This window comes from Actinacidiphila epipremni (assembly GCF_012034175.1).
Lineage (GTDB): Bacteria > Actinomycetota > Actinomycetes > Streptomycetales > Streptomycetaceae > Actinacidiphila > Actinacidiphila epipremni.
The window spans coordinates 1-45,439 of record NZ_JAATEJ010000042.1 but is presented as its reverse complement, the minus strand read 5'-3'; the positions used below and the strand labels follow the sequence as shown (position 1 = coordinate 45,439).

The following is a 45,439-nucleotide window of genomic DNA, read 5'->3' as shown; positions in this document are numbered from 1 at the left end:
TTATTTTGATAAAGCGTCAGCCCCCGTGCAATGCACGGGGGCTGACGCTTTTCTGCGTTCAGGCGCCTACCAGGCCCCGGGTTACAGTGACGGGGTGCGGTATGACCTGGTGATCTTCGACAACGACGGCGTCCTCGTGGACAGTGAGCCGATCTCCAACCGGATCCTCGCGGAGTGCCTGACCGAGGCCGGGTATCCGACCACGACCGAGGAGTCCGTCAGGGACTTCATGGGCGCCGCCATGCACCGGGTGCATGACGTCGTGTGGGAGCGGGCCGGCGAGCGGCTTCCGGCCGGGTTCGACGCGGACTACCACGGCCGGGTCTTCGCGGCCTTCGAGCGGGAGCTGGTGGCCGTCGAGGGGGCCGCCACGGTGGTGGAGAAGCTGGCGGCGGACGGGGTGCCGTACTGCCTGGCGTCGTCGGCGGGGCATGAGCGGATCAGGGTCGCGTTGCGCAAGACGGGGCTCTACCGGCTGTTCGGGGAGGAGCGGATCTTCTCGGCGCAGGACGTGGGGCGCGGGAAGCCGGCGCCGGATCTGTTCCTGCACGCGGCGCGGACCATGGGCGTACCGCCGGAGCGGTGTGCCGTGGTGGAGGACAGTGCGCTCGGGGTGGCGGCGGCGCGGGCGGCCGGGATGGATGTGTACGGCTACACCGGGATGACGCCGCCGGCCAAGCTCGCGGACGCCACCGAGCTCTTCGGCCAGATGGCCGAGCTGCCCGCCCTGCTGCTGGGCTGACGCCCTCCGGACACCGTGCCTGAGCTGCCTGCGTAGCCCGGACGGGCGGCGCCGCGGGGCGTGACGCAGGATCGTGACCGCCTGCACCTACTCATCCGTAGCTTTCGCGTCTACCGTGCTCGCTCATGGACGACACGCAGCCGCTGCGGCACGGCCGCGCCGCCCTGGCCGTGAGCTTCTTCGCGCAGGGAGCGCTCTTCGCATTGCTGGTGACCCGGATTCCGGCGATCCAGGACCGCTACGGGATCGGCGACGGGCTGCTGCCGGTCTTCCTCGCCGCGGTGCCGATCCTGGCCGGCGTCGGGAGCGTCGGCACCGAGAAGCTGGTGGCGCGGGTGCGGCCGAGCGTGGTGCTGCGCTGGGTGCAGCCGGTGGTCGCGCTGGTGCTGCTCGGGCTCGGGGCCGGCAACCGGATGTGGGTGGCGGCGGTGACGCTCGCGCTGTTCGGGGTGTGCGTCGGCGGGCTGGACGCGTCGATGAACATGCTCGGGGTGAGCCTCCAGCGGGCGTACGGGCGCAGCATCATGCTGGGCTTCCACGCGGCCTACAGTCTGGGCGGGATCGTCGGCTCGGTGCTGGCGTGGTCGGGGGCGCACTGGCACATCTCGCTGGTGGCGATCTACGGGCCGGCCGTGCTGGTGCTGATCCCGCTGACGCTGGTGGCCAGCCGCTGGTACCGGGACGCCGACGACGGCCCGCACGGCGCGCACGGCAAGCAGGCCCCCTCGCGGCAGCACTCCCAGCAGGACCCCCAGGAGCAGCCGAAGGCGGCCGTGCCGGTGGTGATGCGGCTGCTGCTGCCGCTCTGCCTGGTGATGTCCTTCGCCTACATCGGCGACTCGACCGTCTCCAACTGGAGCGCGAAGTACCTCCAGGACACCCTGCACAGCTCCGAGCAGCTGTCGACCGTCCCCTACGCCGTCTACATGGTGACGACGCTCCTCGGGCGCTCCGTGGGCGATTTCGGGGTGCGGCGGTTCGGGGCGGTGGCGGTCGTGCGGCTGGGGACGGTGGTGGCGGTGGCGGGGTTCGCCGTCGTGGCGGTGGCGCCCGGGGCGTGGGTAGGGATGCTGGGCTTCACCCTGCTGGGGTTCGGGTTGTGCGTGATCGTGCCGCAGACGTTCGCGGCGGCCGGGCGGCTGTTCCCGACGGCTTCGGACGCGGCGATCGCGCGCTTGAACGTCTTCAATTACGTCGGATTTCTCGTGGGCTCACCATTGGTGGGGGCATTGGGAGACGCGTGGAGTTACCGCGGCGCCATGCTCGTACCGATGCTGCTTGTGGCGGCGACTCTGTATTACGCGAAGTCTTTCGACGCGGGGCCCGCCGGGTACGGTGTCGGCCATGAGCGGCCGAGCACTGTTGATGTGGGATGAGCGGGTCACCGGGTACGACTTCGGGCCCGGGCATCCCATGGACCCGGTGCGGCTGACGCTCACCCGGGGGCTGGTGCGGGCGCTCGGGCTCGACCCGGCGCTGACGGTGGTGGCGGCGCCGGCGGCGGGGGAGTCGACGCTGGCGTTGGTGCACGACCAGGACTATGTGGCGGCGGTACGCCGCGCGGGGCAGGACCCGGCGTCGGTACGGGAGGCGTACCGCGCCTACGCCTCCTACGGGCTGGGGACGGACGACAACCCGGTCTTCCCGCGGATGCACGAGACCTCGGCGCTGATCGCCGGCCAGTCGGTGGGGGCGGCGGAGGCGGTGTGGCGTGGTGAGGCGGCGCACGCGGTGAACTTCTCCGGCGGGCTGCACCATGCGATGCCGGGCGCGGCCTCGGGCTTCTGCGTCTACAACGACGCCGCCCTGGCGGTGGCGCGGCTGCTGGAGCTGGGCGCGGAGCGGGTGGCGTACGTCGACGTGGACGTACACCACGGGGACGGGGTGCAGACGGCGTTCTGGGACGATCCGCGGGTGCTGACGGTGTCGCTGCACGAGCACCCGCGCACGCTCTTCCCGCAGACCGGCTGGCCGGAGGAGACCGGCGGCCCGGCGGCGGAGGGCTCGGCGGTGAACGTGGCGCTGCCGGCGGGGACGGGCGACGCGGGGTGGCTGCGGGCCTTCCACGCGGTCGTGCCGGAGCTGCTGGCGGCGTTCCGGCCGCAGGTGCTGGTGAGCCAGCACGGGGCGGACACGCACGTCGAGGACCCGCTGGCGCACCTGGCGGTGACGGTGGACGCGCAGCGGGCGGTGGCCGAGGCCGTCCACGGGCTGGCGCACGAGCACGCCGGCGGGCGGTGGGTGGCGCTGGGCGGCGGCGGGTACGCGGTGGCCGACGTCGTGCCGCGGACGTGGACGCACCTGGTGGCCGTTGCGGCGGGCGCGCCGCTGGAGCCGGCGACGGCGGTGCCGGAGGAGTGGCGGCACGAGGTCTACGCCCGCACCCGGCAGTTCGCGCCGCTGCGGATGACGGACGGGCGCGAGCCGCGCTGGGCAAGCTTCGAGGACGCCGGCTACGACCCGGCCGACCGGCTGGACCAGGCGATCCTGGCGACCCGGCGGGCGGTCTTCCCGCTGCACGGGCTGCTGCCGTAGGGCCGCGGGGGCCGCGGCGGGTGCCGCTGTCGGCTCGTCCGGGCGGACGTGTGTCGGGCAGGGGGTCCCTGGAGGGTGAATCCCGCGGTTTCCGCGCACCGGGGGCGGGCCGGCGTACGACGATCATGCCGTGGTGAGTGCAGGCGCCCTGCGTGCGCATCTGGTGGCGACGGGTCTTGCCGGGCAGGTCGGCACGCCCCGGGAGAAGAGCCTGGCGAGCTACCGGCTGTTCGCGGCGCGCGATCCGCGGCTGACGCTGGGGCTCGATCCGCTGGGCGCGTGGACGGTGCCGGAGCTGCTGCGGCTCATGGCGGACCGGTGCGGGGTGTCGCCGGACCCGGCGCTGACGTCGGGTCCCGAGGCGATCGACCCGGACTGCACGGTGGCGGCGCTGGACGCGTTCGCCGAGCGGCTCGCGCGGGCGGCCCGCGACCGTATCCCGGTGCTCTTGGGCACAGGACATCCACACCGCCTTCTCGGTTTCTACGCATCCTTGGCGGCGGCGCTCTCGGCGGCGGGATGTGTCGTCCTCACCCCGGCGTATGGGCGGGATGTGGACATGCGCACGCACTTCGGCGTACGTCGTCATCTTCTCTGGTACGTCGGCGGGGTCGCCGTGGTGCGCCCGGTGACCACGGACGGTGACCGTACCCAGGTGGAGCCGGGGGCGCACACCCACTCGCCGCTGCCGGTCAGGGCGGTGCTGTCGGCCGCCGCGGAGCCGGGCGGCGTGCTGCCGCGGCTGGTCGTCGGCGATCACGGATTCGTATGCGGTGCAGGTCAGTTGGGCATCGAGGCGATCGGTCTGGCGGACTGCGACGACCCGGCTGTTTTCGTCGCCGAAGCAGAGGGCAGCGTGTCGGTGGCGGTACCGGTGGACGACGCCATACGGTCCGATTACTACCGGCCATTGACGCGCTACGTGCTCAAACGGGCCTGGCTGTCACAGTAGTCATCCATAGGCAACTCCTCTTCCCCACTTGCCTCATGCGCCCCTAATCTGGGGGGGAGCGCACATGCCGCTTTGAGTCGCCGGAGGGGAAGCCGGTGCCCGGCGTGTGCGGAAGGTTCAGGTGTGACATGGCTGTTACCGAAACGCGCCCTCTGAACGAGGTCGTTTTTCTCACCGTCGCCGAAGTGGCGGCGGTGATGCGGGTGTCCAAGATGACGGTGTACCGACTGGTGCACAGCGGTCATCTGCCGGCGATTCGCGTGGGTCGTTCCTTCCGGGTTCCGGAGCAGGCCGTCCACGAGTACCTCCGGGAGTCCTACGTGGGGGTGGAATCTGCCTGAGAACGCCCTGACGGGCAGATGACCGTATCTCGTGGGCCTCGTTTATGTCCGTCCGCTCCGGGCGGGTAGGCTTGGCCGACGTAGGTCGTGTGGGCTCGGACGCCCCGCACCGAGTGAAACCGAAGCGAGGGTAGTCGTGGGCTCAGTCATCAAGAAGCGGCGCAAGCGTATGGCCAAGAAGAAGCACCGCAAGCTGCTGAAGCGGACGCGTGTCCAGCGCCGCAACAAGAAGTAGCGAGCGGCCGGCTTCGAGGCTCCGGTCCGCCGGACGTCCGCCGCGCTTCCTGCCCTCCTCCACCGCCTGCGGGCGGCCGGGGGAGGGCAGTGGCATGTCCGGGCGGTGGCACGTCCGGGTGGTGCCGGGCCTGTGTCGGGGCGTACGGCCGGCGAGCGCACGGGATACGGTGCGGGTGTTCCCGACAGGAGGCGCAGCTTGAGCGACGGCAGTGTGGGCGGCGTCGTGCTCGTCACGGGCGCCGCGCGGCAGCTGGGCGGCCGGTTCGTGCGGCGCATACAGCGCGACCCGGCGGTGCGCCGCGTCATCGCCGTCGACGCGGTGACGCCCGAGCACGGCCTGGGGGAGGCGGAGTTCGTCCGGGCCGACATCCGGCAGCCGATGATCGGCAAGGTGCTGGCGCAGCACTCCGTCGACACCGTCGTGCACCTGGACGTCACCGGCACCCCGCTCGGCTCCGGGGGCCGTACGCAGGTCAAGGAGACCAACGTCATCGGCACGATGCAGCTGCTCGGCGCGTGCCAGAAGGCCCCGACGGTCCGCCGCCTGGTCGTGAAGTCGACCACCAGCGTGTACGGTTCCGCGCCGCGCGACCCCGCGGTCTTCCGGGAGACGACGCCGGTCAAGTCGCTGCCCAGCGGCGGCTTCGCCAAGGACGCGGTCGAGGTCGAGGGATACGTGCGGGGTTTCGCGCGGCGGCGGCCGGACGTCGCGGTCGCGGTGCTGCGCTTCGCCAACATCCTCGGGCCGACCGCGGACACCCCGCTCGCCGGGTACTTCAAGCTGCCGGTGCTGCCGACGGTCCTCGGCTACGACCCGCGGCTGCAGTTCGTGCACGAGGACGACGTGGTGGACGTGCTGGTGCTGGCGTCGAAGGACGCCCGGCGCGGCACGCTGAACAGCGGCACGTTCAACATCGCCGGCGACGGGGTGCTGCTGCTGTCGCAGGCCGCGCGGCGGCTGGGCCGGCCGACAGCGCCGGTGCTGCTGCCCGCGGTGACGTGGGTGGGGTCGATGCTGCGGACGGCGGGGGTCACCGACTTCTCGCCCGAGCAGATCCGGCTGCTCACGCACGGGCGGGTGGTGGACACCCGGGAGATGCGTGGCACGCTCGGTTTCACGCCGACGTACACCACGGCGGAGGCGCTCGCCGACTTCGCCCGCGCCCACGGCCCCGGGCTGCTGCCCCCGCAGCGGCTCGCCGCCGGTGTGGACCGGCTCGCGGCGGCGGTGCCCGGGCTCGGGGGGCCGCAGCACAACCGGAAGGAGCAGGGACCGTGGGCGACGCCAAGGTGATCCCGTTCGGCGAGGACTCGCGCGGCAGGCGCGGCGGTACGGGCTCGGGTTCCGGCGCCGGCTCCGGCGCGGGGGCCGGGCGGCCCCGTACGGGCCGTGGGCGGGCCTCTGGGGGCGCTACGGCGGGCGGGGCAGGCGGGACGGCCGCGGAGGCGCCGCAGCCGCCGCTGGCGGCCGTACCGGACGCGGTGGAGGGTACGGGCCCGGGTGCGGGTGCGCGTGCGGGTGACGGCGCGGGCGCGCAGGGCGGCCAGGGGGCCGTGCCGGGCATCCCGGCGCAGTCCGCGGGCGGCCGGGCGGGGCCGGGTGCCGGGCCGGGCGCGCAGGCGGGGGCCGCGGATGGCGGGCCCTCGGGCGCCGGGGCCTCGGGGCCGGGCGGTTCCGTGCTGGGGGCGGTGGCCGAGCGGGTGCTGGGCGCGGACTGGGACCGCAGGGTCGCCTCGGGCCTGGCCTTCCTGCGCCGCCGGGTCACCGGCGACTACGAGGTCGACGAGTTCGGCTACGACGCCGAGCTGACCGACCAGGTGCTGATGTCGCTGCTGCGACCGCTGTACGAGCGGTACTTCCGCGTCGAGGTCCGCGGTATCGAGAACATCCCCGCCGAGGGCGGCGCGCTGGTCGTCTCCAACCACTCCGGCACGCTGCCGCTCGACGCCCTGATGACGCAGGTCGCCGTGCACGACCACCACCCGGCCGGCCGCCATCTGCGGCTGCTCGCGGCGGATCTGGTCTTCGTGCTGCCGCTGGTCAACGAGCTGGCGCGCAAGGCCGGCCACACGCTGGCGTGCGCGGAGGACGCGGAGGTGCTGCTGGAGCGCGGCGAGGTCGTCGGCGTGATGCCGGAGGGCTTCAAGGGCATCGGCAAGCCCTTCGCCGACCGCTACAAGCTGCAGCGCTTCGGCCGCGGGGGTTTCGTCGCGACGGCGCTGAAGACGAAGGTGCCGATCGTGCCGTGCTCGGTGGTGGGCGCGGAGGAGACGTACCCGATGCTGGGCAACGCGCGCACGGTGGCGCGGCTGCTGGGGCTGCCGTACTTCCCGCTGACCCCGACCTTCCCGTGGTTCGGCCCGGCGGGGCTGGTGCCGCTGCCGACGAAGTGGGCGATCCAGTTCGGCGAGCCGATCGCCACGGACGGCTATCCGCCGGAGGCGGCGGAGGACCCGATGCTGGTGTTCAACCTGACCGACCAGGTGCGGGAAACGATTCAGCACACGCTGTACGAGCTGCTGGTGCAGCGCCGGTCGGTCTTCTTCTGAAGGCCCGCCTTCTGCCGAGGCCCGTCCCCCCGAGCCGGGGGGACGGGCCTCGTGGCGTCAGTTCTCGTCGTCCGTCGTCGTGCCCAGGCCCAGGCCCGGCAGCAGGCCGGGCAGCAGCGGGGGCAGGGTGACGGAGTGGTCCGAGCCGGGCGGGGCGGTCGGGGAGGGCGCCGTGGGCAGGCCCGGCAGCGGGCCCAGCGGGTTGGTGCCGCCGATCAGGCCCTGCGCCGGGGTCGTACCCGACGGCGAGGGGCTCGCGGTGCCGGTGCCCGTGCCCTCCGGGCCCGGGGTCGTACCGGCGCCGGCGGACGGGGACGCGCCGACCGGGGCGGACGGGCCGCCGCCCGTGCCACCGGCGGCCGAGCCGTCGCGGCCCTTCCCGGTGTGCTTGTCCGGCGGCGGCAGCAGCGCCTTGAGCGGCGCGACCTCCTGGTCTATGGCGTCGAAGACCGACGACACCTGCTCGGAGACGTCCCCGAGCTGGCTGGGCAGCTTGCCGCGCAGTTCCGTCCAGCCCCGGCGGTGGGCGGCGGAGAAGTCGTTGAGCGTCTCGATCGGCTGCAGGGAGCCGTCCTGCTGGTAGGCCTGGCTGAGCAGCTTGTGGCCTTCGGTGGCTTCCTGGTGCATGCCCGACAGGGCCTTGCGCACCTCGGCCACCGACTCGTCGTCGAGCTGCCCGCCGCGACCGCGGTCCATGAGGCGGCGGGCCTCCTGGAGCCGGGTGGAGGCCATGTCGAGGTAGATCTTGCCGCGCGAGGAGTCGCCGCTGGCCATGTCCAGCTTGAGGTCCTCCATGCCGCGCTTGAGCGGGTAGAGGGTGTCGCCGGGCAGCGCGTTGGTGCTCGCGGCGGCGACGCCGCCGAAGGCGCCGGCGGCCACTCCGACGGTGAGCCCGCCGACCGCGAGGCGGCGGGTGAGCCTGCTGCCGGGGGTGAGCCGGCGCACGCCCCGGCCGCCCTGCCCGCCGTCGCGCTGCTCGGGCACCCGGGCGGTGACCGGGAAGCTGCCGTCGGCGAGCGCCTGCTCCATCGCGGCGATGAGCTGCGCGCGCTGCACGGTCTTGCGCTCCGGGTCGAGCGCGGGGCGCGGCTGCTCGGTCAGCGTCGCGGCGAGGGCCAGCAGCGCGGCCTGCTCGGGGTCGGCGCCCCTGGCCGTGGCATGGCTGCCGTGGGCCGCATGGCCGCCGTGCGCACCATGGCCGGCGTGTGCGCCGTGCGTACCGTGGCCGCCGGGCGCGGCGCCGTCCTGCCGGGTCTCCGCGTCCGCCTGGTCCGTACGGCGCTCAAGGCTCTCAAGGGCCTGGGCGAAGGCGTTCGCCCGGCGGTGTGCCGTTGCCTGTCCGATCACGGGCGGCACCTCCTCTCGTCATCCACACTCGACTCCCCGTGCCGCCCGTGGGTTGCACTGCCCGTGCCCTTGCACCCGAACGGGTGAAAAGCGCGGGGCTCACCGCAGCGCGAAGTTGTCTGCATGGGAAGCAACGAGTGCCGCGCCAGTTGGGTTACGCAGGTGTGATGATCGTGCGGCGGCGGCACCGGGAGGTCACCTCGCGTCGTCGGGCAGGAGTCTGGCGAGGGTGCGCACCGCGCGGTACTGGAGCGTCTTGATCGCGCCCTCGTTCTTGCCCATCACCCGGGCCGTCTCGGCCACCGACAGGCCCTGCAGGAAGCGCAGGGTGACGCATTCCTGCTGCTGCGGGTTGAGCTTGCGCACCGCGGTGAGCAGCGCCTCGTTGGACAGGGACTCCAGGACGGAGTCCTCGGGGCTGCGCTCGACCTCGTTGGCGTCGAGCATTTCGCCGGTGGTCACTTCGAGGCGGAAACGGCTCGACTTGAAGTGGTCGGCGACCAGGTTGCGGGCGATGGTGACCAGCCATGCGCCGAAGTCGCGGCCCTGCCAGGTGAAGGTGCCGATCCTGCGCAGGGCGCGCAGAAAGGTCTCGCTCGTCAGGTCCTCGGCGGTGGCCTTGGAGCCGACGCGGTAATAGATGTAGCGGTAGACGGTGTCGCTGTAGTGGTCGTAGAGCCGCCCGAAGGCCTCGGTCTCGCCGTCCTGGGCGCGTTCGACCAGGTCCATCATGCGGCCGGAGTCGGTGTCGGCGGCGGGGCGGCGCGCCTGGGGGCCGGCGGGCGCGGCGTGGGTACCGGCGGCTCCGGTGCTGTTGCGGGTGCGTCTGCCTGCGGCGGTGCTGATCTCGGCCAGCGCGTACGCGGGCCCGGGGACGGTGGGAACTGACGTGGCGAGGGCGGGCACGGCGTACGCGGGGACCGCGCGCGTCAGGTGCTGGAGCACCAGTGCGCGCAACGCAGCCAGGCCGGAGGTGTCAACCCCGTCGTGTGGGTACACGGGACTCCCAGAGGCAGGACTTCCATCACGTGCAGTACGGGACCGTTCACCCGTCGTGGCGACGCGTGGGTTCCGGATTGCGTCTGAGGAGAATAACGCTTCGTACAGGCGACGCTACACCGAGTTGCGCAAATCGCCGTTTGCGCCACTTCCTGTACGGAATGATGATCGACCAATTATCGAACGTGTGGCTCTTGTTGACCACTTCCGTTCGTGAACAGGTCGCGCAGAGGGCGTGTTGTGACCGTGGAGACGCCGCGCCCCGGCGGCCGTCACCGCTGTGACGGCTGGTGCGGCTGTTACGCCGGCAGGAAGCGCGCGGGCGGCGCCGTCACTTGCGGCGGCGGCTGATCGCGACGGCCGCGGCGGCGCCGCCGGCGAGCGCGCCCATCCCCGCGGCGGCCGGGATGCCGACCCTGGCCGCCTTGCGGCCGGTGCGGTAGTCGCGCAGCCGCCAGCCCTCGGCGCGGGCGTGCTTGCGCAGCCTGCTGTCGGGGTTGATCGCGTACGGGTGGCCGACCAGGGACAGTATCGGGATGTCGTTGTGCGAGTCGCTGTACGCGGCGCACCGCGACAGGTCCAGGTCCTCGCTCATCGCCAGCGCCCGCACCGCCTCGGCCTTGGCCGGGCCGTGCAGCGGCTCACCGACCAGCCGGCCGGTGTAGACGCCGTCGACGGACTCCGCGACGGTGCCGAGCGCGCCGGTCAGGCCCAGCCGGCGGGCGATGATGGTGGCGGTCTCGATCGGGGCGGCCGTCACCAGCCACACCCGCTGGCCGGCGTCGAGGTGGGCCTGGGCGAGGGCGCGGGTGCCCGGCCAGATCTTGCCGGCGATGTACTCGTCGTAGATCTCCTCGCCGATGGACATCAGCTCCTCGACGCGGTGCCCCTTGACGATGGACAGCGCGCTGTCGCGGGCGTCCTGCATGTGCTCGGGGTCCTCGGCGCCGGCCATCCGGAAGTACGCCTGCTGCCAGGCGAACCGCAGCAGGTCCTGGGTGTCGAAGAAGTGCCGCTTGTACAGGCCGCGGGCGAAGTGGAAGATCGCGGCGCCCTGCATCACCGTGTTGTCGAGGTCGAAGAACGCCGCCGCCCGCGGGTCGCCGGACACCGGGAAGGGGACCTCCTCCGGCTTGCCGCCGGGAGCGGCTTCCGGCGCCGCGCCGGGCGCGGTGTCCTCGGGCCGGGGCTTCGCCGGCTTCGTCGCGAGTGCCGCCTCCGCGGCGGCTGCGGCGGCCTCGCCGGCCTCGACACTCCGCTGCGTGGCGGACTGCCTGCGGGGGGTGAGCCATTTGAGAGCGGCCATGTCGTCGAGCATAACGAGCCTGTGCGACATGGCCGGTTCGCGCACGATGCCGGTGCGTGAACCGGCCATGTCCGCCAGGCGTCGGGCCCGGGGCCGCCGTGATCGGGGTCGGGGTGGCCGGGATCGGGCCCGGGGCGGCCCGGGGCGGCCCGGGGGCACAATGACCCGTATGACCCACGCGCCGACCCCGTCACCCGCAAGGACCGTCACCCTCATCGGCAAGCCCGGCTGCCACCTGTGCGACGACGCCCGCACGGTGGTGCGGCAGGTCGCCGCCGAGACCGGCGCGACCGTCGAGGAGCAGGACATCACTCGCGACGAGGACCTCCACCGCCGCTACTGGGAGCAGATCCCGGTCGTCCTCGTCGACGGCGAGCAGCACACCTTCTGGCGGGTCGACCCCGACCGGCTGCGCCGCGCGCTCACCGGCTGACCGCCGCCCACGCCCCGCGCACCCCTCCGTACCGCCGCCACCTGCCCCTGCCTGCCTGGGCCCGCACGTCGCCGGCGATCTTGCCCGAAAGGGCATGAAGCGAGGTCGGGTAGGATCGGGGGCGTTTTGTACGGCCGGGGGCGATGTGTGAGGAGCGTGCCGAGTGCCCTCGGTGGTGGTGGAGGCGGCCCGCGGCTTCGCGGTGGTCGACGTGGAGGCGACCGGGTCGTCGTCCCGCCGGCACCGGGTGGTGGAGGTCGCCGTCGTGCTGCTGGACCGGGAGCTCGGGGCCGAGGGCGAGTTCAGCACCCTCGTCGATCCGCAGGGCCCGGTCGGGCCGACGCACATCCACGGCATCGAGGCCGCGCACCTGGGCGGCGCCCCGCGGTTCGCCGGGATCGCCGCCCGGCTGATGGGGCTGCTGCGCGGCCGGGTGCTGGTCGGGCACAACGTGGGCTGCGACCGGGCGTTCCTGGCCGCCGAGTTCGCCCGGGTCGGGGTACGGCTGCCGGCGGTGCCGGAGCTGTGCACGATGCGGATGGCCGCCGAGCACTTCGCCGGCGCGCCCGTACCGTACGGACTGTCGCTGCACGCGTGCGCGCGGGCGCTGGGGGTGCCCGGGTGGCCGCCGCACACGGCGCTGGGCGACGCGCGCACCACGGCGGCGCTTTTCGGCCACTTCGTGTCCGAGACCGCTACGGTCGGCGGCGGCCCGGAGTCCGCCGCGGTGGCCGAGCGGTTGTCGCAGGCCGCGGGTGTGCGCTGGCCCGACGCCGGCGCTCTGCCGGGGTCCGCGGACGCCCTCTGGAAGCGCCGCAGCAACGTTTCGGCGGGCCAGAGTGTGCCCAATGTCCGTTGTGGGGGTGCGTGATGCCCATCACTTCCGCCCGGCAAATCGGACACCATCTTTGTGCACGCGTTCACAAAGACATAGCCTGGCGTGCACGGGGCGGCTCCAACGACCGTGGCCGCCCTCAGCCCAGCTCTACCCGCAGGAGCACCGTGGCAACTGGCCGATCGCACCGACCGGCGACCCGAAGCCGAGGGATTCCCGAGGCCACCGTCGCCAGGCTTCCGCTGTACCTGCGGGCGCTGACCGCTCTGTCCGAGCGCTCGGTGCCCACCGTGTCGTCGGAGGAGCTCGCCGCCGCAGCCGGGGTGAACTCGGCCAAGCTGCGCAAGGACTTCTCCTACCTCGGCTCGTACGGGACCAGGGGCGTCGGCTACGACGTCGAATACCTCGTCTACCAGATCAGCCGGGAGCTCGGCCTCACGCAGGACTGGCCGGTCGTCATCGTCGGGATCGGCAACCTGGGCGCCGCCCTCGCCAACTACGGCGGATTCGCCTCCCGCGGCTTCCGGGTCGCCGCGCTGCTGGACGCCGACGCCTCACTCGCCGGACGGCTGGTCGCGGGCCTGCCGGTACGGCACATCGACGAGCTGGAGAGCATCGTCGCCGACAACCAGGTGTCCATCGGCGTCATCGCCACGCCCGCCGGCGCCGCGCAGGAGGTCACCGACCGGCTGGTCGGCGCCGGGGTGACCTCGATCCTGAACTTCGCCCCGACCGTGCTGTCGGTGCCCGACGGCGTGGACGTACGCAAGGTGGACCTGTCCATAGAGCTGCAGATCCTCGCCTTCCACGAGCAGCGCAAGGCAGGCGAGACAGAGGGCCGCCAGGAGCCGGACGGGGACGTACCCGCCGTGATGCCCGCATGAGCGAGCGTAGCGAGCGAATGATCAAAAGGTGCGTCCAAGGCGAAGGCGAGCCCGAGCGTAGCGAGGGATGCGCATGAGTCTTCTTGTGGTCGGGCTGTCGCACCGCAGTGCGCCGGTCAGTGTGCTGGAGCGCGCCGCGCTCAGCGAGGACGCGCGCGGCAAGCTGCTCCTGGACACCCTCGCCGCCGAGCCCGCGAGCGAGGCCGTGGCGCTGTCCACCTGCAACCGCATCGAGCTGTACGCCGACGTCGACAAGTTCCACGCCGGCGTCGCCGAGCTGTCCACGCTGCTGGCCCAGCACAGCGGGGTCGGGCTGGAGGAGCTGACCCCGTATCTGTACGTCCACTACGAGGACCGCGCCGTCCACCACCTGCTGTCGGTGGCCTGCGGGCTGGACTCGATGGTCGTCGGCGAGGGCCAGATCCTCGGCCAGATCAAGGACGCGCTCGCCGTCGGGCAGGAGCTGCACACCGCGGGCAGGCTGCTCAACGACCTCTTCCAGCAGGCGCTGCGGGTCGGCAAGCGCGCCCACTCCGAGACCGGCATCGACCGCGCGGGCCAGTCCCTGGTCACCTTCGGCCTGGCCCAGCTCGCCCCCGCCACCGGCCCGCTGGGCGGCAAGCGCGCCCTGGTCGTCGGCGCCGGCTCCATGTCGTCGCTGGCCGCGGTCACGCTGGCCCGCGCCGGCGTCGCCCGGGTGACCATCGCCAACCGCACCCCCGAGCGCGCCGTCCGGCTCGCCGCCCAGCTCACCGAGCAGGGCACGCAGGCCCGGGCGGTGGGCATGGCCAAGCTCGCGACCGCGCTGCTGGACGCCGACGTCGTCGTGTCCTGCACCGGCTCCACCGGCCTGGTCCTCGGCGCCGACGACCTCAGCGCGGCAGGACCACTGGCCGTACTGGACCTGGCGATGCCGCGGGACGTCGACCCGGCCGGGCACGAACTGCCGAACGTGCACCTGGTCGACATCGAGTCGCTGGCCGCCGCGTCCGCCGACGCGCCCATGGCCGCCGACGTGGAGGCCGTCCAGGCGATCGTCGCCGAGGAGGTCGCCGCCTTCGGCGCCGCCCAGCGAGCCGCCCGTATCACCCCGACCGTGGTGGCGCTGCGCGCCATGGCCGCCGATGTCGTGGCGGGTGAACTCGCCCGGCTGGAGGGTAGGCTGCCCGGTCTGGACGACAAGCAGCGCGCGGAGATCGGCCAGACCGTGCGCCGCGTCGTCGACAAGCTCCTGCACGCGCCGACCGTGCGGGTCAAGCAGCTCGCGGGCGAGCCCGGCGGTGCCGGGTACGCCGACGCGCTGCGGGAACTCTTCGACCTCGACCCGCAGGCGGTCGCCGCCGTCAGCCGGGCCGAAACCCCCAGGCCCGCGGCCCGGGTGCCCAACCGAATCGAGAGCGGCAATGACTGACCCGGCGCACACCCCCCGCACCACCGACGCCCCGGCCCGCCGCCCCCTGCGGCTCGGCACCAGGCGCAGCAAACTCGCCATGGCCCAGTCCGGCATGGTCGCCCAGCAGGTCCGCGAGCTGACCGGACGCGACGTCGAACTCGTCGAGATCACCACCTACGGTGACGTCTCCCGCGAGAGCCTGGCCCAGATCGGCGGTACCGGCGTCTTCGTCTCCGCGCTGCGCGACGCGCTGCTCGCCGGGGACATCGACTTCGCCGTGCACAGCCTGAAGGACCTGCCCACCGCCGCCCCCGACGGCCTGACGCTGGCCGCCGTGCCGGTCCGCGAGGACCCGCGTGACGCGCTGGTCTCCCGCGGGGGCCGCACCTTCGGCACGCTGCCGGCCGGCGCGAAGATCGGCACCGGCTCGCCGCGCCGCATGGCGCAGCTCAACGCGTGGGCGCGGTCACACGGCCTGGACATCGAGACCGTCCCGATCCGTGGCAACGTTGACACCCGGATCGGGTACGTTACTTCCGGCAAGCTCGACGCCGTCGTGCTGGCCGCCGCCGGGCTGAACCGGATCGGCCGGCTCGCCGAGGCGACCGAGCTGATCGCGGCCGACATCGTGCTGCCCGCCCCCGGCCAGGGGGCGCTGGCCGTCGAGTGCGCCGCTTCTGACCCGGAGCTGGCCGCACAGCTCGCCGAGCTCGACGACCCGGGCACCCGGGTCGCCGTGACCGCCGAGCGATCCCTGCTCGCCGCCCTCGAGGCCGGCTGCAGCGCCCCCGTGGGCGCGCTGGCCGACCTCGTGGCCGACGGGCAGGCTACCGAGCTGCGCCTGCGCGGCGTCGTCGGCACCACCGACGGCACCGAGCTGGTGCAGATGTCCATCACCGGTCCCGCACCGGCGTCCGACGACGAAGCGCGTGCCCTCGGCCGTGAACTCGCCGCCGAGATGCTCGCCAAGGGCGCGGCCGGTCTTATGGGGGAGCGCACACCTTGAACCCCGCCGCCGTCGCTACGACCAACCCCGCGACCGACGCCGCCACGGCCCTGTCGCCCGGCACCGCCGCAAGCCCCGGCCCCGCCGGGCGGACCGCCAACGGTCACGTCACCTTCCTCGGTGCCGGGCCCGGTGACCCCGGGCTGCTGACCCTGCGCGCCGTCGAGGCGCTCGCCCTCGCCGACCTGCTCGTCGGCGACAAGAACGTGCTCGACGTCGTCCGCGCGCACGCCCGCGCGGACGTGCACACAGCCGAACCGGCCGCGGACGGCGAGGTGTTGGACACCACCGCCGTCGCCGATGCCGCTGCACAGCTTGTCATGACGTCCGCGCGCACCGGCAAGCGGGTCGTCCGCGCGGTCGCCGGCGATCCGGGCCTCGACTCCTGCGCCGCCGCCGAGATGCTCGCGTGCGCCCAGGCCGGCATCCCCTTCGAGGTCGTGCCCGGCATCGCCACCGAGGTCGGCGTGCCCGCGTACGCCGGGGTGCCGCTCAGCGGCGGGGTGCGCTTCGTGGACGCCGCGACCGCGTCGGCGGGCTGCTGGGGCGAGGTCGGCGCGAGCGACGCGACGCTGGTGGTCTCCACCACGCTGCAGACCGTCGCGGCTGCCGCCGCCGAGCTGATCGGCGCCGGACGGGGGCCCGACACCCCGCTGTCGGTCACCGTGGCCGGCACCACCACCCGGCAGCGCACCTGGACCGCGACGCTCGCGACCATCGCCGCCGAGCTGAAGGCCACCAAGGCGCTTCCCACGCCCGAGGGCCCCATCGCGGCCATAGCCGTGGTCGGTGAGCGCGCGGGCCAGCACGAGCACCTGTCGTGGTTCGAGACCAAGCCGCTGTTCGGGTGGCGGGTGCTCGTGCCGCGCACCAAGGAGCAGGCCGCCTCGCTCTCCGACCAGCTGCGCTCGTACGGCGCCGTGCCGCACGAGGTGCCCACCATCGCCGTCGAGCCGCCGCGCACCCCGCAGCAGATGGAGCGGGCCGTCAAGGGGCTGGTGACCGGACGCTACGAGTGGATCGCCTTCACCTCCGTCAACGCCGTCAAGGCGGTACGGGAGAAGTTCGAGGAGTACGGGCTGGACGCGCGGGCCTTCGCCGGGATAAAGGTCGCCGCGGTCGGCGAGCAGACCTCGCGGGCGCTCGTCGAGTTCGGCGTCAAGCCCGACCTGGTGCCCAGCGGCGAGCAGTCCGCGGCCGGGCTGCTGGAGGACTGGCCGCCGTACGACCCGGTCTTCGACCCGATCGACCGGGTGTTCCTGCCGCGCGCCGACATCGCCACCGAGACGCTGGTGGCCGGCCTGGTCGATCTGGGCTGGGAGGTCGACGACGTGACCGCCTACCGGACCGTACGGGCCTCCCCGCCGCCGGCCGACACCCGGGAGGCGATCAAGGGCGGCGGTTTTGACGCGGTGCTCTTCACGTCGTCCTCGACGGTGCGCAACCTCGTCGGCATCGCGGGCAAGCCGCACAACGTGACCGTCATCGCGTGTATCGGCCCGGCGACCGCCAAGACGGCCGAGGAGCACGGGCTGCGGGTCGACGTGATGGCTCCCGAGCCGTCCGTGCACGCCCTGGCCCAGGCCCTCGCCGACTTCGGCACGGCCCGCCGGGAGGCCGCGACGCTCGCCGGGGACCCGGTGACGAGGCCGAGCGAGCGCCGGCCGGGCGCCAGGCGGCGCGCGCGGGTCTGAGCGCACCTCTGCGAGGTGGGGTGCGTCTCAGGGGCGCGTGGGGGCACCCCCAGACGAAGCGCTGGGGGAGAACTGCGCGACCAGCCACTGACGACCAGGTGGCCCGGGCCGGACAGGTCCCCGTTCGTGGGGCGGTGGCGACCCGCGCCACGGCCGCGGCCGGTCGCGCGGTCTCCGCGTCCCGCCGGTAACCCCTGGCCCGGCGGCGCCGACTGCGCGTCGGGAAGAGCACCCCGCGGGCGGGCGTACCGTGGAAGGCATGGTGAGCTACGGCGAATTCCCGGGGGCGCGGCCCCGGCGGTTGCGGACGACCCCGGCGATACGGCGGATGGTCGCCGAGACGCGGCTGAGCGCCGCCGAGCTGATCCTGCCCGCGTTCGTACGCGAGGGCATCAGCGAGCCGCAGGCGATCTCCTCGATGCCCGGCGTCTTCCAGCACACCCGCGACACCCTGCGCAAGGCCGCCGCGGAGGCGGCGGCGGCCGGCGTCGGCGGCATCATGCTCTTCGGGGTGCCCGAGGTGAAGGACGCCGTCGGCAGCGCGGGCACCGACCCGGACGGCATCCTCCAGCAGGCCATCCGGGACGTCGTCTCCGAGGTCGGCGACGCCATGGTCGTCATGTCCGACCTGTGCCTGGACGAGTTCACCGACCACGGCCACTGCGGCGTCCTGGACGCCGAGGGCCGGGTCGACAACGACGCCACCCTGGAGCGCTACGCCGAGATGGCGCAGGTCCAGGCGGACGCCGGCGTCCATGTCGTCGGCCCCTCGGGCATGATGGACGGCCAGGTCGGCGTGGTGCGGGACGCGCTCGACGCGATCGGCAAGCAGGACGTGGCGATCCTCGCCTACACCGTCAAATACGCCTCCGCCTTCTACGGGCCCTTCCGGGAGGCCGTCAACTCCTCGCTCCAGGGCGACCGCAAGACCTACCAGCAGGACCCGGCGAACGCCCGGGAGTCGCTGCGCGAGCTCGCCCTCGACCTCGCCGAGGGCGCGGACATGGTCATGGTCAAGCCCGCGCTGCCGTACCTGGACGTGCTGACCAAGGTCGCCGCGGCGGTGGACGTGCCGGTGGCCGCGTACCAGATCTCCGGCGAGTACGCGATGGTCGAGGCGGCGGCGGCCAACGGCTGGATCGACCGGGACCGGGCGATCACCGAGACGCTCACCTCGATCCGGCGGGCGGGCGCGAACATGATCCTGACGTACTGGGCGACCGAGGTCGCGCAGCGCCTCTGAGCGTGCGGTCGCGGGCCCGGACCGGGGCTCGGGCTCGGCTTTGAGGCCCGGCTGCCCGGGCTCAGTCCCACCAGAAGCTCCACTGCGGGCTGCCCAGCACCTCCTCGGCCGCGTACTCCTCCAGCGAGCCGCAGCCCTGGTCCACGTTGTCCGGGCAGAAGGCGTAGTGCTCGGCGGCGACCGCCAGGGCCTCCTCGGGCGTACGGGGCGGGGCGGCGACGGACACCGTGAGGGTGTCGAAGCCGAGGGCGACGACGCGTATGCCGAAGCGGTCCTCCCAAGAGCGCAGCACCGCGGACAGCTTCGCCACGTCGTTCTCGTGGTTGAGCGGGCCGCTCCAGCCGATCGCGGCCGGTATGTCGGCGCTGCGGCGGGCCCGGACCAGGGCGATGTGCGCGTCGTCGAAGAGGGTGGCGACCAGGCCCTCGGCGGTCTCGGCGGCCCGCTCGTCCACATCCGCCTCCGGTACGCCGGCGGGGGCGAGCCCGGGCCAGGCGTCGTCGTCCTCCTCCGCGGCTTCGTCCGCGTCCGCGGGGGCCTGCGTGGGCTCGTCCTCCTCCGGGTCGCCCTCCAGGTCGTCCTCCGCGTCGTCCTGCCATGCCGCGCCGGTCCAGTAGTCGGCCAGCACCTCCTCGGCGTCGTGGTCGCCCGGGTAGGACATCCGCGCCGGGGCCAGATCCCACTCCGGCAGCCCGAAGCGCGCGAGGTCGATCAGCACCGGGTGCAGGCCCGCCGCCCGGGCCGGCAGCAGCGACCCCCACGCGTCGAGTTCCGCCTTCTCCTCGGCGATCCACAGCAGCGGTTCGTGCCACGGGCCGTCCGCCGTGTCGGCCACGAGACGCCCGGGCGGCAGGTGCAGGCCGAGAGCGGAGCCGGTCGGGTCGTCCGCGAGGGCCGGGAGGGGGTTGGGAAGCATCGCCATGGAACGGAACTGTAGGGGCAGGGTCCGACATCCGGGCCACCCCGCCCGCCTAGCGGGCCGGCGCTTTCGCCGCCGGGGTGAGCCAGTCCTTGAGCCGGCGTGCCAGCGGCTGCTCGACCAGCCGGTGGACGAGGTAGGAGGCCGCCAGCATGGCGCAGACCAGGCCGGTGACCAGGACGAGCGGCGGGACCCGGTCGTGGGCCTGGCGGATGACCTGCAGGCCGATGCCGTCGTGGATCAGGTAGAGCGGGTAGGTGAGCGTGCCCGCGACCGTCAGCCAGCGCCAGTTGAGGAACTCCAGCCTGCCGGTGGCGACCGCGACGAGCACCGCGTAGAAGACGGCGACGAGGGCCACCGACACCGTCCAGGAGACGGGGGTGACGGTGTGGCTCATGGCGTCCTGCACCAGCGTGACCAGCTGGAACTGGCCCTGGAGCCAGCTCGCCACGATCAGCAGCCACAGCTCGGGGCGCGGCCCGAAGCGGTACATCAGGTAGATGCCGATGCCGCCGATGAAGAAGGGCGCGTAGTCGGGCTCGACGACGATGGTCAGCAGCGTGTTGTGCGCGCGTTCGGCGAGGACGGCGGCGGCCATCCACACGACGCAGAAGGCCACCACCCGGCGGTAGTTCACGCCGAGCACCACGACGACCGCGAAGAGCATGTAGAAGCGCAGCTCCGCCCACAGCGTCCAGTACACGCCGTCGAGGTTCGGGACGCCCAGGCCGCCCTGCATCATCGTCGCGTTGGTCAGCACGTCGCTGACGCGCAGCGCCGAGTGCCCCGGGGTCAGCACCACCAGGGCCGTCGTCACGACGATCGCGAACCAGTACGCCGGGTACAGGCGGACGAAGCGCGACACGATGAACTGCCGCGGTGTGCGGTTCCAGCACGACATGCAGATCACGAAGCCGCTGATGAGGAAGAACAGATACACCCCGAGCCAGCCGTATACGGCGAAGCGGTGCGGGAGGGACTGCCGTACGGCGTTGCTGTCGACGCCCCATTCCTTCGCCGTGTCGTAGCTGACGTAGTGGTAGAGGACCACCATGAGCGCGGCCAGCAGCCGCAGCCCGTCGAGGACGTAGAGCCGCCGTCTGCCGGGGTGCCGTGCCGGGGGAGCGGTGGGGCGCTGCCCGGCGGTGGGCTGCGGGATGGGCGTGGGGAGCGTGACCTGGGAGGACGTCGTCAGGTCGTTGTCCGCGGGGAGCGCCATGTGGGGTTCCTGCCGTCCGCTCGGCTCGTCGTCGGCCCCCCAACCCGCGCGAAGTTACCGAGCGCAGGGGGGCATCCGGTGAACATGCCGTGAACGTCCCTGGCAGAACGGAACCTGTGTGCCTGCTTTGGCATCTGACGTCGAATACGGGCCGCGGGGCGGTGGGGTCACAGGCGCAGGATCACCAGGGCGGTGTCGTCCGTCGCACCGCCGGGCGGGAGGAGTTCGGCCAGGAGCGCGTCGGCCAGGCGTTCGGGGTCGGCGCCGTTGTGGCGGGTCAGGGAGGCGGCCAGGCGGGCGAGGCCGACGTCGATGTCCTCGTGGCGGCGCTCGATGAGCCCGTCGGTGTAGAGCACGAGCGTCGCGCCGGTCTCGAAGCCGACGCCGGCCTGCGGGCGCGGCTGGTGGAAGGGCCGGGCGCCCAGCGGCGGGTCGGTGGCCCGGTCGAGGAAGTCGACGGTGCCGTCCGGGTGCATCAGGGCGGCCGGCGGGTGGCCGGCGTTGCTGTACGCGAGGGTGCGGGCGCCCCAGTCGATGACGGCGTTGACGACGGTCGTGGACTGCGCGCCGGCCACCGACCTGGCGTACAGGCCCAGCGCGTCCAGCGCCTGCGCGGGGCCCTCGGTGACCCGGGCGGCGGCGCTCAGGGCGCTTCTGAGCTGGCCCATGACGCACGCGGCGGTCAGGCCGTGGCCGACGACGTCGCCGACGGCCACGGCGGTGCGGTCGCCGGGCAGGTCCACCAGGTCGTACCAGTCGCCGCACACATTGAGCGCGCCGACCGCGGGGTGGTAGCGGACCGCGGAGCGGTGGCCGACCGGGTGGGGCGCGGGCAGCAGCGCGGACTGCAGGGTGAGGGCGACCTCCCGCTCGTGGGCGTGGGCCCGGCGCAGCCGCGCGTTGATATCCTGGAGCTCGCGGGCCCGCATGTACAGCTCGGCCTCCAGCTTGCCGTGGCCGGCCGGGCCGCTGCCGCGGGCCTTCATGAAGGCGGTGACCTCCTCGACCCGGTGGGCGATGAGGGCGACCTCGCCGTCCTCGTCGAGGACGGGGGTGTTGATGATGCTCCAGTAGCGCTTCTGGAACGTGCCGGGGCGGTCGGGCATCTCGACGTCGTAGCGCTGGAGGGCGAGCGAGTCGCGCTCCCGGGTGCGCAGGACGTGCCGCAGCGAGGCGAGGAGGTTGACCGGGCCGTTGGCGGTGTGGGCGCGCTGCGGGCTGTCGGGGAAGACGTCGAAGACGTAGCGGCCGACGAGGTCGTCGAGGCTGTGGCCGGCCACTTGCAGATAGGCGTCGTTGGCGTCCAGGTAGCGCAGGTCCGGGGTGAACAGCGCGATGCCGGCGGGCAGCCGCTTGTAGACCGCCCGGTAGTCGATCCGCCGGTCGTCGCCGCCCGCTTCCGCCACGTGCCGTCCACCTGCCCTCGGTGCCGCCCTGACCCCACCATCGGACCACAGGTGGCGGCGGCCCGCCCGCCGAGCAGATCGGCGGGCGGGGCGGGGCCTCAGAGGCGGTCGGGGGTGCGGATGCCCAGCAGCGACAGGCCCTGCCGCAGGGTGCGGGCGGTCAGCTCGCACAGCAGCAGCCGGTTCTCCACCTGGGCCGGGCCGCCCTCGGCGGTGAGCACCGGGCACTGCTCGTAGAACGTCGTGAACAGCGACGCCAGCTGGTAGAGATACGACGCCAGGCGGTGCGGCTCGTACACCTTGGCGACCTCGGCCAGGGTGTCGCCGAACGCGTCCAGATGCAGGCCCAGCGCGCGCTCGGCGGGCTCCAGCGCCAGCTCCGGGTGCGCCGCGGCCCGCTGGTCCTGCGCGGCCTTGCGGAAGATCGACTGCGTACGGGCGTAGGCGTACTGGATGTAGACGCTGGTGTCGCCGTTGAGCGACACCATCCGGTCCAGGTCGAAGACGTAGTCCCGGCCCAGCGACGTGGACAGGTCGGCGTACTTGACCGCGCCGATGCCGACCTGCGTGCCGTTGGCGGTGATCTCCGCCTCGGTCAGGCCGATCTTCTCGCCCTTCTCCCGGACGACGGCGGTCGCGCGCTGCACCGCCTCGTCCAGCAGGTCCTCCAGCTTCACGCTCTCGCCGGCCCGGGTCTTGAACGGCTTGCCGTCCTTGCCGAGCAGCGTGCCGAACGGCAGATGCCGGGCGGTGACGCCGTCGGTGAGCCAGCCTGCCCTGCGGGCGGTCTCGAAGACCATCTTGAAGTGCAGCGACTGCCGCACGTCCACCACGTAGAGCAGCGTGTCGGCGTGCAGCACGCCCGTCCGGTTGCGGATCGCGGACAGGTCGGTGGCCGCATAGCCGTACCCGCCGTCGGCCTTGCGGACGATCAGCGGGACCGGCTCGCCGTCCTTGCCCTTGATGTCGTCGAAGAACACGCACAGCGCGCCGTGCGACTCCACCGCGACGCCGGACTTCTCCAGCAGCTCGCACGTCTCGGCCAGCATGTCGTTGTAACCGGACTCGCCGACGATGTCCTCGTCGCGGATCTCGATGTCCAGCTTGCGGTAGACGGAGTCGAAGTAGATCTTCGACTCGTCCACGAACCGCTGCCACAGCGCGACCGTCTCCGGATCGCCCGCCTGGAGATCCACCACCCGGCGCCGCGAGCGCTCCTTGAACGCCTCGTCGGACCGGAACAGCGCGCCCGACGCCTTGTACAGCCGGTCGAGCCGGGACATCGACGCCTCGCCCGCGTTCGCCTCGTGCTCGCTGTGGTCCAGCTCGTGGGGGTGCTCGATCAGATACTGCACGAGCATGCCGAACTGGGTGCCCCAGTCGCCGATGTGGTGCCGGCGGACGACCTGCTCGCCGCCGAACTCCAGGATCTGCACGATCGCGTCGCCGATCACGGACGAGCGCAGGTGGCCGACGTGCATCTCCTTCGCCACATTCGGCTGCGCGTAGTCCACGACGGTGATGCCGGGCTTGTCCGTGAAGGGCACGCCGAGCCGGTCGTCGGCGGCGCGGGCCGCGACATTGCGGGTGATGGCGGCGTCCGACACCGTGATGTTGAGGAAACCGGGGCCCGAGACCTCCACGGCGGCGATCACGTCGCCGTCCGCACCGGGGCCCTGCGCCGGCAGCGCCTCGACGACCTGGGCGGCCAGCGCCTGCGGATTGGTCTTGGCCCGCTTGGCCAGGCCCAGCACCCCGTTGGCCTGGAAGTCGGCCCGGTCGCTGCGTCGCAGCAGCGGGTCGGCGCCGACGGCCGACGGCACGGCCGCCGCGAGGGCGGCCGAGACACGCTGCTGGAGCGAGGCGGAGAGGGAAGCGACCGAAGCCATGAAAGGTGCCGTTTCGTGTGTCGGGATCGGGGGCGGTTCAAAGGTGTGGCCGTGGGGCCGCCTTGAAACCTAGGGTTCAACCGTCCCAGTCTCCCACGGCCGCCGGTCGGGGCGAGCGGGTTATCCACAGGGGGCGCGTGGGACGGCCGGTTGTCCACAGGGCGGGCGTGGCGGGGAGCGCGGGTCTGGGAGACTGGAACGGCCGGGGCGCCTCAGGGGCGGCCCCGCGGACCAGGAAGGAACGAGCCGTGGCTGGCAGCACCGAGACCGACTGGGTCTCCCGTTTCGCGGACGACGTCATCGCCGAGTCGGAGCGCCGCGCACCCGGGAAAACCGTCGTCGTCGCGTCCGGCCTCAGCCCCTCCGGCCCGATCCACCTGGGCAACCTGCGCGAGGTCATGACACCCCACCTGGTGGCCGACGAGATCCGCCGCCGCGGACACGAGGTGCGGCACCTGATCTCCTGGGACGACTACGACCGGTACCGCAAGGTGCCGAACGGCGTCGCGGGCGTCGACCCGTCGTGGGCCGAGCACATCGGCAAGCCGCTGACGTCGGTGCCGGCGCCCGCCGGCTCGCCGTACCCGAACTGGGCGGAGCACTTCAAGGCCCAGATGGCGGCCTCGCTCGCCGCGCTCGGCGTCGCGTACGACCCGATCAGCCAGACGGCGCAGTACACCTCGGGCGCCTACCGCGAGCAGATCCTGCACGCCATGCGGCACCGCGCCGACATCGACGCGATCCTCGCGCAGTACCGCACGAAGAAGGCGCCCGCCAAGCAGAACCAGCAGAACAAGCCGCTGGACGAGGCGGAGATCGCCGCGGCGGAGGGCTCCGGCGCCGCCGCCGAGGACGACGGCAGCGGAAGCGGCTCGGCCTACTACCCGTACAAGCCCTACTGCGTGGAGTGCGGCAAGGACTTCACCACCGTCACCGCCTACGACGACAAGACGACCGAGCTGACGTACACCTGCACGTGCGGCGCCGGCGAGACGGTGCGGCTGAGCGAGTTCAACCGCGGCAAGCTGGTGTGGAAGGTCGACTGGCCGATGCGCTGGGCGTACGAAGGCGTGGTCTTCGAGCCGTCCGGCGTCGACCACAGCTCGCCCGGCTCGTCCTTCCAGGTCGGCGGGCAGATCGTCGGGCCGATCTTCGGCGGGGAGCAGCCCATCGGGCCGATGTACGCCTTCGTCGGCATCTCCGGGATGGCGAAGATGTCCTCCTCCAAGGGCGGGGTGCCGGTGCCCGAGGACGCGCTGCGGATCATGGAGCCGCAGCTCCTGCGCTGGCTGTACGCGCGGCGCCGCCCCAACCAGTCCTTCAAGATCGCCTTCGACCAGGAGATCCAGCGGCTCTACGACGAGTGGGACGCGCTGACGCGCAAGGTCGAGGACGGCACGGTGCTGCCCGCCGACGCCGCCGCGTACTCCCGCGCCGTCGGCACCGCCGCCGGTGAGCTGCCGCGCACCCCGCGGCCGATGCCGTACCGGACGCTGGCGTCGGTCGCCGACATCACCGCCGGGGCGCAGGCGCAGACGCTGCGGATCCTGTCCGAGCTGGACCCGGAGCGCCCGCTGGCCTCGCTGGACGAGGTCCGGCCGCGGCTGGACCGGGCCGAGGCGTGGATCACCACCCAGGTGCCCGCCGAGCAGCGCACGGTGGTGCGGGCCGAACCCGACACCGAGCGGCTGGCGGCGCTGGACGACAGCGACCGCGGGGCGCTGAAGCTGCTGGCCGACGGGCTGGCCTCGCACTGGTCGCTGGACGGGCTGACGACGCTGGTCTACGCGGTGCCGAAGATCCAGGCGGGCCTGGCGCCGGACGCCAAGCCCACACCGGAGCTGAAGGTCGCCCAGCGGTCGTTCTTCGCGCTGCTGTACGAGCTGCTGGTCGGCCGCGACACCGGGCCGCGGCTGCCCACCCTGCTGCTCGCGGTGGGCCAGGACCGGGTCCGCACCCTGCTGGGCTTCGGCGGCTGAGCCTCCCGGCCCGTACGGAGCCCGCCCGCGCCGGCGGCCGGGCAGGCTCCGTACGGGCGTTTTTCGGCGGCCGGGCGGGTGAGAAACGCGAGGTGTGGGCGTCGCGGGCGCGGCCGGGAGGGACTCATAGGTTCCCTTTTGCCGGACCGCTCGATGGGAGCCCTGCCGTATGCCCCGCCTCACCACGCGCCTCGCCGCGTCCGTCACCGCCGCGGCCGTGGTGGCCGCGCCCGTCCTCCTCGCCGCCGGGACCGCGTCCGCGGCGCCCGTCGTCCACCAGCGGGTCACCGCCGCCCAGCTCGGCCCGCAAGGCCCCTGGCTGCGCCTCCAGGACGACCCGGGCAACGCCGGGCGCCCCTTCGGCGTGCAGGAGGTCTCGCCGTTCGCCGACCCGGTGCGCTTCAACGGCAGCCTCCACCTGTCCGTCGCCGGCGCCCCCCAGGCCCAGCAGTCGCAGGCCGCGCACTACTACAGCCAGGTCGTGCCGTTCAGCGCGATCGGCGCGAGCACCCTGTCGTACGACATGTACGTGCGCAGCTGGACCTCCACGCCCTCCGCGATCCCCTACGGCGCGAACCTGCAGCTGCCCGGCTTCTGCCAGGGCGCCTTCACCACGCTCAGCTTCCAGCCGCAGCTGGCCACCGACACGCAGGGCCGCACCGGCGCCGTCGCCGACACCTGGCGGCACTTCGACGCCGGCGGCGCCGCCCTGTGGCGCACCTCCCGCGCGGTCGGGCCGTTCGCGGCCGGCAGCGACCACCCGTTCAGCGACTACGCCACCACCTGCAACGCCGCCACCGACGGGGCGATCGGCGTGATCGCCAACGTCGGGCGGCTCGGCGACGCGAGCGCGAGCCTGGACACCTACGTCGACAACCTCACCGTCAACGGCACGGTCTACGACTTCACCGTCGACGGCGTCGCGAAGGGCCGTATCAGCGTCACCGGCAACCCCGGGACCCCGGGCAAGCCCACCGGCCCCGGCACGTGGGGCATGCCGGACACGCCGCCGGCCCGGGTCGGCAGCGCGGACACCGCGTCCGCCGTGCGCGGCGGTGGCGGCGGCGGGGGTGGCGGTGGCGGCCAGCCCTGCTCGCTCCAGGGCACCATCACCTTCACCAGCCCGGCCGACGGCCCGTACTACAGCCAGGTCGGCACCCGGCTGGTGCTGTCCGGCCCCGGCGGCCTCACCCCCGGCGACGTGACGGTGACCGCCAACGGCTCGCCCGTCACGCTCACCTCGGGCACCGGCGGCACGCTCACCGCCGACATCACCCCGCCCTCCGCCGTCGACCTGGCGCCCGGCGGCACCTACAGCACGCCCTTCACCGTCACCTGCGTGGCCGGCGCTCCCGGCCCCGTCACGGTGACCGCGGAGCTGCTGGCGCAGGGGTACGAGCCGCTCCAGCCGACGGGCGTCATCGCCCGCCCGTAGCACCGCCCTTGGCGGCACATGCCGAAGGCCCGCGCGGACCGTGTCCGCCCGGGCCTTCGGCCTGTCCGCCGCTCGGCCACCGGCTGTCCGCGCCGGGGCTTGCGTCCTCGGGCTTTACGGGATGTGCTCGGTGTCGGCCTCCGACTGGAAGCGGTAGCGCATGTCGCGGATCGTCGCGACCAGGTCCCGCTCCTCGGGGGCCGTGCCGCCGTAGAGGCTCGGCAGGTAGCGGGCGAACTGCCGGGCGTTGGGGAAGTGGCCCTGCTCGCGGACGTACTGGCGGTACGCGGCGAAGTACGCCTCCTCGACGGAGACGCCCTCCGGGATGTCCAGCGCGGGTGCGGGTACGGGGGCCGGCTCCGCATCGGGCTCGGCGGCCGGCTCGGGCTGCGGGGCCTGGGGCTGGGGAGCCTGCGCCTGGGGCTGGAACTGAGGCTGCGGCTGCGGCTGCTGGGCCGGTACGGGCTGCTGGGCGTGCGCCGGGTACTCCTCGGCGCGCGGGCCCGGGATCGTACGGCCGAGGTTGCCGTTCACGCCGTTCACAGCGCCCGCGCCGTTCACGCCCGCGCCGCCGCCCAGCGGCCGGGTGCGCTCGGGCCCGGACGGCACCATGACCTGCGCCACCGGCTCCGGCTCCGCCGCGGGGCCCTGCGGCACACCGCCCGGGCCGACCTGCTGCGGCAGCTGCTGGGAGGCGAACCAGGGGCTGTCGTGGTTGCCGGCCTGGAACTGCTGGAGCTGGGCCTGCTGCTGGTCGTAGGCGTACCGCGGGTCGTACCTGGGGTCGTAGCGCGGGTCGAAGTTCGGGTCGTAGCGCGGGTCGAACCGCGGGTCGTACGGGTGGCCGTACACCTGCTCGGCGTACAGCGGCTCGGGGATGTCCGCGGGCTCGGCGTGCTGCGGCTCGGCGGCGGGGGAGGCGGCGGGCGAGGCCGAGGCGGCGGCACCGGCCACCGCGGCGGGCACGCCCGCTGCTGCCGGCCCCGCCGTCACCGCGGGCGTCGCGCCCTCGGCAGCGGCGGCCTCCTCCGCGACGGCCTGCCCCGCGGTCAGCTCCATCGCCCCCAGCGGCTCGATGCCGGCCGCCGCGAGCCCTGCGTCGCCCGTCTCCGACAGCGGCACGCCGTACTTCGCCAGCCGCAGCGGCATGATCGCCTCGACGGGCGCCCTGCGGCGCCACGCGACGCCGTAGCGGGCCCGCAGCCGCGCCCGGTAGACCAGCCGGTCCTGCTCGCGCCGGATGACCTCCTCGTACGACCGCAGCTCCCACAGCTTCATGCGCCGCCACAGCCGGAAGGTGGGGAAGGGCGCGAGCAGCCAGCGGGTGAAGCGGACGCCCTCCATGTGCTTGTCGGCGGTGATGTCGGCGATCCGGCCGATCGCGTGCCGCGCGGCCTCCACCGACACCACGAACAGCACCGGGATGATCGCGTGCATGCCCACGCCCAGCGCGTCCGGCCAGGCCGCGGCGCCGTTGAAGGCGATGGTCGCGGCGGTCAGCAGCCACGCGGTCTGCCGCAGCAGCGGGAAGGGGATCCGCAGCCAGGTCAGCAGCAGGTCCAGGGCGAGCAGCACGACGATGCCCGCGTCCACGCCGATCGGGAAGACGTTGGCGAACCAGCCGAAACCTTTGTGCAGTGCGAGCGTGCGCACGGCGGCGTAGGAACCGGCGAAGCCGATGCCGGCGATGATGACGGCACCGGTGATGACCACCCCGACCAATATGCGGTGAGTCTTGGTCAAACGTATCGCGGCCACCCGCGACCCCTCCTGCGACTCGGCAACTGGCCGCCCCAGCCTGCCACACCCGGATGTCGGCCGGACGGCGTTCCCGGCCGGACAAACGTACGGATTGGCGCCGGATTACGGACGGGCGGGGCGGGGTTTGTTACGCGTTCGCCGCCGCGATCGCCGCGACCGCGTCCTTGGCGGCGCGCAGCGCCCCGCTGTCGACGTCGGCCGCGGTCGGGTTCTTCTTGCCTTCGAGGCCCGCGCCGTTGTACTCGACGATCACCACGACGTTGCCGGTACGGGCCAGGAGCGTGGCGTTCTGCGAGGTGACCTTGACGACGGTGGCCTTCGCGGCGACCGTCGTGGCCTGGTCGCCCACGCCGGTGACCGCGGTGGTGGCGGCGCCCGGCGTCTTGCCCAGGGTGGCGACCTGGCCGGCGAACCGTTCCTTCGCCTGGTCCTCGGCGGAGGAGGTCGGCGTGGCGTCGAAGCGCTGGAGGGTGACGGCGAGCCAGCGGTACTGGTAGCCGTCCGCGCCGTTGCCGGTCCAGGAGCAGCCGCTGCGGGTGTGGTCGGCGGCGTCGGCGTCGGTCGGTGTGCCGGCTGCGGACTTCGCCTTGGGGACGAGCGCGGTGACGGTGGCCTTGCCGACGGAGGTGCAGGCGTCGGGGAGGGTCGCGAACTTGCCCGGGGCGGGGGTCCGGGTCGCGCTCTGCCCGGCGGAGGTGCTTGTGGCGCCGGTGCTCTTGCCGTTCGTACCGGCCGTGGTGCTTTTGCCGGCGGAGCTCGAGCCGGAGCCGGAGCCCGAACCCGAGCCTGAATCGGAGCCGCCGGAGGAGCAGCCGGCGAGCAGCAGCGCGGGGACGGCCGCGGCGCACGCCAGCAGCAGGGCCCGGCGCGGTGCGGTGCGTCGTCGTTCCATGGTCCCGGGATCCAGTCCTCGTGCGGGGTGCCTGTACGGCCGTTCGGCCCTCCACCCTAAGGGGTCGCCGGTGGGCGCCCCGGACGTCGGCTGCTCAGCCCTCGACCTTCTTCTCCAGCTGCTGGGCCACCTTTTCGGTGTCTTCTTGCAGGTCAGCCGGTTGCGGCGGGGCGGTGGCGGCGGGCGGGGCGGCCTGGCCGTAGTGGATGGTCACCAGGACATTGGCGGTCCGGAAGACCAACGTCACATCGCGGCGCGCGCCGCTCTTGGGCTGCTTGACGGTGTCGTAGATGAAGGCGGCGTTGCCGACGTCCGTCAGCCGGCGCGGGCCGTAGTCCTTGCCGGCGGTGTCGCTGCCGCCGCCGTCACCGGTGCCGCCGGTGCCGTTGTCGCCGGGGCCGGTCGAGGTGCCGGGGCCGTCGGTGCCGCCGGGGGTGGCGGACGTCGGGGTGCTCGTCGGGGTGGAGGTGCTCGCGGGCGGGGACGTCGTCGCGCCGGGCAGCGGCAGCGGGGGGATCTGGGCGTCGGCGACCTGCTGGTCGTACTGCGTCTTGGCCTCGACCTCGTCGCTGACCGCCGGGTCGTAGGAGACGACCCGCTCCATGTCGATCACCAGCGAGCGGTCGGCGCCGTCCGGCCCCTTGGCCTGCCAGCTGCACCCCACCCGGCGGTCGGTGTCGTACGTCAGCGACTCCGTGCCGTCGTAGGTCCTGGCGCCCGGGACCAGGGCCTTGAGCGTGTCCAGGTCGACCGCGATGCACGGCTGCGGCAGCGTTTTGTACTTGCCGGGCGGGGCGGACGCCAGATCCTCGTCGCCGGAGAGCTGCGAGGACTTGTCGTCGTTGCCGTCGCCGGTCGAGCCGCCGCCCGTGCAGCCGGCCAGCGTGCCGAGCACGCCCACCGCCACGGCGAGCGCCAGCGCGCCCAGCGCGGCCTGCGGCCTTCGCGTGGACCGCGCTGCGCGGAGCCCTTGCCTCACGTGCCGCCTCTCGATCGGATGTGCCATGCGGTGGTCCCTGCGCGGTAAATCCTTGGCGCGCTTGAGCGAACCCTGGACACAATGTCTACCGCACGCAGCGCGGAAACCACCCGCGGGGGTGGGTTTATCGGGTGACGCGTAGCTCTTTTCGGCATTTTTACCGTATCCGGTGAATATCCCCTTTGTGCGCTCTGGGTAGAGATCAAGGTCGAGGAGGTCAAGGGGGCCGCCATGTCGTACACCGAAGTACCCGGGATCAAGGTCCCCATCCGCATGTGGGCCGACCCGGCCACCGTCGAGAGCGGCGCGATGCAGCAGCTGCGCAACGTCTCGTCGCTGCCGTGGGTCAAGGGCCTCGCGGTGATGCCCGACGTCCACTACGGCAAGGGCGCCACGGTCGGCTCCGTCATCGCCATGCACGGCGCGGTGTGCCCGGCGGCGGTCGGCGTCGACATCGGCTGCGGCATGAGCGCGGTCAAGACCTCCCTGACCGCGAACCACCTCCCCGGCGACCTCTCCCGCCTGCGCACGCGAATCGAACAGGCCATCCCGGTCGGCCGCGGCCTCCACCCCGACCCCGTCACCCCGTCCGACATCCCCGGCCTGCCCACCACCGGCTGGGACGCCCTCTGGTCCCGCTTCGACGACCTGGCGGAGGCGGTGCACTTCCGTGCGGAACGGGCGGCCCAGCAGATCGGCACGCTCGGAAGCGGAAACCACTTTCTGGAAGTTTGCCTGGACGAATCCGGTTCCGTGTGGCTGATGCTGCACTCGGGCTCGCGCAACATCGGCAAGGAGCTCGCCGACCACCACATCGGGCAGGCGCAGAAGCTGCCGCACAACCAGGGCCTGGTCGACCGGGACCTCGCGGTCTTCGTCGCGGACACCCCGGAGATGGCCGCGTACCGTAACGACCTGTTCTGGGCGCAGGAGTACGCCAAGTACAACCGCGCGCTGATGATGGGGCTTCTGCAGGAGGTGGTGCGCAAGGAGTTCGCGAAGGCGCGCGTCACCTTCGACCAGGTGATCTCCTGCCACCACAACTACGTGGCCGAGGAGCGCTACAACGGCCTGGACCTGCTCGTCACCCGCAAGGGCGCGATCCGCGCGGGCAGCGGCGAGTACGGCATCATCCCCGGCTCCATGGGCACCGGCTCCTACATCGTGCGCGGCCTCGGCAACACCGCGGCCTTCAACTCCGCCTCCCACGGCGCCGGCCGCAAGATGAGCCGCACCGCGGCGAAGAAGCGCTTCACCACCCGCGACCTGGCCGACCAGACCCGCGGGGTGGAGTGCCGCAAGGACTCCGGCGTCGTCGACGAGATCCCTGGCGCGTACAAGCCGATCGAGAAGGTCATCGACCAGCAGCGCGACCTCGTCGAGGTCGTGGCGAAGCTCAAGCAGGTCGTCTGCGTCAAGGGTTGATCCCTGCCCGTCCGGCACATACGCCGGGCGGGCGTACGGCCGCCGCCCTCAGGCGCGAGCAACGGCCGTAGGGGCGCCGGGCGTTGACGGGGCTGGTGGGGCGTGTTATTCACTTGGGGCGCACCCTTTGGACTAGACCATCTAGGCAAGGGAACCCCCCACCATGAGCTATCGATCGAAAGTGCTCGCGGCTGTCAGTGCCGCGGGTGTTGCCGGTGCCGTCGGGGTGCTGGGCGCGCCCGGGGCGGTGGCGGCGGCGTCGGGTGCCATTACGGGGCTCGGCGGCAAGTGTGTGGACGTCGCCGCCGCTTCGACGGCGAACGGCACGCATGTGCAGCTGTACGACTGCAACGGGACGTCCGCGCAGAGCTGGACCGTCGGGAGCGCCGACAACACCGTGCGGGCGCTGGGCAAGTGCATGGACGTCGTCGGCGGTTCGACGGCGAGCGGGGCCAAGGTGCAGCTGTACGACTGCAACGGCACGGCCGCGCAGGCGTGGACGTACAGCGGCGGGCAGTTGGTGAACGCCGGGTCGGGCAAGTGCCTGGACGCCACCGACAAGTCCTCCGCCAACGGCAACCAGTTGCAGATCTGGACGTGCACGGGCGCGTCCAACCAGCAGTGGACGCTGCCCGGCGGGGGCTCCACACCGCCCGGCGGCGGGCTCGACACCGGGGTGGCGCCCGGCGGGAACTTCGACCTCGGGGTGTGGGAGCTCCAGGAGCCGGTCGGCTCGCCCGGGTCGCCCACCACGATCTCCTCCTCGCGGCTCCAGGGCGCCGGCGGCTTCCAGGACTCGTACTTCTACACCGACGGCTCCGACGGCGCCATGACGTTCTGGGCCCCGGAGAAGGGCGTCACGACGCCGAACTCCAACTACGCGCGCTCCGAGCTGCGGGAGATGAACCGCAACGGCAGCGCCGCCGACTGGTCGCTGGCCGGCACGCACCGGCTGAGCGCGACGCTGCGGGTGGTGTCGGTGACCTCCAACGTGTGCGTCGGCCAGATCCACCTCGGCTCGGGCGGCAGCTCGACCAAGCCGCTCATCGAGCTCTACTACCACTCCAACGGCGACATCGTCGCGGGCGTGGAGAACTCGCCCGACGGCGGCCAGACCACGCACACCGTGGGGCATGTGGCCGTCGGCACCAAGTGGAGCTACACGATCGGCGTCTCCGGCGGCAACACGATCGACCTGACGGTCAACGGCAGCGTCACGCACTACGCCATCCCGTCGTCCTTCAACGCCTACAAGCAGTACTTCAAGGCCGGCTCCTACAACCAGTCCTCCTCCAGCAGCACCACCAACGGCGCCCGCGTCGCCTTCTACGCGCTCTCCGTCACCCACAGCTGACGGCGGGCGGCACATCCGGCGGGCCGGGGGCCGCACAACGGCCCCGGCCTGCCGGGCAGTTCAGCCGGCCTGGCGCGCCGGTGCGGCGGAGCCGAAGATGTCCACGGCGTGGTAGTAGGTCCAAGCCGTCGAGTCGCAGGCCGTCTTCGTGGCCCCCGAGTAATTCGCGCAGACCCGCTTGAGGTCGGCGTAGAGCATGTTGTCCAGCCGGGCCTTGTTGGCGCTGAAGGTGCCGGCCTTCTTGTAGTTGCGGTAGCCGAAGTCGTGGCGGGCGCAGGCGGTCTTGAAGGGGAAGCCGAACGGGTTGTCGGGGGAGTCCGAGCAGTAGTCCGTCGACCAGTCGAAGCCGTACGCGGCCCACGCCGCCTGGTTGTTGCGGGCGGCCAGCCAGGAGTTGTAGCTCGCGGCGCTGGTCTGCGTCCAACTGCTCAGGACCTGGGGCTTGTCGGCGGGGGCGGCGGCGCCGGCGGGCGCGGCGACGGCGAGGACGGCGGGCACGGACAGCACGGCGGCGGCGAGCGGGAGGGCGATACGGCGGCGGCTGCTTCGGGTGCTTCGGCCGCTTCGGCTGCTCGGGCTGCTGCTTCCGGTGCGGGGGCTGCGGATGCTGCTGCGGCGCATGGGAACCTCCGGACGGTGGTGGGGGGTTGGCGCGGTGCGGCGGTCTGCGTGCGTGGGGCGGTTCACCCGCGGGTGATCCAACGGGGCGGGAGTGACGCGGGCGTCTACGCGCGAAGACCGGTGCACGAATAATTCCCGGCGACTACGCGCCGGTAACCACCGGGGAGGGTGAATCCGGGGGAGATTGACATGACGTCAGGGGGAGGACATGCCGCGGGGGCGCGCCGCCGTCCGCGGGCGCCCCCGGGTTACAGGGCAGGGGTGCGGGAGCTACTGCACGCGGTGGACCTTGTAGTTGGACGCCTGGGCGCGCGGGCGCAGCACCAGCAGGTCCACGTTGACGTGGGAGGGGCGGGTGACGGCCCAGCACACGGTGTCGGCGACGTCGTCGGCGGTCAGCGGCTCGGCGACGCCCGCGTAGACCGCGTTCGCGCGCTCGGCGTCGCCGCGGAAGCGGGTGAGGGCGAACTCCTCGGTCTTGACCATGCCGGGCGCGATCTCGATGATCCGCACCGGGTGGCCGTTGAGCTCCAGCCGCAGCGTCTCGGCGATGACATGGGCGCCGTGCTTGGCGGCCACGTAACCGCCGCCGCCCTCGTACGTCGCCAGGCCCGCGGTCGAGGAGAGCACGACGATCGTGCCGTCGCCGGAGGCGCTGAGCGCCGGCAGCAGGGCCTGCGTGACGTTGAGCACGCCCAGCACGTTCACCTCGTACATCGCGCGCCAGTCCGCCGGGTCGGCGGTCGCGACCGGGTCGGTGCCGACGGCGCCGCCGGCGTTGTTGACCAGGACGTGCAGCGGCGGGAATTCGCCGAGGTCGGTGGCGAAGGCGTCGACGGCGGCCCGGTCGGTGACGTCCAGGGCGTGCACGGACACGCTGCGGCCCGCCTGCGTCAGCTCCGCCGCGAGGGCGTCGAGCCGGTCGGTGCGGCGGGCGGTGAGCACCACGTGGAAGCCGGCCTCGGCGAGCTTGCGGGCGGTGGCGGCACCGATGCCGCTGCTCGCGCCGGTGACCACTGCGGTACGGGTGCTCATGTCGCTGCCTCTCGCGGGACGGGGGTGCGTACGGCTCGGGTTCTGCGTCGTCTTCTGCGGTCGTCGTGCGTGGTGCGTGGTGCGTCGTGCGTTGTGCGTCTTGCCGCAGCATATGCCGCGGGGTGCGCGGCTCTTACGCCGGTACGGCGGTGTGCGCGCGTGCGCCTATTGCCGCGGGTTCCGGGCGTACGGGCAGGTCAGGACGCGGCCAGCGCCCGCAGCATGACCCGCTGGTCGAAGGCGAGCAGCGACACGGTGGCTGCGCACATTGCCACGGCGAGGCCAATGTGCGCGGCCTCGGACGTCGCCTGCATGCCGACCGCGCCGAGCGCGAGGTGGACGCCGACGCGCAGGGCGATCAGGCCCACCGCGAGCTTGCGGGTGCGCTTGCCCTTGATGATCGCCTTGGCCATCTTCAGCCGGCCGCGCAGGACGGTACGGGCCAGGACGAGGTTCACCACGCCGAAGACCACGAGCAGCATCCAGGCGTCGGGGTGCGTCTTGATGATGTCGTAGGACGCGCCCATCACGCCCTCGAAGGCGAAGAACCAGACGGGGATCGGGGTGAAGCCGGCCGCCTGGGCGGCGTCCTTGGTCGTGAGGGCCGCGGCGGGGGCCGGCATGGTCTGTGCCTCGGTGATTGCCATGGGAAGAGCATCGCCGGGGGCGGGGGTGCGGCGGCAGAGTCGTCCGTCCGGACTCCGGCATGACAGATGTCACTGCTTCGGCCCGTGCGCCCGCGCCGCCCTCTCCTGCCGCCGGCCACGCAACGGGCCGTATGTCCTGACGTCCTGACTCGTGCGCCCGAGCCGATCGTGCGCGCCGAAAGCGCTGGTCGCGCCGCATTGTCAGACCCCCGGTGCACAATTCGGACCAGGCGGGAGCGGAGAGGAGCGCGTGGATATGCGGAAAATCATCCTGGCGATGTCGGTGTCGCTCGACGGTTTCATGGAGGGCCCGCGTCGGGAGATCGACTGGCATCTCGTGGACGACGAGCTGCACCGCTACTTCAACGACCGGCTCCGCGGCATGGGCGGGTTTCTCAGCGGCCGGGTGACCCATGAACTCATGGCCGATTACTGGCCGGCCGCCGACGAGGATCCGGCCGCGCCGGAACCGGTCCGGGAATTCGCCCGTATCTGGCGGGAGATGCCCAAGATCGTCTATTCGCGCACCCTCGCGGCGGGCCCCGCGCAGTGGAACACGACGGTGGTGCGCGAGGTCGTCCCCGCCGAGGTCGAGGCGCTGAAAGTCGAGCCGGGCGGTGATCTGGCCCTCGGCGGCGCGGACTTGGCCGCGGCCTTCGCCGCGCACGACCTGGTCGACGAGTATCTGGTCTATGTGCACCCCGTGCTGCTCGGCGCGGGCAAGCGGCTCTTCCCGCAGGCCGCGGATCGCACGTCCTTGCGACTGCTGGAGAGCAGGGCGTTCGGGAACGGGGTGGTGCTGTTGCGTTACGCGCGGGATCGCGGCTGAATCCGCGGTTCATCAGCATGGCGGGGGCTTCGCCGGAATTGGGCGGGCGATCTTTTCGAAAGCCTCACAAGTGCGCCCCAGTGCCTTCTGTCGCTGCTGTTAACGTTTTGCGGTCACCCGGACGGACGGCAGCACAGAAAGCTGTGACCCGAAACATGGACTACTGCTACGGATGCCGACGCAACCTCAACGGGGCGCTGGTATGCCCGGGTTGCGGGGCCTATGCGCCGGATATCGCACCGCCCGACCCGGCTCCGCGTGAGGCGGGGGTGTCGTCATATGCGCAGTTGGCGGGATATCCGGCCCACCCGGAGTACACCGAGTACACCGCGTACGCGGAGCACACGGAATACGCGACATATCCGGAGTACGGGGCCGGCCCCGTATACCCGGAGCGCGGGCGGATGGCGCTCGTGGCCGAGCCCCCGCCGCCGCAGGCTCCGCAGCCGGCCGAGGACGCCGCCGCGGAGGCCGAGGAGCCGGCCGCCGGGTCCGGCACCGCGGTGGTCGCGGTGCTGCCGCGCGGCGCCGGGCGGGCGGCGCGGCGGCAGGCGCAGGTGCGGTGGCGCAAGAACCGCCGCAGGGCGGTTGCCGCGACCGCGGTCGCGCTGGCCGGCGGCGGCCTGACGATCGCCGCGATGCCGGGCGGTGGCTCCGGCGCCCGCTCCACCGCAGCGGAGGCCCCGGACACCCCGGTCGGCGACACCCTGCCCACCGCGCCCTCCGCGGGCACCGCACCGCAGTCCGGCACCGGCGCCGACACCAGTACCGACGCCGCCGCGCCCGCCCCCGCGACGGCCGCCCCGCGCCACGCGGGCCGCCCCGCCCCGCCGCACCCCGCGGCCACGGCGACGCCGGGCGGCACGACGTCCATCCCGGTCGTCCCGCGCGGCGTCGCCGTACAGCAGGCGTCGGCCAGCGCGCCGGTGGACCAGCCGGTCACCGCCCCGCCCGCCGCCCCGCCGGCCACCACCGCCCCGGCCCCGCAGCAGCCTCCCGCGGCCACCCCGCCGCCGGCCGCCACGCAGCCGACGACCCCGCCGCCCGCCGCCACCCCGCCGGCCCAGCCCCCGCACGACGTGTGCGTCCTCTTCATCTGCCTCTGACCCCACCCGGCGAAGCCCGGCCGCCGAGGGCCCGCGCGGGCCCACCCCGCGCGTGAGCCACGCCACCGCGCCACGCACACCGTGACGATGCGCACGGCGTGTCTCTCGTACACCCGTTCGAATGTGTGCCAGAATCGCAGCCATGCACCACCACACCTTCCCCGCCGACCTCGTCCAGGCGCAGCGCGACTGGTACGCCACGTATCGCCAACTCGCCGGTGCCGCCGGCACGCAGACCACCGTGTTGCGCCGCCGGCTGGTGCGGCTGTCGGTGCAGGTCACCGCGCATCCGTACTGGGCGACGGTGACCGACCGGGGGCCCGCGGCGCGGATGGAGCTCAAGGCGCTGGCCTGGGACGAGGCGGAGGGCGGGCCAGGTCAGAGCCGCGCGGCGGCTACGGGCGGCTGAACGTACGGCGGCACTGCGCCAGCAGCTCGCGCACCGCCGGGCTGCGGGTGTCGCGCCAGACCAGGGCGAGCAGCCCGGGCGTCGTGACGTCGGTCAGCGGCAGGGCGGTGAGGCGCTCGGCATAGCGTGGCGCCATCGACTCGCTGAGCAGGCCCACGCCCAGGCCCCGCGCCGCGAGATCGGCGATCGCGTCCGGCGCGCCCGCCTCCAGGGCGATCGGCGCGGTGATGCCGGCCGCCGCGCACGCCTGGTCCAGCACCCCGCGCAGCCCCGTGCCGCGCGGCATGCACACCAGCGGGTAGGCGGTGACCTCCCGCAGCGTCGCGCCCGGGTGCCCGGCGAGCGAATGGCCCGGCGGCACCACCGCCACCAGCGGCTCGCGCACCACGACATGGGACCGCAGCCCCTGCGGCGGCTCACCCGCGGCGCCGAGCAGCGCCAGGTCCAGCACACCGTCGCGGACGTCCGCCGCGAGCCGGTCGGAGCCGTTCTCGGTGAGCGCGAGCTCGACCCCGGGGTGGGCGTGCCGGAAGGCGGCGAGCGCCTCGAACAGCGGGGTCACGGTGCAGCCGACGACCATCCCGACGGCCAGCCGCCCCCGGATCACGTCGGTGACCTCGCCGACCGCCTGCCCCACCGCCGCCGCGGCGGCCAGCGCCGCCCGCGCGTGCTCCAGCGCCGCCTTGCCGGCCACCGTCAGCCGCGCGACCCGCCCCGAGCGGTCGAACAACTCGGCGCCCAACTCCCGCTCCAGCTGCCGGATCTGCGCGCTGACCCCGGACTGGCTGATGTGCACGCGCTCCGCGGCCCGGGTGAAGTTCCGCTCCTCGGCGACCGCGACGAAGTATTCGAGCTGCCTGAGGTCCATGCCCGTACGATGCCAGCCCCCGCCCGCCCACGCCCGCACCCGCAAACCCGCACCGAAAAGAACCCCCACCGGCGCCCGCACCCGCCCCGACCCCGTACGGGCGAACCCGCCTACGGCCAGACCAGGCAGTACAGCTGGTGGCCCGACTCCTGGCAGCGGCGGGCGAAATCCTGCCATTCGTGGAGCATCTGGTAGATGACGAAGGCGTCGCGTGGACCGCGCCGGTCCGGGACGGTCGACCAGATGAAGGCCGCCGCGCCCAGGGACTCCTCGTTGGCGTTGCGCAGCGGCTCGACGACGGAGGCGGGCAGCCGGACGACGGCGTAGTCCGGGTGCAGCACGACCAGTTCGAGCGGCGGGACCTTGTTCGGGGGTATGCCCTCGATGCCGGTGAGGACCATCGCGGCCATCGTCTCCGGCTTGACCTTGGTGTACATGCCCTGGCCGAGTTCGTCGCCGCCGAGTTCCTCGGGGCGCATGGAGATCGGGACACGTGCAGCGGTGGCACCGTCGGGTGCACCGAAGTACTTGTAGGTCACCCCCACTCGGCCACCCCTGCTCCTGCCCTCTGCGGTCGATCGGCGTGCGCGCTCGCGGCGCCCGTCGCGTTGAACGCCCGGATCGCGCGGGTCGCGTCGGTCCGGGTTCTGCCGGTGATCCGGGTCGTCCCGGTGGTCCCGGGGTTCTCGGTGTCGCTGTTGCTCGTGGTGTTCCGGATCGCGTGCTGCCGGACTGGCGGCGGCGGGATCCGGGGTGTGTCGATTCTGCAAGTCGTCGTGCAAGTGGCTCTGCGGCTGGTGCTGCGGCTGTTTCGGCGGCTGGTCCTGCGAGTCGTACGGGTCGATCGGGTGCTGCTGCGAGTCGTGCGCGTCCTGCGGGGTGCGACGGCGTCTGCCGGTCGGGCGGGCGTCCTCGGGATCGGGTACGCGTTCACCCGGCCCCTCGCCCGGACCGCCACCCCGCTGCTGCATTCCACTACCCGACCATCTGCCGCCCCAACCATGCAACCCGATCATCGTCTCAGATGCAGGGTTGAGACGTTGTGGCGCAACGCCCGGGGTTTGAGAGCATGTGTCTGTGAGCTACCCGTACGAAGCACCAGTGTCCCAGGAACTGTTCGACCGCGCCGCTGCCGTGACCCCGGGAGGCGTGAACTCACCGGTCCGCGCCTTCCGCGCGGTGGGCGGTACACCCCGTTTCATGGTGTCCGGTCAGGGTCCGTACCTGACCGACGCCGACGGCCGGGAATACGTGGACCTGGTCTGCTCGTGGGGACCGATGATCCTCGGCCACGCGCACCCCGAGGTCGTCGCGGCCGTGCAGAAGGCGGTGACGCGCGGCACGTCCTTCGGCACCCCCGGCGAGGGCGAGGTCGAGCTCGCCGAGGCGATGGTGGCCCGCATCGAGCCGCTGGAGCAGGTGCGGTTGGTGTCGTCCGGCACCGAGGCGACGATGTCGGCGATCCGGCTGGCCCGCGGCTTCACCGGCCGCGCGAAGGTCGTGAAGTTCGCCGGGTGTTACCACGGCCACGTCGACGCGCTGCTGGCCGCGGCCGGTTCGGGCGTCGCGACCTTCGGGCTGCCCGACACCCCCGGCGTGACGGGCGCGCAGACCGGCGACACGATCGTGCTGCCGTACAACGACCTGGACGCGGTACGGGCCGCCTTCGCCGCGAACCCCGGGCAGATCGCCTGCGTCATCACCGAGGCCTCGCCCGGCAACATGGGCGTCGTCCCGCCGCGCGACGGCTTCAACGCCGGGCTCAAGGAGCTGTGCGCGGCCGACGGCGCCCTCTATGTCTCCGACGAGGTCATGACCGGCTTCCGGGTCACCCGCTCCGGCTGGTACGGGCGGGACGGCGTGCGCCCGGACCTGATGACCTTCGGCAAGGTCATGGGCGGCGGCTTCCCGGCGGCGGCGTTCGGCGGCCGGGCCGACGTCATGGCGCTGCTCGCCCCGGCCGGGCCCGTCTACCAGGCCGGCACGCTGTCGGGGAACCCGGTGGCGACCGCCGCGGGCCTGGCGCAGTTGCGGCTGCTGGACGACGCGGCCTACGCCCGGCTCGACGCGGTGTCCGCGCAGATCCAGGAGCTGGTCACGGCGGCGCTCACCAAGGAGGGGGTCGCGCACCGGTTGCAGACGGCAGGCAATATGTTCTCCGTCTTCTTCACGGACGAGGACGTCCGTGACTTCGAGGCGGCCAAGCGGCAGGAGGCGTTCCGCTTCACCCCGTTCTTCCACTCGATGCTGGCGCAGGGCGTCTACCTGCCGCCGTCGGCGTTCGAGTCGTGGTTCGTGTCCACCACGCACGACGAGCGGGCCGTGCAGCGGATCGCCGACGCGCTGCCGGCCGCCGCCCGAGCCGCCGCGGAGGCACACGCATGAGTTCCGGGACCGACGAGCTGACCGTGGTGCACCTCGTGCGGCACGGCGAGGTGCACAACCCCGAGGGCGTGCTGTACGGCCGCACGCCCGGCTACCACCTGTCCGAGCTGGGCCGGGCGATGGCCGACCGGGTCGCCGAGCACCTCGCCGACCGCGACGTGACCTACGTCGTCGCCTCCCCGCTGGAGCGGGCGCAGGAGACGGCGACGCCGATCGCCAAGGCGCACGGCCTGGACCTCGCCGCGGACGAGCGGCTGATCGAGGCGGCGAACGTCTTCGAGGGCAAGGCCTTCGGCGTCGGCGACGGCGCGCTGCGCAAGCCGGCGAACTGGAAGTACCTGACCAACCCCTTCCGGCCGAGCTGGGGCGAGCCGTACGTGGACCAGGTCGTACGGATGACGGCGGCGCTGGGTGCCGCGCGGGACGCCGCCCGGGGCCACGAGGCGGTGGCCGTGAGCCACCAGCTGCCGATCTGGGTCGTACGCTCCTGGGCCGAGCGCCGCCGGCTGTGGCACGACCCGCGGCGCCGGCAGTGCACCCTGGCGAGCGTCACGAGCTTCACCTACCGCGGCGACGAGATCGTCTCCGTCGGCTACGCCGAGCCCGCGATCGACCTCGTCCCCGCCCACCTGCGCGGCGGCGGCGCGAAGGCCCCCAAGGGCGCGACCAAGGCAGCCGGGGCGTAACCCCGCGGCCCCGGCCGCACCCGCCGCCCCGCCGGGCAGGCCCAGGTCGCGCCGGTACGCGCCCCGCCCGGCCGGCCCGTCTCCCCCCTGGCGGCCCCGCCCCTCAGTCCGGCAGCTCCACCGTCACGTACGGCGCCAGCGCCCGCAGGAAGTCCGCCGCGTCGAACAGCTCGCCCGCCGAGGCGGCGCCGGCCGGCACCGCCGTGCGCCCGTCGAGGACGCGGGTGACCGCCTCGACGGCCAGCGGCGCGCTCACCGCGTAGATGTCCCGGCCGCTCGCGCCGGCCCGCCGCCGCTCCGCGCCCCGGCGCAGCACGACGTCGACGACGAACGTCTGCGCGGACCTGCCGTCCTCGCCCGCCGCGGCCGGCGGCGGGGTGTCGGGGGACGACAGGTCCCGCGCCGCCTCGACGGTCATGTAGCCGCGTACGTCGGGGACGGCCAGGTGGTGCGGGACGGTGACCGAGTCGGCCATGGTGAAGTCGCCCAGGACGGTGCGCCGCCCGGCCGGCGCGGGGAAGTCCCACTCCAGGGTGGGCAGCGGCTCGTCGTGGTGCTCCAGCCGCCCGCCGCTGAACCGGACGCGCCGGCCGCCGCGCCGCTCGTGCGAGACCGCGCCGGCCGCGCGGGTGCCGGGGGTGGGGTGCCAGCTGCTGAGCCCGTAGGCGACATGCGCCTGGTCGGCGCCCGGCCAGTCGCCCATCGCGGCGGTGGCCAGCAGGTCGCCGAGGCCGCCGAAGAAGGCCATCGCGGGGAGCACGATCGTGCCCGCGGCCTGCGCGGGGCCGGCGAACCGCTCGAAGGTGTCCCGGTTGGCCTCGATCTCGGCGGCGACGTCCACGTACGCGATGCCCGCCCGCAGCGCCGCCTCGGCCACCGGGCCCGCGGTGGCCGCGAACGGCCCGGCGCAGTTCACCACGGCCGCCGCCCCGGCCAGCAGCCGGTCCAGCGAGGCCGGGTCGTCCACCGAGGCCGGCCGGGCCTCGGCGCCCGCCCGGGCCGCGGCCTCGCGCAGCCGGCCGGCGTCCCGCCCGCCGGCCACCGGCGTGAACCCCCGGCGGGCCAGCTCCGCCACCACGAAGCGCCCCGTGTGCCCGTACGCGCCGAACACCGCGACCGTCCGCTCCGCCGCCATGAGGTCCCTCCCGAGTCTCCCGGACACGCCTGCCGCGCGCCCGGCCCTGCGGTGCCGCGGTGGCCGGAGACGGCCGCCGTGACCCGTACGGCCATCCTGGCGGCGGCCGGCAGCAGGCCACGAGTGTCCGGAACGACAGCACACGTACAGTTCCGGACATGACCACCGTCGCGCTCGCCGTCACCGACGGCATGCTGCACTTCGAGCTCTCCCTGGCCACCGAGGTCTTCGGCACCGCCCCGGACGCCGTCGCGGGACCGTGGTACGACCTGGTGCTGTGCGGTACGGGGCCGGTGCGGGTCGGCCGCTTCCTGGTGGAGCCGGACCGCGGCCTGGACGGGCTGGCCGACGCCGACACCGTGATCGTCCCGGGCTGGGCCGATCCGGCCGCCGTCCCGCCCGCCGGCCTGGTGGAGGCGGTGCGCGCGGCCCATGAGGCCGGGGCGCGGGTGGCCTCGCTGTGCACGGGCGCCTTCGTGCTCGCCGCGGCCGGGCTGCTGGACGGGCGGCGCGCCACGACGCACTGGGCGCACACCCGGGAGATGGCCGCGCTCTACCCGCGGGTGCAGGTGGACCCCGATGTGCTCTACGTCGACAACGGCGGCACGGTGCTCACCTCCGCGGGCAAGGCCGCCGCCATGGACCTGTGCCTGCACCTGGTCCGGCTGGACCGCGGCGCGGCGGTCGCCAACGCGGTGGCCCGGCGGCTGGTGGTGCCGCCGCACCGGGACGGCGGGCAGGCCCAGTTCGTCAGCACCCCGGTGCCCGCGCCGGGCCGGCATCCGCTCGCCGAGCTGCTGCCGTGGGCGGCCGAGCGGCTGGACCGGCCGCTGACGGTGGAGGACCTCGCGCGCCGGGCCGCGATGAGCTCGCGCACCCTCGGCCGGCACTTCCGCGCGGTGACCGGCACCACGCCGCTGCAGTGGCTGCTGGTGCAGCGGATCAGGCGGGCCCAGGAGCTGCTGGAGACCACGGACGGCAGCGTCGAGGCGGTCGCGGCGGCCACCGGGATGGGGTCGGCGGCGACGCTGCGGCGGCATTTCCAGCGGGTGGTGGGGGTGCCGCCCGGCACCTACCGGCGTACCTTCCGCGCGCTGCCGGCGGCACATGCCGAGGGCGTGGACGGCTCCACCGGCGGGGCGAAAGGTGTGAGCCAGCCGGGGGATAAATAGGATCATTTGACCAAATGAATATCTTGCGTGAGGAACGTGTGGACGGCGAGGCGGGCGTCCGCACGTAAACCCGTCTCAGCCGTACGGCGTGCATGCCGAGAGACGGGAAACCACGCATGAGTGCATGGAGCCGAAGGAGTCTGCTGACGACAACCGCCGGAGCGGCGGCCGGACTGGCCGTCGCGGGCTGCGGGGCGGGAAAGGGCGGCGGCGACGCCCGCAGAACGGGACAGCCCGCGGGGGCGAGCGGCGCGCACGCGCCGACCAAGACGGTGACGCTCATCGGCGACGGGTCGACCGCGCACACCGGCACCCAGCCGGGCCAGCCCGAGATCGACCGGCTGGAGCCGGGCCAGACACCACCGCAGTTCGTGGTGTTCTCCTGGGACGGCGCCGGCGAGGTCGGCAACGGCCTCTTCCCCCGCTTCCGCAAGCTCGCCGCCGACCACGGCGTGTCCATGACCTTCTTCCTGAGCGGGCTCTACCTGCTCCCGGAGGCCAAGAAGCTCCAGTACGCGCCGCCCAACAGCCCGCTGGGCGCCTCCGACATCGGCTACCTCACCGACGAGCACCTGCGCATGACGCTGGACAACATCCGGCAGGCCTGGCAGGAGGGCCATGAGATCGGCACCCACTTCAACGGCCACTTCTGCACCGGCACCGGCAGCGTCGGCCGCTGGACGCCCGCCGACTGGAAGAGCGAGATCGACCAGGCCAAGAGCTTCGTGACCACCTGGAAGACGGCGACCGGCTGGCACGAGGAGGACCCGCTGCCCTTCGACTACGAGGCC

General features: G+C 73.3%; 41 protein-coding genes and 2 pseudogenes. 27 read left to right on the top strand and 16 right to left on the bottom strand.

Features of this window, described 5'->3' with window-relative positions:
- Positions 1-94 precede the first annotated feature (94 nt).
- The 8 genes from HCN08_RS33205 (at position 95) to HCN08_RS33170 (ending at position 7,357) form a co-directional block, all read left to right on the top strand.
- Positions 95-742, top strand: a complete 648-nt coding sequence (locus tag HCN08_RS33205; RefSeq protein ID WP_167987045.1) for an HAD family hydrolase — start codon at positions 95-97, stop codon at positions 740-742.
- Positions 743-867: 125 nt separating this feature from the next.
- The gene (locus HCN08_RS33200) at positions 868-2,118 is read left to right on the top strand and encodes an MFS transporter (protein WP_206319541.1); all 1,251 of its coding nucleotides are present in this window, start codon (positions 868-870) and stop codon (positions 2,116-2,118) included.
- Positions 2,087-3,277, top strand: a complete 1,191-nt coding sequence (locus HCN08_RS33195) for an acetoin utilization protein AcuC (RefSeq protein WP_167987044.1) — start codon at positions 2,087-2,089, stop codon at positions 3,275-3,277. Before HCN08_RS33200 ends, HCN08_RS33195 begins: the two co-directional genes overlap by 32 nt.
- A 130-nt stretch (positions 3,278-3,407) precedes the next feature.
- Positions 3,408-4,229 carry a phosphatase gene (locus tag HCN08_RS33190; RefSeq protein WP_167987043.1) on the top strand — a complete coding sequence of 274 codons (822 nt, stop codon included), beginning with the start codon at positions 3,408-3,410 and terminating at the stop codon, positions 4,227-4,229.
- A 128-nt stretch (positions 4,230-4,357) separates the two neighbouring features.
- Positions 4,358-4,570 (top strand): helix-turn-helix domain-containing protein, encoded by a 213-nt coding sequence (locus tag HCN08_RS33185; RefSeq protein ID WP_167987042.1) that lies wholly within the window; start codon positions 4,358-4,360, stop codon positions 4,568-4,570.
- Positions 4,571-4,601: 31 nt separating this feature from the next.
- Positions 4,602-4,805, top strand: coding sequence for a 30S ribosomal protein bS22 (locus HCN08_RS37080; protein ID WP_456319015.1), 204 nt, complete (start codon positions 4,602-4,604; stop codon positions 4,803-4,805).
- A 213-nt stretch (positions 4,806-5,018) separates the two neighbouring features.
- Positions 5,019-6,101, top strand: a complete 1,083-nt coding sequence (locus HCN08_RS33175; RefSeq protein ID WP_167987051.1) for an NAD-dependent epimerase/dehydratase family protein — start codon at positions 5,019-5,021, stop codon at positions 6,099-6,101.
- Positions 6,083-7,357, top strand: a complete 1,275-nt coding sequence (locus HCN08_RS33170) for a lysophospholipid acyltransferase family protein (protein ID WP_322974830.1) — start codon at positions 6,083-6,085, stop codon at positions 7,355-7,357. The genes HCN08_RS33175 and HCN08_RS33170 overlap by 19 nt, the downstream gene beginning before the upstream one ends.
- Before the next feature lie 57 nt (positions 7,358-7,414).
- Here the strand turns inward: HCN08_RS33170 and HCN08_RS33165 are convergent, their stop codons facing one another.
- The 3 genes from HCN08_RS33165 to HCN08_RS33155 form a co-directional block, all read right to left on the bottom strand.
- Entirely contained in the window at positions 7,415-8,704 is a 1,290-nt protein-coding gene (locus HCN08_RS33165; RefSeq protein WP_167987041.1) for a DUF5667 domain-containing protein, read from the bottom strand.
- 195 nt (positions 8,705-8,899) lie between these two features.
- Positions 8,900-9,703 (bottom strand): ECF subfamily RNA polymerase sigma factor, BldN family, encoded by an 804-nt coding sequence (locus tag HCN08_RS33160; RefSeq protein ID WP_167987040.1) that lies wholly within the window; start codon positions 9,701-9,703, stop codon positions 8,900-8,902.
- Between the two features lie 331 nt (positions 9,704-10,034).
- Positions 10,035-11,009: an HAD family hydrolase gene (locus tag HCN08_RS33155; protein WP_167987039.1), complete on the bottom strand. Its 975-nt coding sequence runs from the start codon at positions 11,007-11,009 to the stop codon at positions 10,035-10,037.
- Positions 11,010-11,169: 160 nt separating this feature from the next.
- Between HCN08_RS33155 and HCN08_RS33150 the strand changes: the two genes are divergently transcribed.
- The 7 genes from HCN08_RS33150 to hemB all read left to right on the top strand — a co-directional run bounded on the left by HCN08_RS33150 (position 11,170) and on the right by hemB (position 18,497).
- The gene (locus HCN08_RS33150; RefSeq protein ID WP_167987038.1) at positions 11,170-11,442 is read left to right on the top strand and encodes a glutaredoxin family protein; all 273 of its coding nucleotides are present in this window, start codon (positions 11,170-11,172) and stop codon (positions 11,440-11,442) included.
- A 163-nt stretch (positions 11,443-11,605) separates the two neighbouring features.
- The gene (locus HCN08_RS33145; RefSeq protein ID WP_322974829.1) at positions 11,606-12,313 is read left to right on the top strand and encodes a 3'-5' exonuclease; all 708 of its coding nucleotides are present in this window, start codon (positions 11,606-11,608) and stop codon (positions 12,311-12,313) included.
- A gap of 131 nt (positions 12,314-12,444) precedes the next feature.
- Positions 12,445-13,161: a redox-sensing transcriptional repressor Rex gene (locus HCN08_RS33140; RefSeq protein WP_167987037.1), complete on the top strand. Its 717-nt coding sequence runs from the start codon at positions 12,445-12,447 to the stop codon at positions 13,159-13,161.
- A gap of 73 nt (positions 13,162-13,234) precedes the next feature.
- Positions 13,235-14,572, top strand: a complete 1,338-nt coding sequence (locus tag HCN08_RS33135) for a glutamyl-tRNA reductase (protein WP_167987036.1) — start codon at positions 13,235-13,237, stop codon at positions 14,570-14,572.
- Complete coding sequence (gene hemC / locus HCN08_RS33130; RefSeq protein ID WP_167987035.1) at positions 14,565-15,560, top strand: hydroxymethylbilane synthase; 996 nt, start codon at positions 14,565-14,567, stop codon at positions 15,558-15,560. The genes HCN08_RS33135 and hemC overlap by 8 nt, the downstream gene beginning before the upstream one ends.
- A 50-nt stretch (positions 15,561-15,610) precedes the next feature.
- The gene (locus HCN08_RS33125) at positions 15,611-17,254 is read left to right on the top strand and encodes a bifunctional uroporphyrinogen-III C-methyltransferase/uroporphyrinogen-III synthase (protein WP_167987048.1); all 1,644 of its coding nucleotides are present in this window, start codon (positions 15,611-15,613) and stop codon (positions 17,252-17,254) included.
- 259 nt (positions 17,255-17,513) lie between these two features.
- Positions 17,514-18,497, top strand: coding sequence for a porphobilinogen synthase (gene hemB / locus HCN08_RS33120; RefSeq protein WP_167987034.1), 984 nt, complete (start codon positions 17,514-17,516; stop codon positions 18,495-18,497).
- A 61-nt stretch (positions 18,498-18,558) separates the two neighbouring features.
- Here hemB and HCN08_RS33115 read toward each other — a convergent pair whose 3' ends face one another.
- The 4 genes from HCN08_RS33115 to argS all read right to left on the bottom strand — a co-directional run bounded on the left by HCN08_RS33115 (position 18,559) and on the right by argS (position 23,930).
- Positions 18,559-19,419 carry a DUF4253 domain-containing protein gene (locus HCN08_RS33115; protein ID WP_167987033.1) on the bottom strand — a complete coding sequence of 287 codons (861 nt, stop codon included), beginning with the start codon at positions 19,417-19,419 and terminating at the stop codon, positions 18,559-18,561.
- Positions 19,420-19,468: 49 nt separating this feature from the next.
- A complete protein-coding gene (locus HCN08_RS33110) occupies positions 19,469-20,635 on the bottom strand; it encodes an acyltransferase family protein (protein ID WP_167987032.1) in 1,167 nt (388 codons plus the stop codon).
- Positions 20,636-20,802: 167 nt separating this feature from the next.
- On the bottom strand, positions 20,803-22,041 hold the full coding sequence (locus HCN08_RS33105; protein ID WP_167987031.1) for a PP2C family protein-serine/threonine phosphatase: 1,239 nt from the start codon (positions 22,039-22,041) through the stop codon (positions 20,803-20,805).
- A 98-nt stretch (positions 22,042-22,139) separates the two neighbouring features.
- Complete coding sequence (gene argS / locus HCN08_RS33100; protein ID WP_167987030.1) at positions 22,140-23,930, bottom strand: arginine--tRNA ligase; 1,791 nt, start codon at positions 23,928-23,930, stop codon at positions 22,140-22,142.
- 248 nt (positions 23,931-24,178) lie between these two features.
- Between argS and lysS the strand changes: the two genes are divergently transcribed.
- Both lysS and HCN08_RS33090 read left to right on the top strand, forming a co-directional pair.
- The gene (gene lysS / locus HCN08_RS33095) at positions 24,179-25,909 is read left to right on the top strand and encodes a lysine--tRNA ligase (protein WP_167987029.1); all 1,731 of its coding nucleotides are present in this window, start codon (positions 24,179-24,181) and stop codon (positions 25,907-25,909) included.
- A gap of 169 nt (positions 25,910-26,078) precedes the next feature.
- Positions 26,079-27,344 (top strand): hypothetical protein, encoded by a 1,266-nt coding sequence (locus HCN08_RS33090; protein WP_167987028.1) that lies wholly within the window; start codon positions 26,079-26,081, stop codon positions 27,342-27,344.
- Between the two features lie 114 nt (positions 27,345-27,458).
- On the opposite strand, the gene HCN08_RS33085 is transcribed toward HCN08_RS33090, so the two are convergent.
- The 3 genes from HCN08_RS33085 to HCN08_RS33075 all read right to left on the bottom strand — a co-directional run bounded on the left by HCN08_RS33085 (position 27,459) and on the right by HCN08_RS33075 (position 30,976).
- Positions 27,459-29,102: a DUF2637 domain-containing protein gene (locus tag HCN08_RS33085; protein WP_167987027.1), complete on the bottom strand. Its 1,644-nt coding sequence runs from the start codon at positions 29,100-29,102 to the stop codon at positions 27,459-27,461.
- 130 nt (positions 29,103-29,232) lie between these two features.
- A complete protein-coding gene (locus tag HCN08_RS33080; protein WP_167987026.1) occupies positions 29,233-29,997 on the bottom strand; it encodes a DUF3558 domain-containing protein in 765 nt (254 codons plus the stop codon).
- Between the two features lie 94 nt (positions 29,998-30,091).
- Positions 30,092-30,976 carry a hypothetical protein gene (locus HCN08_RS33075; RefSeq protein WP_167987025.1) on the bottom strand — a complete coding sequence of 295 codons (885 nt, stop codon included), beginning with the start codon at positions 30,974-30,976 and terminating at the stop codon, positions 30,092-30,094.
- 231 nt (positions 30,977-31,207) lie between these two features.
- On the opposite strand from HCN08_RS33075, the gene HCN08_RS33070 reads away from it, so the two are divergent.
- The 3 genes and pseudogenes from HCN08_RS33070 (at position 31,208) to HCN08_RS37025 (ending at position 33,755) form a co-directional block, all read left to right on the top strand.
- Complete coding sequence (locus tag HCN08_RS33070; RefSeq protein ID WP_167987024.1) at positions 31,208-32,401, top strand: RtcB family protein; 1,194 nt, start codon at positions 31,208-31,210, stop codon at positions 32,399-32,401.
- A gap of 163 nt (positions 32,402-32,564) precedes the next feature.
- Positions 32,565-33,020 (top strand): annotated as a pseudogene (locus tag HCN08_RS37030) (ricin-type beta-trefoil lectin domain protein); the annotation flags it as partial.
- Between the two features lie 9 nt (positions 33,021-33,029).
- The gene (locus tag HCN08_RS37025) at positions 33,030-33,755 is read left to right on the top strand and encodes a polysaccharide lyase family 7 protein (RefSeq protein WP_407648927.1); all 726 of its coding nucleotides are present in this window, start codon (positions 33,030-33,032) and stop codon (positions 33,753-33,755) included.
- Positions 33,756-33,815: 60 nt separating this feature from the next.
- On the opposite strand, the gene HCN08_RS33060 is transcribed toward HCN08_RS37025, so the two are convergent.
- The 3 genes from HCN08_RS33060 to HCN08_RS33050 all read right to left on the bottom strand — a co-directional run bounded on the left by HCN08_RS33060 (position 33,816) and on the right by HCN08_RS33050 (position 36,058).
- Positions 33,816-34,376, bottom strand: coding sequence for a phospholipase (locus HCN08_RS33060; protein ID WP_167987023.1), 561 nt, complete (start codon positions 34,374-34,376; stop codon positions 33,816-33,818).
- Positions 34,377-34,646: 270 nt separating this feature from the next.
- Positions 34,647-35,411 carry an SDR family oxidoreductase gene (locus HCN08_RS33055; protein ID WP_167987022.1) on the bottom strand — a complete coding sequence of 255 codons (765 nt, stop codon included), beginning with the start codon at positions 35,409-35,411 and terminating at the stop codon, positions 34,647-34,649.
- Positions 35,412-35,608: 197 nt separating this feature from the next.
- Positions 35,609-36,058, bottom strand: coding sequence for a hypothetical protein (locus HCN08_RS33050; RefSeq protein WP_240970689.1), 450 nt, complete (start codon positions 36,056-36,058; stop codon positions 35,609-35,611).
- 256 nt (positions 36,059-36,314) lie between these two features.
- On the opposite strand from HCN08_RS33050, the gene HCN08_RS33045 reads away from it, so the two are divergent.
- The 3 genes from HCN08_RS33045 to HCN08_RS33035 all read left to right on the top strand — a co-directional run bounded on the left by HCN08_RS33045 (position 36,315) and on the right by HCN08_RS33035 (position 38,402).
- Positions 36,315-36,887: a dihydrofolate reductase family protein gene (locus tag HCN08_RS33045; RefSeq protein ID WP_167987021.1), complete on the top strand. Its 573-nt coding sequence runs from the start codon at positions 36,315-36,317 to the stop codon at positions 36,885-36,887.
- Between the two features lie 17 nt (positions 36,888-36,904).
- Positions 36,905-37,993, top strand: coding sequence for an SCO2400 family protein (locus tag HCN08_RS33040; protein WP_456319014.1), 1,089 nt, complete (start codon positions 36,905-36,907; stop codon positions 37,991-37,993).
- Positions 37,994-38,135: 142 nt separating this feature from the next.
- Positions 38,136-38,402 (top strand): hypothetical protein, encoded by a 267-nt coding sequence (locus tag HCN08_RS33035; protein ID WP_167987019.1) that lies wholly within the window; start codon positions 38,136-38,138, stop codon positions 38,400-38,402.
- Here the strand turns inward: HCN08_RS33035 and HCN08_RS33030 are convergent.
- Together HCN08_RS33030 and HCN08_RS33025 are read right to left on the bottom strand one after the other, a co-directional pair.
- Complete coding sequence (locus tag HCN08_RS33030; protein WP_167987018.1) at positions 38,389-39,270, bottom strand: LysR family transcriptional regulator; 882 nt, start codon at positions 39,268-39,270, stop codon at positions 38,389-38,391. The two genes, HCN08_RS33035 and HCN08_RS33030, sit on opposite strands and share 14 nt — an antisense overlap.
- A 110-nt stretch (positions 39,271-39,380) precedes the next feature.
- Positions 39,381-40,040: a hypothetical protein gene (locus tag HCN08_RS33025; protein WP_407648926.1), complete on the bottom strand. Its 660-nt coding sequence runs from the start codon at positions 40,038-40,040 to the stop codon at positions 39,381-39,383.
- Between the two features lie 307 nt (positions 40,041-40,347).
- On the opposite strand from HCN08_RS33025, the gene hemL reads away from it, so the two are divergent.
- Together hemL and HCN08_RS33015 are read left to right on the top strand one after the other, a co-directional pair.
- Positions 40,348-41,655, top strand: a complete 1,308-nt coding sequence (hemL, locus tag HCN08_RS33020; RefSeq protein ID WP_167987016.1) for a glutamate-1-semialdehyde 2,1-aminomutase — start codon at positions 40,348-40,350, stop codon at positions 41,653-41,655.
- Positions 41,652-42,341 (top strand): histidine phosphatase family protein, encoded by a 690-nt coding sequence (locus HCN08_RS33015; protein ID WP_167987015.1) that lies wholly within the window; start codon positions 41,652-41,654, stop codon positions 42,339-42,341. Before hemL ends, HCN08_RS33015 begins: the two co-directional genes overlap by 4 nt.
- Positions 42,342-42,444: 103 nt before the next feature.
- On the opposite strand, the gene HCN08_RS33010 is transcribed toward HCN08_RS33015, so the two are convergent.
- Positions 42,445-43,476, bottom strand: a complete 1,032-nt coding sequence (locus tag HCN08_RS33010) for a saccharopine dehydrogenase NADP-binding domain-containing protein (protein ID WP_167987014.1) — start codon at positions 43,474-43,476, stop codon at positions 42,445-42,447.
- 158 nt (positions 43,477-43,634) lie between these two features.
- On the opposite strand from HCN08_RS33010, the gene HCN08_RS33005 reads away from it, so the two are divergent.
- Entirely contained in the window at positions 43,635-44,648 is a 1,014-nt protein-coding gene (locus HCN08_RS33005; protein WP_167987013.1) for a helix-turn-helix domain-containing protein, read from the top strand.
- 116 nt (positions 44,649-44,764) lie between these two features.
- Positions 44,765-45,439 (top strand): annotated as a pseudogene (locus tag HCN08_RS33000) (hypothetical protein); the annotation flags it as partial.

Excerpts from the sequence above, each read along its gene's own strand:
- HCN08_RS33200 (WP_206319541.1), top strand. The coding sequence starts at position 868 with ATGGACGACACGCAGCCGCTGCGGCACGGCCGCGCCGCCCTGGCCGTG.
- HCN08_RS33195 (WP_167987044.1), top strand. The coding sequence starts at position 2,087 with ATGAGCGGCCGAGCACTGTTGATGTGGGATGAGCGGGTCACCGGGTAC.
- HCN08_RS33185 (WP_167987042.1), top strand. The coding sequence starts at position 4,358 with ATGGCTGTTACCGAAACGCGCCCTCTGAACGAGGTCGTTTTTCTCACC.
- HCN08_RS33155 (WP_167987039.1), bottom strand. The coding sequence starts at position 11,009 with ATGGCCGCTCTCAAATGGCTCACCCCCCGCAGGCAGTCCGCCACGCAG.
- HCN08_RS33150 (WP_167987038.1), top strand. The coding sequence starts at position 11,170 with ATGACCCGTATGACCCACGCGCCGACCCCGTCACCCGCAAGGACCGTC.
- HCN08_RS33135 (WP_167987036.1), top strand. The coding sequence starts at position 13,235 with ATGAGTCTTCTTGTGGTCGGGCTGTCGCACCGCAGTGCGCCGGTCAGT.
- hemC (WP_167987035.1), top strand. The coding sequence starts at position 14,565 with ATGACTGACCCGGCGCACACCCCCCGCACCACCGACGCCCCGGCCCGC.
- hemB (WP_167987034.1), top strand. The coding sequence starts at position 17,514 with ATGGTGAGCTACGGCGAATTCCCGGGGGCGCGGCCCCGGCGGTTGCGG.
- HCN08_RS33115 (WP_167987033.1), bottom strand. The coding sequence starts at position 19,419 with ATGGCGATGCTTCCCAACCCCCTCCCGGCCCTCGCGGACGACCCGACC.
- HCN08_RS33110 (WP_167987032.1), bottom strand. The coding sequence starts at position 20,635 with ATGGCGCTCCCCGCGGACAACGACCTGACGACGTCCTCCCAGGTCACG.
- argS (WP_167987030.1), bottom strand. The coding sequence starts at position 23,930 with ATGGCTTCGGTCGCTTCCCTCTCCGCCTCGCTCCAGCAGCGTGTCTCG.
- HCN08_RS33090 (WP_167987028.1), top strand. The coding sequence starts at position 26,079 with ATGCCCCGCCTCACCACGCGCCTCGCCGCGTCCGTCACCGCCGCGGCC.
- HCN08_RS33080 (WP_167987026.1), bottom strand. The coding sequence starts at position 29,997 with ATGGAACGACGACGCACCGCACCGCGCCGGGCCCTGCTGCTGGCGTGC.
- HCN08_RS33070 (WP_167987024.1), top strand. The coding sequence starts at position 31,208 with ATGTCGTACACCGAAGTACCCGGGATCAAGGTCCCCATCCGCATGTGG.
- HCN08_RS33060 (WP_167987023.1), bottom strand. The coding sequence starts at position 34,376 with ATGCGCCGCAGCAGCATCCGCAGCCCCCGCACCGGAAGCAGCAGCCCG.
- HCN08_RS33055 (WP_167987022.1), bottom strand. The coding sequence starts at position 35,411 with ATGAGCACCCGTACCGCAGTGGTCACCGGCGCGAGCAGCGGCATCGGT.
- HCN08_RS33050 (WP_240970689.1), bottom strand. The coding sequence starts at position 36,058 with ATGGCAATCACCGAGGCACAGACCATGCCGGCCCCCGCCGCGGCCCTC.
- HCN08_RS33045 (WP_167987021.1), top strand. The coding sequence starts at position 36,315 with ATGCGGAAAATCATCCTGGCGATGTCGGTGTCGCTCGACGGTTTCATG.
- HCN08_RS33040 (WP_456319014.1), top strand. The coding sequence starts at position 36,905 with ATGGCGGGGGCTTCGCCGGAATTGGGCGGGCGATCTTTTCGAAAGCCT.
- HCN08_RS33035 (WP_167987019.1), top strand. The coding sequence starts at position 38,136 with ATGCACCACCACACCTTCCCCGCCGACCTCGTCCAGGCGCAGCGCGAC.
- HCN08_RS33030 (WP_167987018.1), bottom strand. The coding sequence starts at position 39,270 with ATGGACCTCAGGCAGCTCGAATACTTCGTCGCGGTCGCCGAGGAGCGG.
- HCN08_RS33015 (WP_167987015.1), top strand. The coding sequence starts at position 41,652 with ATGAGTTCCGGGACCGACGAGCTGACCGTGGTGCACCTCGTGCGGCAC.
- HCN08_RS33010 (WP_167987014.1), bottom strand. The coding sequence starts at position 43,476 with ATGGCGGCGGAGCGGACGGTCGCGGTGTTCGGCGCGTACGGGCACACG.
- HCN08_RS33005 (WP_167987013.1), top strand. The coding sequence starts at position 43,635 with ATGACCACCGTCGCGCTCGCCGTCACCGACGGCATGCTGCACTTCGAG.